The sequence below is a fragment of the Paenibacillus massiliensis 2301065 = DSM 16942 genome (genome assembly GCF_000377505.1).
In the GTDB taxonomy this organism is placed as follows: domain Bacteria; phylum Bacillota; class Bacilli; order Paenibacillales; family Paenibacillaceae; genus Paenibacillus; species Paenibacillus massiliensis.
Genome location: NZ_KB898191.1, coordinates 173,015 through 230,685 on the forward strand (window position 1 = coordinate 173,015; position 57,671 = coordinate 230,685).

The window sequence follows — 57,671 nt, forward strand, 5'->3', positions numbered from 1 at the left end:
AGAGATCAGGCCTCAGGTCACAGACCGCACAAAGGGAGAGACAAGTATATGAATATCTTTTTGGCCATTTTAGCCCTTGCAATGAGCATGGGCAGTACGGACAGCAGTGGAAGCACGGATACTTCATTGAAATCCACCTTACAGACTACGATGAACAGGGCTGTCATTCAAAGTCAAGGCACGGATGCTCCTGTGGATGCATCCAATCCACCAGCCAAAGTAGATCCGCAGCCAGGAACCCCGCCAATTAAGGGCATCTACGTAACAGCATACAGCGCCGGAGGCGAACGTATGGCGAAGCTCCTGAACCTGCTGGATTCTACAGAGCTGAATGCCATGGTTATTGATATTAAGGATGACGCTGGCTACATAACTTATCCGACTACCAATCCCAAGCTGACAGCCATGGGTAAACCCCAGCCCTTCATTAAGGATATGCCCAAGCTGATGGAACGCTTGAAGAAACATGATGTCTACCCGATTGCCCGGGTCGTGGTGTTCAAGGATACGATCCTCGCCAAGAAGAATCCCGAGCTGTCCTTCCTTAACCCGGACGGGTCCATTTGGAAGAACGGCGGTGGGGACAGCTTCGTGAATCCGTATAATAAGGAAGTTTGGGATTACAATATCGAGATCGCCAAGGAAGCTGCCAAGCTTGGTTTCAAAGAAATTCAGTTTGACTACGTACGCTTCCCTGAAGGCTTCGAGAAGCGGGCAGACAAGCTCAAGTATACCAAGGTCGAGGATCAGTCCCGTGTAGATGCTGTAGCTGAATTCGTGCAGTATGCCCGGCAGCAGCTTGCACCCATGGGCGTCAGAGTCTCCGTAGATATCTTTGGATATGCAGCAGCAGTTCCCGCGGCTGAGGGCATAGGACAGGATTTCACCAAAATATCCGAGAATGTTGATGTCATCTCCCCTATGGTATATCCAAGCCATTACTCCACAGGCTGGTACGGAGCTAAGGACCCAGACAAGAAGCCATATCAAGTAATTAAGGGTTCCATGGAGGACACGCACAAGAAGCTTGATCCTACTGGTGATCTGAAGCCGATCATACGTCCCTGGATTCAAGATTTTACAGCTAGCTGGCTTGGATCAGGACACTATACCAAGTACGGGAAACAGGAAGTCGAAGAACAGATTCGTGCCATGAAAGACATGAATGTTGATGAATATTTATTGTGGAACGCATCCAATCGTTATACAGAAGGCGTCAATTATTGATCTGCAATTATCCCGAAATATTTTGATTTCATACATGCTCTACACAAGAAAGCTCCCTTGCGGGGCTTTTTTGTCGGGCTTATGCTGACACTACATTCAAATCCAAGCAATCACAAACACTACATAAAGTAAATTATTGAAAAAGAGGTTCGCACATGGAACGTACGTACACTACAATGCAAAAATGGAAGCAGTTCCTTTACATTTTAACTCCTATTCTAGTCACCCAAATCTCACTCTCGCTCATGACCTTCTTTGACACCAATATGTCTGGACGCTTCTCTCCTGCTGATCTTGCAGGTGTCGCTGTTGGTGTCAGTCTCTGGAATCCTGTTCAGACAGGACTAAGTGGAATTCTTCTTGCTGTAACTCCGGTCGTCGCCCAGTTAATCGGCAAGCAGCGAAAGGATCGAGTGTCCTTCTATGTCATTCAGGCGTTGTGGCTTTCCATCATAATCGCCATCGCTGTATTACTGCTGGGTCTCCTTGGACTCGAGCCCATCATTCAAGCCATGAACCTGGAGGAACGCGTTGCTTATGTAGCTATCTATTACTTAGTCACGCTCGCCTTCGGGATCGTGCCTTTCTTCGGGTATACGGTTCTACGCAGCTTCATGGATGCTCTGGGACAGACACGCATAACGATGATGATCACGCTAGCTTCCCTCCCGATCAACATTGTACTGAACTACCTTCTGATCTACGGTAAGCTCGGGTTCCCGGAGCTAGGCGGGATCGGCGCGGGAGTAGCAACAGCCTTCACCTATTGGATCTGCTTCCTGCTGTCCTTTATTCTCGTACATCGTCATCGTAGCTTCGCGGAATACGGTATTTTTCGGAGCTGGCAGGGCTTCTCGTTCTCTGCATGGAAGGAGCTCCTGTCCATCGGAATGCCTATGGGCTTTGCCATATTCTTTGAGACCGCCGTATTCGCGGCTGTTACGCTCTTAATGAGTAACTTTAGCACGACTACCATTGCAGCCCATCAGGCAGCACTGAACTTCGCTTCCACCTTGTACATGGTTCCCCTGAGCATATGTATGGCATTGACTATCCTTGTCGGCTTCGAGGCCGGGGCTGGACGAATTCAGGATGCGAAGAGCTATGGAAGGATTGGTATTGGCTCAGCTACCGCCTTCTCAATTGCTTCAGCTGTAATCCTTCTCTTGTGGAGTGAACAGGTTGCCGGACTATATTCCAGAGATGCGGAGGTTATCGCACTTATACAGCATTTTCTGGTATACGCAATCTTCTTCCAGCTCTCGGATGCCATCGCTACCCCAACTCAGGGAGCTTTGCGTGGATTTAAGGATGTGAAGCCAGCCTTCTTCCTTACCTTCCTTTCCTTCTGGGTCATTGGTCTTCCATCTGGATATCTATTCGCCACCTTCACCAGCCTTGGTGCATTCGGTTACTGGCTGGGCTTGATTACCGGGCTTGCTGTTGGTGCAGTCACTTTGCTCCTTCGTCTTATGCTCGTTCAGCGCAGATTCGAACGTATGGACATGGTAGCCAATCAGACGGATTGAATATCAGGCAGGTTCAATATCATTCGTCGACAAAAAAAGCTCCCCTCGCAGCAGCTGATCCTAAGTTGATCTGTTGACTGCAAAGGGAGCTTTTCATTTATAGAGCGTTTATTACGGGCGAGATATCGAAGGTGCTCCTAGGGTATCTTACTGAACAAGCCAAGCATTATTTCTGAAATTACTGGGACAGACGCAATGCCAGCTCGTACATGTCCATGTTAAATTCCTTCTTCGTATTAACAACCTTATCAATATCTGTCGCAACCAGTTCGCCCTTGATAATTCCACAAGCCTTGTCCGATTGTCCTTCGATCAACTGACGCACCGCGAAATCTCCAAGGCGGCTAGCAAGGTTGCGGTCAAAGGCAGTTGGCGTACCGCCACGTTGAATGTGACCCAGTACCGTAACACGTGGCTCGTAGGATGGACAGCGTTTCATAATCTCGGCAGCTACATCTTCACCCTTGCCTACGCCTTCAGCTACGACGATAATACTGTGACGCTTGCCGTGTGCAAAGTTCTGTCTCATACGCTCGGCTACATCATTCATGTCGAATTCCACCTCAGGAACGAGAATGGTCTCCGCACCGGAAGCAAGACCTGCATGAAGGGCAATATCCCCGCAATGACGACCCATAACCTCTACAATGGAGGAACGCTCGTGGGAGGACATCGTGTCACGGAGTTTGTTCACGGCATCCACAACGATGCTTACCGCTGTATCAAAGCCAATCGTGTAATCTGTGAAGGAAATATCGTTATCAATTGTGCCCGGAAGCCCCATCGTATTGATGCCTTGTTGGCTGAGCTTGTTCGCTCCTTGATAAGATCCGTCACCACCGATGACTACCAATCCGTCGATACCGTGATCACGCAGGATCTGAGCACCCTTTTGCTGGCCCTCAAGTGTTCTGAACTCCAAGCATCTTGCTGATTGCAGGATAGTTCCGCCGCGCTGGATAATGTCCCCTACACTACGCAAATCCATAGGAAAAATATCATTGTTTAACAGGCCGTGGTAGCCTCTCTGAATTCCGTACACCTCAAGACCGAAATACAAACCGCTGCGAACGACTGCACGAACAGCTGCGTTCATCCCCTGTGAGTCTCCACCACTTGTCAATACTGCGATTTTCTTAACTGCTGTCATGATTATTTCCTCCTAATAATTCTCATAAATGCCTTTTTCTTATCCAACGACTATTCACCAGAAAAAAGATGCGCATCAGCGGGCTTTTTTTCATCAGCCTCTGTGACGCAAGGCGTACATCCTGCTGTTCGCTCACTTTCGGGTCAGATAAATATAATGCCAGCAATCCCTCGATGATCATCCGGTGAAAGGAGCTTGCAGGGACGGTTGCTACATCCGCCCGCGCACGATTCACAATATATGTAATCCGGTCAAGCATCGTTTCTGTATCTTCATAATAGTTGCAGAAGTTCAGATCTCCGCCAATCCGGTCTTCATTCTGATCAATTAGATAATCCAGCAATATATGCAGACCGCAGACGTGGGGAAAGTACGAATCATGTATTGAGGCAGCGACCCGCCCAGTCAAGCTCATATCACTTGCAGCCAGGAATAGCATAAATACTCCCAAGGTAGACCCTGTGGCAGCTGCAAATTCATTCCAAGCTAGCTCTGGTGTACGATGCTTATGCTCCTCCCACCATGTCAGGAGTGCCTCCTCCCTGAGTTCAGGGCGAATGTGCTTGTATACCTGCAAATCCGTGTATAGCTTGGCCAAATCCTGAACATACGGCTTCGCAGCATCATATGCGGGCAACTTCCGGATGCAGGCTTGGCAAGTCTGTACCAGACTGCGCAAATATCCACCGTCTTCCTGCTCTTCACGCAGGGCATAATAATTCACAGGAGTAGCTGCAGGATCTACAGCATCCAGCATGGATTGATGAAGCAGCCTGAAATCTGCCGGGTCCATAGAAGTGCTTCGGTCACACAAGTTATCCAGATAATCACTAATCGTCTGATACGCTACAATTAAGGATATCAGCGTCCTGTGCTCAGACAGATTTGCTGCCGCATAAGCAGCCCCTCCATAGCAATGGAACGCTTTACCGGAAATACTGTCCAGCGCCTGTCTTCTCAATTCAAGATCCGGTATTTGGCTAGCTGACTGACGCCAATGCTCCAGCGCGCGCTTCGTCTCCGGCAGAATATATCTGTACATCCGGTTCATGAGACCAAGCGGCCCGCGTGGTGCTTGAATTTGTCTTAGCTCAATATCACTCAAATCACGGCCTCCACATTGTTGTCTACGTAAATTATACCTATCCAAACCATTCTTATTATAATATGAGCGACCTATTTGCACAAATAAACTATCTCACTTTTTTCAAGACTTTTGTCCTGCTTTCATTTCTATTCAGCAGTTTTCTGCAGCATTCCACCCGTGTTCTTCCAGCTTCCAAAACGATAATAGATGATAATAGCCGCTAGTGAAATGATGAAAGCAACCGGAAAGCTCCACCAGACGGCATCCAATCCATAATCGTCAATGAACCAATAAGCCAGCGGTATACGGATGCCCCATAACGAGACGGCTGTAATCAATAACGGAATCATGACTGCTCCAGTGGCCCGCACAACGCCAGTATATACATTCATCATACCGAACAGAACAAAGCTCCACAGTGTAATGGCATTAATTCGTATGCCGAGGTCTACGGCCTCGCCTGTGGATGGAAGAAACATCAACAGTGCTTGTCTGTTGAAAATGTAGATTAACGCTACCAGACCACCTGTCATCAGCAGATTAAATAAAATACCAATCCACGCCATCCGGCGTACTCGATCCCACTTGCCTGCACCGATATTCTGGGCTGCGAACGAGGATACTGCCGCTCCTAGAGCCAGCGCTGGCATCTGCACATAGCTAGACAGGTTATTAGCAGCAGTATAGGCCGCTGCCGCCTCCACACCAAAGCCATTGACCAGATTCATGAGAGCGATCGCGCTTGAAGTCACCACGATCATCTGCAGCCCCATGGGAACCCCTTTGCGTATAAGCACCCAAATAATGCTGAAGTCTGGCTTCAACAGATAGAGCTCGGAGCCCGTAATACGCAGGAAGTACTTCTTTTTATACAAATAGATGACAATACATACCAGACTTACACATTGAGCAATGACCATCGCAAGTGCCGAACCCGCAATGTGCATGGCTGGGATGGGACCCAATCCAAAGATCAGTAACGGATTCAAGGCAATATCCAACGCTACGCTTAGCAGTAAAAAATAAAATGGCGTCTTGGAATCTCCCGAGCCGCGAAGTACAGTCATGATGTAGTTGTAGCCGAACATGAAGGGAATACCGATAAATACAATTCGTGTGTAGATGATTGCCATTTCTAGCGATTCAGCAGGAGTATTCAAAGCAACCAGTATAGTGGGAGAGAGAAGAAGACCAGCAAGCCCCACAATGAAAGACAAGCCGAAGAAGAAAACGGTGCTCGTACCTACGATTCGCTTCGCTCCTGCAGCATCCTGAGCTCCAACGCTTTGACCAATCAGAATCGTTGCAGCCATGGTGACACCAAAAATAGAGCTGAGGAGGAAAAACATAATCAGATTCCCGTTTGAGGCGGCTGTCAGGGCTGCTTCTCCGAGAAATTTACCCACCCAGATGGAATTAATTGTGCCGTTGAGAGATTGAAGCACATTTCCGAGGAGCATGGGAAGTGAAAAAAAGAAAAGTGTTTTGGCGATAGGCCCTTCTGTTAGTACGGGGCTACCTTTAGCTTCTAGGGACAAGGCGACCAGCTCCTTTGCAGGTAGGTTGTATTTTTCGCAAAAAAAGCACAGCTCCCAATTGGGAAACTGCGCTTTCATACACATATTCAGCCAAATCCTTTTATAAGAGATCCGTATACACGGAAGTATTCTTACAATTTGGTTACGTTAGCTGCTTGAGGACCACGGTTACCTTCAGTGATTTCGAACTCAACTTCTTGACCTTCTTCCAAAGTCTTGAAGCCATCTCCTTGGATTGCGGAGAAGTGTACGAATACGTCTTCGCCACCTTCAGTGGAAATGAAGCCGTAGCCTTTTTCTGCGTTGAACCATTTAACTGTACCTTTCAAGTGAACAACCTCCTAAAAATATCGCCATCTATGGCGAATATCCATATTATACTCCATGAATTTCAACAATGCAATTAGTCTTTTAGTGTTCAATTCATTTGTTTTTCGTTACAGTCTGCGGTATTATGAACCAAAACAGCATATGGAGAAATTGCCAATGATGAAAAAACATGAAATATACAAAAAAGACAAGTGGAATATGATGACAGTGGAAGTACAGGGTCGTTACATTGTGCTCCGGGAAATCTCGGACGATTGGGGCGAGGAAGCCCATACCTTCATGAGTCGGCCTGCGATGATGCAGTGGGCTAAGCAACGATTTGACAAGGAAACCTATGAGGGTAATGAGGAAGAATGGGAGCGTATTATGAACGCTTTCAAGCAGGTATAAGGCTTCATGGATACTAGCAGCTCGGTTATTTTTATAATACTGGCATTCACTCTGGGGATTGTGTTGATTCTTAAGCGCGACAGCCTACCTGCTCCTCTGAAGAAATGGATGGCACTTGCCTCTGTCATCATGATTGCCTTTGCCTTTTTCCTTATTGTATACGGTTTGATGTACGGGGGTTACAGCCTAGGCTGAAAAGTTTATATATTTGTTCAGGAGGCGGACCATACTAGGACAGATTAAGTCTTAGGTCAAGGAGGCCGTCCCTGAATGAATGCTCCCAAAGCTCTGATTGCACTACTGGCGGCAAGCCTGCTCACATCCTCTGTATCTGTTGATGCGGCGGATCTGTCATCTTTTAATTTGGTAAGGAGGTCCACTATGAGTAAAACAATCAAGCGTTCAGAAGTATCACCGGAGAATGCCTGGAACCTGCAAGACCTCTTCGCGGATCAAGCTGCCTGGGATCAGGAATTCCAGGACATCAAGAAATTAGCGCAGAAAGCTTCGGAATTTCAGGGCAAACTGGACAACGCTGAAGTCATTCGGGATTGCTTCAAGCTGGAGGATGACATCTCCTTCAAGCTAGAACGTGTCTACGTCTATGCACATCTTCATCATGATGAAGATACTGCAGAAGCTACATATCAGGCTCTCTCTCAAAAGGCCAAAAAGCTCAATGTAGAGGTTAGTGAGGCTTTGTCCTTTGTTACACCAGAAATTCTGGCCCAGCCAGAGCAGAAGCTTGATCAGTACATTGCTGATCCTGCGCTGGCTCCATATCGGTTCACCCTTCAGGAAATGAAGCGCGAGAAGGCTCATATACTGAGCAAAAGTGAGGAAGCGTTGCTCGCTCAGGTCGGTACATTGTCTCAGGCTCCGCAAAATATCTTCAGCATGCTGAACAATGCCGATCTGAAGTTCCCGAACATCAAGGATGAGCATGGCAACGAGGTCGAATTGACCCATGGTAGCTATATTCAATATCTGGAGAACCCGAACCGTGAGGTTCGTGAACGGGCCTTTAAAGCGGTATATGATACGTACGCTCGCAACAAGAACACCATCGCCGCTTCGCTAAGCGCCAACGTGAACAAGAACATCTTCTATTCCCGTGTACGCAAGTACCCTTCCGTGCTGGAGATGTCGCTCTATGGTGACAACATTCCGAAGGAAGTCTACACCAATCTGGTAGATACGATCCACGAAAGTCTGCCCTTGCTACATCGTTACATGAAGCTGCGCAAGAAGCTTCTCGGAGTAGAAGAGCTTCATATGTATGACCTGTTCGCTCCTCTTGTGAAGGAATACAAATGGGACATTACATTCGATGAAGCCAAAGCTATGACGGTAGAGGGATTGAAGCCGCTAGGCAAGGAATATCTGGATGTACTGAAGAAGGGCTACAGTGACCGCTGGATCGATGTCTACGAAAATGAGAACAAACGCACCGGCGCATACAGCTGGGGAGCCTATGGCACACACCCTTATGTGCTGTTGAACCACAAGGACAATCTGAACAGTATGTTCACCCTTGCTCATGAAATGGGCCATGCGCTGCATTCCTATTTCTCAGATGAGGCACTTCCTTATCGGGATGCACAATACACTATCTTCCTCGCGGAGGTAGCTTCTACTACGAACGAGGCGTTACTGATGGATTACCTACTAAAGCACGCGACAGATCCGAAGCAGAAGATGTACCTGCTAACCTACTATGCAGATCAGTTCCGTACAACGGTCTTCCGTCAGACGATGTTCGCCGAATTCGAGAAGATCATTCATGAGCGTGCTGAGCAGGGTGAATCCCTGACACCACAGGCGTTGTCGGACATCTATTATGAGCTGAACATGAAATATCACGGCGATGGCATGACTGTCGATAAGGACATTGCCATGGAATGGGCACGCATCCCCCATTTCTATAACAGCTTCTATGTGTATAAGTACGCTACAGGCTTCTCGGCAGCCACCAGCTTCTCCAAGCAAATTTTGGAGGAAGGCCAACCAGCTGTGGATCGTTATCTCGGCTTCCTGAAGAGTGGCGGAAGTGACTTCTCCATCAATATTCTTAAAAAGGCTGGCGTAGACATGTCTTCGCCAAAACCAATTCGGGAAGCTATGAGTGTATTCGAAAGCCTGATTGAAGAAATGGAAAAGCTCACCTAAGCAATAACTTACGTGGCATCAATTCATCCCTTGTCCTCCCGGGACAAGGGATTTTCATGAGGGCAAACACATCTGGAGGTGCATACATGAAATTACAATGGTCCTTGATCGCAGCACTGCTCATCGCACTCATTACAGCCGTCTTTGCTGTTATCAACGTGAATTCCGTGCAGGTTAATCTATTGTTCAGTGTTGTCAGCATTCCTCTGATCCTCCTCATTTTGGGCTGCACGCTGCTAGGCGGACTAATTGTCGGTTCCTTCGGGATCTTCCGTCAATATCGTCAGCAGCGGGAGATCAAGATACTGAGAAACGAAGTTCAAGCCCTCAAAGCACAACGGGATGAATTCGCAGAGAGCCTGGTAAGCTACGAGCCAATGCCCGCTGAACCCAATAACAAACAACTAGAGACAGAAACTTCGACCACAGAGTCGGAGCGTGCGAACAAGCTAGGAGGAAATTAAGTTGAATATCCAACCAAATGAAGAATATATCGTGGATCGTCTGCAAAAGCTGCTGAGCATCCCTAGTCCCAGCGGCTATACGATGCAGGCCATGAAATGGATTGCCGAGGAGGCTGATAAGCTCGGGGTACCTGTGGAGTGGAATGCCAAGGGCGGTGCCATCCTCACCCTTCCAGGAGAGGATTCCAGTCGCACTATCGCTCTCAGTGCGCATGTGGATACACTTGGCGCTATGGTACGCTCCATATCGGCTTATGGCACGCTGCGCATTACCTCTGTGGGTGGCTTCTCAATGAACAGCATTGAGAATGAATACTGCCAGATTCATACACGGAGCGGGCAGGTATATACAGGCACAATTCTATCAACCCAGCCTTCTGTGCATGTCTACTCTGAAGCACGTACCTTTGAGCGGAAGGAAAGCAACATGGAGGTTCGTATCGACGAGTTGGTGCACACCAAAGAGGATGTACTTGCACTAGGGATCGGTGTTGGGGATTTCATTTCCTTCGACGCTCGCCCAGTTGTCACACCGTCTGGGTATGTCAAATCCCGTCATCTGGATGACAAAGCCAGTGTAGCCGCACTGCTCGGCTTGCTGGAATCCGCTCAGCGAGAGCAATGGAAGCCCCGTCATACAGTGAAACTGCTCATCTCCAACTATGAGGAAGTAGGTCACGGAGCCGCATCCATCCCTGGTGACATCGCAGAGATGATCGCTGTTGATATGGGTGCTATTGGAGATGACCTTAGCTGCAAAGAGACAGATGTATCTATCTGTGCCAAGGACTCCTCGGGGCCCTATGATTATGAGATGACAAGCCGGCTGATCAGCCTAGCGCAACAGCTCGATATTCCATATGCTGTTGATATTTACCCACGTTACAGCTCTGATGCCTCGGCAGCTCTCAAAGCTGGACACAATATTAGGGCAGCATTAATTGGACCAGGCGTACATGCTTCTCACTCCATGGAGCGCACGCATAAGCAAGCTGTAATCAATACAACTCGCTTACTGGCCGCTTATATTCGGCAATAACCTAGTACCTCGACCAGGTCAAATATGCGTATTGAGCACTACAAGCATGGAGCCTGTCGAGATGATTAAACAGAATCAGAATGATCACCCGAATTCAATTGGGTGCTTGTCCTAATACCACAAGCTGACGCCTGCATTTCCCTGTCAGCTTGTTTTTTTATAAGTAGTCCCTCCCTAACAATAGAAGACTGTCTCAAAGCCACTCGGCCAGAAACAGTCTTCTCATTTTATTATCCGATTCATCTTATGACCCGATTTAAATATAAGCATGTGCGCCTTCACCACTCCATTAGGCAAAGGAAATACGCTTGGATGGGTGCTCCGGTAGAACCGAAGACACTAGCCGTTGGACCGCTGGGTGCTTGGACTGTAGAATAGCATCCTTGTCATCACCTTGATAGACGAGCCTCCCTTGATCCAGTACAGCAATCCGATCACAGATTCCCATAGCAGCCCGTATGTCATGAGTAATGAACAGATAGGACAGACCATAAGTCGCACGTAGCTCAGCCAATAATGATAATATTTGTGTCTGATGCACCATGTCCAGACTGCTGACCGATTCATCCAGCACGATCAGCTTGGGCTTAAGAGCAATCGCCCTCGCAATATTAACCCGTTGCAGCTGTCCACCACTGAACTGATTCGGTCGCTTGCTTCCGTCCTCTACGCGAAGTCCCACCTGCTCCAGTAATTGACCAATTCGTCGCTCTCGCTCCTGTGGCGACAGGCGCTCATAATTGTCCAGAGGCTCTCCAATAATCTGAGCGGCAGTCATGAGCGGATTTACGGCAGAATAGCAATCCTGGAATACCACCTGCAGATCACGTCTTAAGGCCCTCAATACCTGCCTGTTGGACTGATAAATATCCTGGCCTTCGAACAGTACCTGGCCCGTGCTTGGCTTCTCCAGACCGAGGATGATTTTGCCCAATGTGCTCTTCCCTGCACCGCTCGTGCCCAGTAACCCCATGCAGCAGCCTTTTTCAATTGTAAACGATATATCCGATAGCACTGGAGGCCGTCGCCCAGCACGGTCCAACCAGCTGCGTCTGCCATAGCTATGGGTTAGTTCATGTACCTGAAGCACGGTTCATCATCCTCTCTTATGCTTGGAGTGATTAAGAGCTCACTTCCATGTGCTCCCCGCTCCCAAAGCCATCTGAGGCCGAGCATGAAGCAACATGCGTGTATACTCATGCTGTGGCTGGTCAAATAACTCATGAACACCAGCTTGCTCCACGATGCGCCCCCTTTGCATGACCGCTACCTCATCCGCCATCTGTGAAATGACGCCCAAGTCGTGGGAGATCAGCAGAATCGAAGTGCCATACTCTGTACGTAGTCGATTCAGCGCCTGGAGCACCCGAAGCTGATTCACCACATCCAGCGCCGTGGTCGGTTCATCGGCAATGACCAGAGCAGGCCGCAGACACATCGATACCGCAATCATGACACGCTGCAGCATGCCCCCACTTAGTTGAAACGGGTACATGCGCATCAGCTTGGCAGGCTCAGGCAGATTCATGTCAGCAAGGGCAGCAATGGCCTGCTCCTTAGCTTGTCCTTTGGAGATTCCAGCATGTGTGCGCAGCGTCTCCATGAATTGAGAGCCGATGGTATATACAGGTGTAAAGGCATTCATCGGGTTTTGGATAATGCATCCGATCTCCTTGCCCCGGATACGCCGCATCTCTTCGCTTGGTAACGAGCTTAGCTCCCGCCCATTTAGCCGAATGCTCCCGGTTACCTTCATTCTCTGGGGATTGAGCAGCTGCAAAATAGCGTTACAGGTAATCGACTTGCCACTGCCGCTTTCCCCCACCAGGCCGAACACTCGACCTTTTCCAATATCCAGTTGTATAGATTGCAGCAGGGTCATAGGATTATCTACATTGTGGAGTTGCACCTCCAAGTCACGTACTTCAAGCACATTGGAAGCAGCGGTAGCCGTCTTGTCCTGCTCTGGGCGCCTCGTTTGATCCATTACCCTATCGTTCTCCTTTGGACTAATCACGCTTGTCTCACCATCCTTCCACTCCGTCTATCTCTGCTGATGATATGGCATTACCGTTTGGCAATACCATATCGCTCGGATAGCGCTTCTCCCAGCACGTTGAATGTAATGACTACCACGAGGATCAGCAAGCCCGGATAGATCATCAACTCAGGATGGCTGCGAATATAGCTCGTCCCTTCATGGATCATCGCTCCCCACTCCGCATTCGGCGGCTGAATGCCTAGGCCAAGGAAAGACAAAGCAGAAATATCCATGATCGCCCAGCCCATCTCAAGGGTCCCCATCACTACAATAGGGCGCTGCACGTTCGGAATAATATGCTTGCGGATAATACGCCAGGGAGACGAGCCGCTAATTCGCGCAGCCGCGATAAAGTTACGTTCCTTCAGGCTAACTACCATATTCCGACATATGCGTGCGTAATACACCCACTGCACCAGCATGAGCGCGAGCAGCACCTGCATCAGGCCTGGTCCGAATATACCTACAATCCCTAATACCAGCACCAGATTCGGAAAGGCCATGATTCCTTCACAAAGGCGCATGAGAAGGCTGTCCACCCAGCCTCCCAGGTAGCCTGCAACAGAGCCTACTACCACACCAATGACTAAGGAAGACAGGAATATCACTGTCGCAAATCCAATGGATACCCTCGCTCCATAGATCAGTCTGGACAGGTTATCACGCCCTAGATGATCTGTTCCCAGCCAGTGCTCCGCCGATGGGGCTTGCAACTTTTGCAACAGATTCACCTTGACCGGATCATGCGGAGCAATCCACGGAGCCAGCAAGGTAACCGCGAAGAAGAAGAGCACCACCACCGTACAGATTAGGATGGCTCTCTCACCCTTGAACCATTTACGCCATATATTTATCACTGCTCAGCCCGTCCTTTCGCTGAAATCCGTGGGTCCATATAGAGCTGAACCAGATCAACGAGTAGATTACACACGATGAACAGGCAAGCCGCCAAGAAGACATAGCATTGAATGACCGGAATATCCCGATTGAAGATCGCTTCCACAAAGTAACGTCCGAAGCCCGGCCATGAGAAGACCTGCTCCACGATGATTGTACCTGTGAGCAGCTTACCCATATTCATACCCATACCGGTAATAAGCGGCGATATGGCAATTCTCAGTACATGCTTCAGGACAATCGTCCGCTCGCGTAACCCACGTGTTCTGGCGTACTGCACATACGTCTCCTGAAGTTGCTCCAGCACGCTGGTACGCAGCAGGCGCGTATACACAGCGATTAGCACCAGTGAAAGAGTGACGGTAGGAAGAACCAGGTTCTCCCAGCTTCCCCGACCCTCAACAGGTAGCAGGTCCAGCTTGACCGAGAAGAAGAAGATTAGCAGATAGCCCAGCCAGAACTGTGGAATCGATGCTCCAAAATAAGAGATAAGCCTGCTCACCATGTCAATCCAGCTATTCTTGTATACGGCAGCTAGAATTCCCAGCGGAATGCTAACCAGGGCAGACAACAGCATGCTCCATAAAGCCAGCTCTACTGTTGCTGGAAGCCTAGCGCTCACTTCCTTCCATACTGGCTGGTTCGTGAGATAGGATGTACCAAAATCCAGTCTGACCATTTTCTGAATCGTATTCATGTACTGGGTCAGTAAGGGCTGATCCAGCCCGAATTCATGCCTTTTTTGCTCCAGTAGCTCAGGTGTTGGATAGATATGAGCTGCTGTCAAATAGGCTTCTGCCGGATCAACCGGGGAAATGTGAATAAGCGCGAAAGTAACAAGTGTAGCAATAAAAACAATTGGAACGATCGCCATTATTCGTTTACCGATATAGCTGACCACCATTTTTCCTCCCATGGGTTACACTACGCAGCTGTACCGATCATTCACGGAGTGCCCAATTCTATTCCTGCAAAAGGATTCTCATCGCGGTTAGCCGGGAATACAAACTGACTGATATGCTTCTGGTATACCGCTGTTTTCTTGATATAGGAAATCGGTACGATCGCCGATTGCTCCTGCAATGTGCTCAGGATTGATGTGTACAGCTCCTGACGCTGCTTCTCATCCGTTGACGACAGGACCGCGCGAATCTGTTCGTCAAGTTCCTTTTTCATCGGAATGGCACTAAGTGTCTCTGAAATACCAAATCCAGGGCTTGCCACGACGTTCACGAAGGAATGTGGATCATACGGTGCACCGTAGTTGTACCAGAAATACAGATCGAAATCATTCGCCTTCAGACGCTTGATTTGCACGGTCAGCTCAAGACCCGTCAGATTCACTTTCACACCCAGTTCACTCCACTCGGCCTGAATAGTCTCGGCCATCGCCTTCTGAATCGGGTCCGTCTTATCGAAGATCATCTCGAATTCCAGCTTCTGACCATCCTTCTCTCGAACGTTACCACCAGCAGGCAGCGTCCATCCCGCTTCATCCAGCAGAGCTTTGGACTTCTGGGCATCATATGCGATCGGCTGAAGATCAACATTCGTATACGGGTAGTTCTTGGACAGGACGGAATCAGCTGGCTCCTCCAGACCAGAGGTAATGCCTTCTACCATAGCTTGCTTATTAAAGCCTTGATGAAGCGCCGTGCGTACCCTTACATCCGACAGCTTCGGATTGGAGGAATTCAGCAGCAGACTGCGGGTACCCACCGGATCTGACAGCTGTGTCGTGTATTCATTATTGTCACGCAGCTGCTTGAATGCATCCAGACTGATGACACCTTCACCATAGATCAGATCAAGCTCACCTTTCTCGAAGGCAGCTACGCGGGTCTCTGCATCAGGAATAATTTTGACAGTAACCTGGTCGAAGTTGGGTGCGGTTCCCCAATAATTCGGGTTGCGCTTGAAGACTGCATACTCATCCTGCTTGTACTCTGCCAGCATCCACGGTCCTGTTCCAACAGGCTCCTTGATGCCCTCAGATGTATCCCCATTATCAGGGAATCCAGCTTCGCCCAGAAAACGAAACGGACGAACTACGGACAGATCCTGCAGAACGGGATAATATGGCTCTGTCAGTGTCAGACGGAAGGTAAGATTGTCCACTACCTCCGTCTTGTCAAGCACGCCTACAATGCCCAGCCAGCTATGGGTCTGCTTGTGTGCCATCACCGCATCAAAATTTTTCTTGACGATCTCGGCATTAAAGTCAGTGCCGTCTGAGAATTTCACGCCAGAACGAAGCTTGAATGTATATACTTTGCCATCATCTGAAATTGTCCATGATTCAGCCAAAGCCGGCTCCAGCTTACCATCCTTCTGGTAGCTAACGAGCGGCTCATAGAGCATCGACTGGGCAAACAGCTGTGAAGGATTATATGTGTGGGGATTCATCGTACCGATATCACGAGGCCATGACATCGTAATTGATTTGGTGGTAGCGGTCTCATTTGATGTAGCTGTTGAAGCAACATTACTGCTCCCTGTATTACTGCATCCTACAATTACGAATAACAGTAATAGGGTTGTCGCCAGGGTAAAGGCAACGGATTTGCGATGATGTGCGAACATGGATGTAGATCCCCTCTTCTTTTACGTGATAATGATTCTCATATTCATTCATTAAGAATAGGCAGGAGCGGACCTTTTGTCAACAGAAAAGAAACCCTGATCTTATAGATAAGATTAGGGTTTCTTGGCGAAGCAACATTTACACCGACACCGTTCGAAATTTAAGGAATTCATAAAAGTACTCTGGAAGCAGGTTGGAGCTCATCCGTCTGCCGGAGAATCTTATTGCTTTCTGCAAAAACAATCCATCGTATGATCATTCACCATGCCTGAAGCCTGCATGAATGCGTAGCAAATGGTCGAGCCGACGAATTTCATGCCTCGCTTGCGCAGCGTCTTGCTCATCTGATCGGATTGAGGAGTGACAGCTGGCACCTCGGTTACATCACGCCAGTGATTCACCAGGGGGACTCCATCCGTAAAGCTCCATAGCAGCTCAGAGAAGCTGCCTTCCTCCATGATTTCCAGATAGATTTGTGCATTCGTAATTGTCGACTGGATCTTGAGCCGATTACGAATGATGCCAGGGTTGCTCATCAGCTGTTCAATCTTCTCGTCATCGTAGACCGCAATCCGCTCTGGATTGAATTGATCAAAGGCTTCACGGAAGGCTTCACGCTTCTTCAGGACGGTATACCAGCTTAGTCCTGCTTGCATACCCTCCAGTATAAGTAGCTCAAACAGCTCTTGATCTCCGTACTTCGGTATACCCCATTCCTCATCATGATAGGCGATATACAAAGGGTCTGAGTTGACCCATGCGCAGCGCTGTACCTGCGTGCTCAGATGCCATCATCCTTCCTGTGATCCCAACTAGGAGTTACTTATGAACACACTACGGACGAAGCTGCATGGTGAATTGCTCATCCGGGCGCTCAGTAATGTAGTAGAACATATAGATTTCTGCGCTGTCGGCAACATAATTCTTGTAGACATCAATAGCCTTGTTATTTCCGTCTCCAGCAAAATTGACCGTGAGAGGCTTGCCTATGATGCGTTCCTTCCCTTTGCCGATATGTGTCTGATTGACACCACCGAATAAGGGGTCAGCGCTCTCGCTCTCTACAAAAAGATTACCATCTTCGCGATAATACGTCCATTTCACAGGATAGCCTCCAATGTCCTGCATGAAGGATTGTCGCTCGCTGCTAATATTCTCAAGCAGGATTGGAGGATACTCGTCACCATCATGATACTCAATGAGATGTCGCCCAATTAGCTTGATCGTGGATGCCTCCGTAATCTCCAGATCAAGCGGTCTTTCCGCGTGTAATTTGCTTAGGTGAGCTTCCCCTTTGTCAGAATACCAGAGAGTCGTGTCCAATCTATGTCCATCCACCTCTAATTCATAGTTCACGAACGGGAAGCGATAATGACGCTCTTCATGCTCTGCCGTCAGACGAATTTGGGTAGGAGTAATGATCAGATCCTTCAGCACTACCGGTTGCTCAGTATCTGGGACTGTCAGACCAAGATGACTATGCAAAGTGCCTGCTTCCATTTGCTGCTTGTTCAGGTGAAGTGAGAATGTCCATTGCTGATCAACGATCGCATCCCGCCGGGTGTAGTCAAGCTTATATATAGTGCCTTCTCTGGTGATATCAACAGGCTTATAATATTGCTGTCCGGTATATTCCCCGTGATCTCCAGGCTTGCCGAAGGCACCGTCGCTGATGCGAACAGGCTCATCGCTATTGTAGTAGGCATTTACCTGTGGAGCAGCCCACTCTCTGACCTCTGGCTGGGCAAAAAACACGCCTGTAGACAGCATCAGGCTATCCTCTCCCCGTGGAAAAGCTTGAACTACGAGCTTGGAAATGCCATCTTGCTCAATAGCAAACTGCTGCTCTCCTAATTTACTGATATCAAGCGGTATCTCCTTCTGCTGATTCGAGAAAAATTGCAGCTTGCCGGCCGTCAATTTAATAGTCGCTTGCTCCGACTTAGGAGTCCAATTTGATTCAAAATAACCGATGTACCTCCCAGCCTGTTCATTCCACATCTGTCTACCGACCCTGCCCTCGATCCGATTGCCTTGCTCATCCGTCAGCTCCATATCCGCGAACTGCCACAGATTCTTCCCATATTCCCCCGTATCCAAACTATATAAGATGACTGTTCGATTCTCATCCACCACGGCTGTATGAATCGTTAGCGTGATTCCGTCCTTCGTCACCGATTGCTCAATCGTCTGCCCGAGATTCTGTGCCAAGGCGTTCTGGACGCCACTCCTGCCGTTCAGCAAATGGGTCCAATCGACCTGAAACGCTGCATATACCGGGGCTGCAATGATGACAGCGCTGATAGAAGCCAACATCACAGCCCGGCGCCAGCCTCGCGCTTTGATTTTAGGGATTATAAGTCCATTTTTCCGTTGAGATCGTTGTATGCCTTTCCCAAAAGATACTGTGCCGACCGCTCCCTCGTGAGCCTCAGCTTGCGTATCGATCGCTGTCTCTATTTGTGACCACATCTTGTTAAAATCAGGGTAGGTCAGACCGTCCTCATGATTCAATTGCTGATTAAGTCTGTTCTCGATATGCTTCATGACATCCTCCTTTATTCGAACGGTGGACAACATAATCCCGCTTTGACATGATTAGCTTCATAAGCTTTAGTCCCTTGTGCACTCTTGATTTGGCTGTACCCACTGGAATGCTCAGAATCTCGGCGATATCAGCCATACTGAAATCATGCATGTATCTTAGTGATATGGCGGCACGAATCTTTGGTGGTAACTGCATCATATCCCTGGCCAGCTCTTCCGCAGCCTCCCGTTCCTCTACGAGCAGGTCTAATGCTTTTCCTTCCTGATCCGTTGAGCGGTATTGGCTCTGCACAAGCATATCCTTGGCTTCTCGTCTGCGCCTTGTCTTCAAGTGAGTCAGACAACGATTCACAGCAATACGCATAATCCATGCCCGTAGATGCTCCACACGCTCCCAGTCGCTGCGAAAGATCGAGATGAATACTTCCTGACAGAGATCCTCAGCATCTGCCTCGTTATGTACCATGTAGTAGCATGTTCGGTATACCTGCTTGTTGTAGCTCTCAAAAAGCTCCTTTTGTGTCAATGCTTCCTTCCTCCTCTCCAACCTGTTACCTCTTAAACTAACTGAACTGGAAAAAGGTTCATTTCTAACGTCAACATAAAAAAACCGCAAGTCACCAAATAAGGCGACTGCGGTCCAATTGATACTATTTGTTCTCTTCGATTCGTTCAGCCAGCTCATTCAGATAGGTCCAGCGCTCCATCAGACGCTCCAGCTCAGCCTCTGCCTGTGCCTGCTGCTGCATTAGCTCCTGCAGCCGCAACGAGTCGCTGAACGCCTTTTCCATCTCTGCTGCGATCTGCACCAGATGCTCTTCAGCCTGCGCTACCAGCTCGTCAATCTGCTCATATTCACGCTGCTCCTTGTAGCTGAATTTCAGCTTTTCCTTTTTGGGAGCCTGCTCCTGCTTCTCCGTAGCCGTCTTCTTCACGGCTGCAGCGCTCGCTGACGCCGTCTCAGCAGCATGACGTGCCATCCACTCCGCATATTCCGTATAGTTGCCTACATGGGTCCGAACCTTTCCGTTCCCCTCGAAGGCCATGATTTTATCTACAGTACGATCCAAGAAATAACGATCATGGGATACAGTAATAACCACACCAGGGAAGTCATCCAGATAATCCTCTAACACGCCAAGTGTCTGAATATCCAGATCATTCGTCGGCTCATCCAGCAGCAGTACGTTAGGAGACTCCATCAGTACACGCAGTAGATATAGACGCCGCTTCTCTCCGCCGGACAGTCTTCCAATAATCGTCCACTGCATCCCAGGTGGGAAAAGGAAGCGTTCGAGCATTTGTGCAGCCGTGATTGTACTGCCATCTTCTGTTCGTATAATCTCGGCGCCCTCTTTGATGTATTCAATAACACGCTGATTCATGTCCATATCCTGGTGCTCCTGAGTGTAGTACCCCAGCTTCACCGTGCTGCCAAGCACAACTTGTCCCTGATCCGGCTCCAGCCTGCCAGCGATCATATTCAAGAGCGTCGACTTGCCGCTTCCATTCGGTCCGACAATCCCAATTCTGTCACCGGGAACCGCCGTGTAGTCCAGATTACTGATCAATACACGACCTTCCACGGATTTGTTCAGCTGCTCCAGCTCCATGATTTTCTTGCCGAGACGAGAAGATGCAACCGAGACATCCATAGCTCCGCCTCGTTGCTCTGGCTGTTGCTCCTTCAGCTTCTCAAAGCGTTCAATGCGAGCTTTCTGCTTAGTCGTTCGAGCCTTGGCTCCGCGCCGTATCCAGGCCAGCTCATTGCGAAACAGATTCTGACGCTTCTGCTCCGAGGCTGCCTCTCGTTCCTCACGCTCAGCCTTTAGCTCCAGAAAACGAGTGTAATTCGCCTCATAACGATACAGATTACCACGATCCAGCTCCAGCATGACTGTAGCGACACGATCAAGAAAATAGCGATCGTGCGTGATCATTAACAACGCGCCACGTCGCTTCTGCAAATATTGCTCCAGCCATTCAACAGAGTCGTTGTCGATATGGTTCGTCGGCTCGTCCAGAATCAGCAGCTCGCAGGGCTGAATCAGGGCAGCAGCCAGTGCTACCCGCTTACGCTGCCCCCCTGACAGACTGCCCATGAGTGCGTCGAATTGCGTGATGCCAAGCCTTGTCAGTACTGCCTTCGCTTCACTTTCTAACGTCCAGGCTTGCAGCGCATCCATCCGCTGGTTGACCTCAAGCAGCCTCTTCTGCAACGATTCGTTACCTGGCTGTAGCTCCAACTGCTCCATAACTTCTGTATATTCACGTACCACCTTCATCTCCGGCAGGCCTCCGCCGAAGATGTGCTGTAGTACTGTTGCTTGCTCATCAAATTCTGGATTCTGTGCGAGGTATTGAATCCGCACATCGTTATTGACCGCAATTTGTCCACTGTCCGGTGTCTCAATCCCTGCAATTGTGCGCAGAAATGTTGATTTACCCGTACCGTTGACACCGACTACTCCGATCTTATCCTTGTCATCCATGCCGAAGGATACTTCGTGGAAGAGTGTCTTGACCCCATAGCTTTTGGATAATTGTTCTACCGTTAATATGTTCATGGCTTTGCCCTACACTTTCTATGAACTGACCTTCTTTTACTGTCATTTAATTGAACCAATATTCCTCCACAGCCGTCACTTCATGATTTGAATAAAGTATTGATTGTAATTGTCGTGTCCTAGATTGTGGTGTGCGTATGCTTGATGCTACACTCACTACATTCGCTACATACACCCACACCTGTGAAGCTACTATCTGATAGGCATTGCCCGGCAGCCCCCCAAAAACAGATTCGCGGCAAGCTCAACAGTAGTTAGCAGCTCTGCCTCCTCATATTCCTGGTTGAACATGAAATCCATCTTAAGCCGCTCCAGCATACCGATCAAGGCTTTGGCATGCAAGGATGCATTACTTACCTCGGCTTGCTCCAGCACCTGGGTCACAAAATCTGTATACCGTTGAATGAAGCCTCTCATATATTCCATCAATTCTGGATCATTGTTGGGTAGCATGAAGAACAGCTTCGAATGATGCCTCCGCTCATAATGATACCGCAAATGAAGGCTGGCCATTCTATGAATCTGCTCCTCGAAGGCACACCCTTGAACGGAATGACTGAGCCGCTCCAGGAACTGCTCACAATCACGACGTGTTACGGCCTTGAACAGCTGCTCCTTACTTTCGAAATACAGATAGACGGTACCTTTGGCAATTCCTGCCTGCTCTGCAATCTCCGAAATCTTCGTTTCGTAGAAGCCCTTGGTACCGAAAATATCATAAGCCGCGTCCAGGATCGCCTCCTGCTTATCTCCATGCAGGGCGCTCATATAGCCCCTTCCCCCTTTCTGTCTTGTTGCCCGATCGGGTGCTCTGTTCTAGATTCATAGAGTCAGTGCCAGCAATGCCAGCGCACCACCGACAATAGAGCTGATCAGATTCACAGCATCATTGCTCATCCAGCCCCAGCCGCGAACGGCAAGAGTCTCTTGACCGCAGTGCATCTCTACCTCAACCTCGCGGCCACATACCTTGCAGCGATGCATGAGCTGCACCGTAGCCCCGAGATACGAATCTGTGAATGCTCCCCCTATACCAGCAACGCCTCCGATCAGCAGCCATTCCCACCAACCAAGTAGGGTAGCTCCCTCTACTAGCTGGAACAGCCAGGCACCAACACCAATGGTCATTCCACCTGCTAGCGCTGCCCCGGTACCAAGCCATGAGACGCCTCCAGAAGTACCTGGCTGCATTACTTTGCCGTTCAGAATGAACCGCGGTGGCTTCCGGCTCAAGCTACCGATCTCGGTCGCCCAGGTATCTGACGTTACCGTAGCCATAACCCCAATGAAGAATAGGGCCCACACGGGATGTGGCCATACGAAGTTCAAGATGCACAGCAGCATTCCGATACCACCGTTCGCCAGCACCTGCCCCGCATCACGGTTCCCGGTCTTGGCATAGGACTTCTCTAATTCAGCCTTCCGTCCCTGCTTATACTTGGATAGAGCTGTAGACGTGATGAAGAATAACAGCAATGTACCGAACCAGAACAGATTGCCTGCTCCATAATATACAGTACCCATGATTACAGCTGCTGCACAGCCGGACAACGTCAGCGAGCGTCTCCGGTATGCAGCTCCGCTCACCAGCAGCGCAGCTGCTGCTCCAATGATCCAGTCCACATTAGCCTCCTGCACAATGACATGACTTCAAGCGCGCTTCAAGCATTGCGCCCCATTCTTTACAACTATTCGCTACAGCAGACCTTCACATCAACACTAGCCGATCTTGCACGAGCCTTGTGATTCATTTCCCCACTGAAGCTCCAATATATCTCCGCGAACCGTTGGTCCCACTCCTTCGGGAGTGCCTGTAAAGATGATATCTCCCGCTCCCAGACCGTAATGCTCAGCAATATAATCCGCTACAACCTGCAAGGAGAAGATCAGATTCGATAGGTTACCGCGCTGTACCACCTGTCCATTCTTCAACAGCGTGAAATCATGCTGAAGCAGAGCCTCCATGCCTGGAAACGGAAGAAACGGTGTAATTGGCGCAGAATTTTTGAAGCCTTTGGCAGCCGTCCAAGGGTGGCCCTTCTGCTTGATGACCGACTGTACATCACGCAGCGTAAAATCAATGCCAAAGGCAAAGCCGCTAATGCTCTCCGCAAGTGACATCCCTGGTTCGTAGTGACTTCCCAACTGCAATACAAGCTCTGCCTCATAGTGAAGCTCTCCGCGGTTCAATGGAAGATTCAGTGCATCTCCATTCATAGGTACAACCGCATGCGACGGCTTCATAAAAATCATTGGTTGTTCGGGTACAGCATTACCCAGTTCCTCAGCATGTAATTTATAATTACGTCCTACACAATACACATTGCGGATTTCCTTCATCATTCTCGTCAGCCACCTTTGTCTGTATAGATTGAAGTTACTACGACTAAAATTTGTAACAAATCAGCTCAGAAGCTTATATAGCTAAATCAGGAGCTTATATGGCTAAATCAAGAGCTTAAATAGTACGGATTATGAACGTATGTAGGGCATGATTAAGTGTGATACAGCCAGAATATGGCCCGTTACAATCCGCTACGATCGAGATGACTTTACTGTCAGTCAACAGTAACGCTTGACTATATGGTGCCTACGAATGCCTTCCTGGCAAGAGGGATTATAGGAACGGCAGCCAATTGCGCCTGGATATGGCCGTCGGCCACAGCTCAGGGCGATTCGTGCAGATCAGCAATTCCGAATCCATAGCAGCAAGTCGCCTCATAAGTCGCAACTGATCGACCGTCCAGGCCATGACGATAATTCCCCTCTCCGCCATCTTGCGGAGCAATTGCTTGTTCACATGGGGATAACCGAGCGATAGAAACGTGCACTCCAGCTTATCCAGCTGTTCTGCGAGATCGTTGGGGGCGGCGTCAATGATCAGTCCGGTTCGTATCTCAGAATCAAGTACCTTGACCTGACGAAGCGTCTGCCGGTCAAATGAAGTGAGCACCACATCCCTCTCCATCCCACGTGCCATTATCTCTCGCAGCACTGCCTTCTCCAGACCTGGGTACATATTGCCCGACGTCTTAAGCTCAATATTAAGCGACACGGAGCCCTGGCACAAATCCAGCACCTCACTAAGCTGTGGGACATGCTCTCCTGCGTACTTCGATGATTTCCAGGCTCCTGCATCCAATCGTACCAGCTCTGCGGACGTCATATCCCTCACAAGTCCTGTTCCGTTCGTCGTTCGATCCACCTTGAAATCATGAATGACCATCGGTACACCGTCACGGGATAATTGTACATCTATCTCAATCCAGCTAACAGCAGAACAGTCCAAGGCCAATTGGAAAGCAGCCATCGTATTCTCTGGAGCAGCATCTGAGCAGCCGCGGTGAGCTACACAACCGTTCCTCATCACACAGCCTCCTTGGGCAAAAGGATGATTGTTCTCCCTTGTTTTGTATCATGGACGCATTTCATCATTTACACATTGCATCATGTACGCCTTTTATCGCGTCGTCACACGTCCATCTGCTTCGATTTGGGCCCCACCGATGGATACCGCGGTCAATTCCCGATATAGCTGGCTTGCCTCCTCGGCTCCCATAGGTACAGGCTGACCCAATTCAGTACGATAAGGGATAAGCTGCAGCTGGCAATCCCCCTGCTTGGTGCACGAGGCTTGAAAAATGGCAGTCTGCAGCGTTAACGGGTCCAGAGCTTTGGAGAAAATAAAGTTACCCGTGCTATAAGCAATCCATTTCCCTTTATACTGCTCTAGTCCCTGTAATACATGTGGATGTCCGCCCATGACGAGATCGGCTCCAGCATCAATGAATTCATGTGCAAGCTTGCTTTGATGCGCCTCAAGCGTCCTCGTCTTCTCCTTACCCCAATGAGCAGTTACTATGACCAGATCTGCTTGCTTGCGCGCTTCTCGGATTGCTTTCAATGCCAGGGTGGAATCATAGGCCCCTGCAACACCAGGCCCATTACCAGCATACCAGCTGACTTTGGGAATAACACGGCTAAAGCCAAGCAGAGCGATTCTGATCCCGTTTCTCTCATAGTAGATTGGTGCGTAAGCCCGCTCCGCTTGCTTGCCTGCACCCATATATCCAATGCCATATTGCTGCAGGTAGCTCATCGTATCCAGCAGCCCTTCTACTCCTTGATCCAAAATGTGATTATTGGCTAAATTCACAGCGTCCATGCCAGCTGCTGCAAGAGCAGAAAGTGCCTTCGGCGAGGATTTATAGACATAGGTCTTGTCTTCGGCCTTCTGTCCACGAGTCGTGACCGGGGTTTCCAGATTACCAACCGTTAGGTCGTCCGTCCGAAATAGATCCCCAAGATATTGATACGGAAAATCAAAGCCCTTGCTCTCCAGCCGCTCTTCGACCTTGCCGGCAAATTGAATATCGCCCACAAAGTGCATGAGCACCCGATCAACTGAACCGCTCCCTGTGGAAGTATCCCCACCTTCTACAGGAGCAATAGTCTCCTGCTGTGCCATGTCCTCTATTGTTGGGGAGCTGCCACCAGCGGCCTCATCCATCTGTCTCGGTTCGTCGGCTTCTGAACGTTCAGGTGTGTCTGCTGCTACGCCGCTGTCGTCTGTCGGTTTGTCATCAGTAGATTCATCCTCAGCACTTGCTTGCTGTGTCTTCTCTTCTCCCTCTGTTCCGAACTGTTCAGTGACAGAAGTATCACTGTCCACGGCACCATCGAATCGTTCCTGCTCACCGTTATGTTCAGCTACAGCACGGCTGTTGTCTGCCATTTCCGGATTCGATGCTGTAGCTTGATGATTGTTCATCCAGGCTCCCGTATGTTCAGTCCAGAGGTAGACGCCTACCACTGCTCCAATCATGAGCAGCAAAGTCAGGTTCACCATCATCATGATTCTGGTTTTATGCTTGCGACGTTTCTTTTGCTTATTATACTTCTCGCTTCTTGAGAGGGGCATCATTCTCTCCTTTATCATGTCATAGAAGCCGCATAGTCGTCACAGACAATCCAGCTTAACTCTATTTCCGTTCGGGTACTCATTTTATTATATAACAGCGCTGTTTACAAAGAGAACCCCCCGCTGTCGGCGGAGGGTTCAACTACAATAGGTCTTTGGGCCTTGAACTTCGAGACTGTGGTAGCAGTGATCATCCACTAGCAGTCTTTGGCATTACCTTGCAGCAACGGAGGACAAGCCTGCCCGCTCCACTGCTATGCCAGCATATTCCTTAGCTTGACGAATACAGTCCGGCAATCCAATTGCATCATAACCCGCTCCGGCGACGTATACTCCTGGCAGCACGTCACCAAGCTCCTTGCGTAGGGTTGCCACATTAGCTGTGTGACCTACCGGATACTGAGGCATGGAGTTGGGGAGCCGGGTAATCTCGGTGAATAGCGGCTCAGCAGTTACACCCATGAGATCGCGTATGTCCTTACGCACCCGTTCAATCAGCTCCTGATCTGGCAGACCAACGCTCTGCTCGGCACCTGCTCGGCCAACATAGCAGCGCAGCAGTACCTTGTCCTCTGGACTGGTGTGCAGCCATTTGGCTGAGGTCCAGGTACAAGCCGTGATGTCTCTGCCCTCTTTGCGCGGCACGAGGAAGCCAGAGCCGTCGAATACATTCTCGATGTCTGCTCGCTCGAAGGCCATAATCACATTGGCCACTGAAGCGTAGTTCATCGCTGCAAGCTCCTTGGTATCTACGTGGGGGCTCAGGAGGGGAGCCGCTGCGAATGTAGGAACCGTTACGAATATTTCATCTGCCTCCAGCAATGTCCCATTATCCAGTTGTACGGTGTATCGTGAAGCTATGCTTGCGCCCGCAGCGGTCTTGTGTATGGCAACAGCGCCCGTACCGGTGAGCAATTCGCATGATTGCAGCTCATGAATCAAGGCATGTACCAGGCTTTGTAAACCTTGTCTAAAGGTCATGAACATGCTCTTCCGTGTGCCTGTGTGCGTCTCCTGCGGCTTTCTTCCGGTCATCATACCGCGAATCAGGCTCCCATACTCGCGTTCGACATCACCGAACTGGGGAAAAGTGGCATGCAGACTAAGCTGATGCATCTCAGCCGCATATATGCCTGCAAGCAGCGGCTCCGTAATGTTCTCCAGCACCTCTCTGCCCAGCCGTCGCTCGATCAGCTCGCCCAGCGGCTCGTCCTCTGTGCTTCGCCGTGGCGGAATGAGGAAATCCATCAGCGCCCTAAGCTTGCCCGCTCCCGATACAAGACCGCTCTGGAGAAACGGCTTCAGCTCCGTCGGAATCCCAAGCACCAAGCCAGGTGGCATAGGATGAAGTCGCCCATTCTGCACGATATACGTCTTCTTGGCCTCCGGGTTGGTCGTAACCAGCTCATGATCCAGCTCTAGCTCCTTCGCCAAATCTATCATGGCCGTCTTACGGGCCAGAAATGAATCAGGTCCCTTCTCAATGACAAAGCCATCCTTGTGTAAAGTCTCAATCTTTCCGCCAAGGACAGGGGCCTTCTCCAGCACGGTAATCTGCGGCTCGTAGCCTGCTTCCTTAAAGAGCTTGCGACTATAAAAGGCAGCGCTAAGACCGGTGAGTCCGCCTCCGATAATGACGATTCTGCGCGGTGTTAATCCCATGTCCTCTTCATCCCTTTTTCCATCGGCTTATAACGACATCACTCAACGTCTCCATATACAGGGGATCACTATTAAGCGAGTCAGTCCGTTGTAATCTCATATCCAGCTCGCGTGCCACGGCCTGAGCTTCGATATCCAGATCATACAATACCTCCAGATGGTCGGATACGAAGCCGATCGGGGCCGACAATACGTACTCCACCTGTTCCTCATGCAACACATGCAAAGTATCTAGAATGTCTGGTCCGAGCCATGGCTCTGCCGTCCTGCCTGCACTCTGCCATGTGAACTGCCAGGACCCCACTCCAGCCTGCTCCGCTATAGCCTTGGAGGTCTCCATCAGTTGATCCACATAAGGATCACCCATCTCCAGAATTCGCTCAGGAAGACTATGGGCACTGAACAACACCCGTACAGAAGCTCGGTCTGCGCCTGCTTCCTCGAACAAATCCAGCTTGGCTGTCACACGGTTCGTCAATGCCTTGATCAGCAATGGATGCAGATGGTAGCTCTCCACAAAATCCATCTGGATACCTAGCTCCTGTGCCTTCTCTTCTGCCCTCTTAATATAACTGCCAACGCTCATGACGGAATAGTGAGGTGCCAGGACCACGCCGATCCCCCGCTGAATACCATCGCGGGCCATCGCCTCAACACCATCCTCAATAAACGGTGCAGCATGCTTCAAGCCTTGATAGCATACGAACTCAACGTTCGGATCTGGATTGTTGCGTCCCAGTGCTTCCTGTACATTTTTGACCTGACGATCTGTATTCTCACGCAACGGGAATACTCCGCCCACGATAGCCTTGTAACGATCTGTTAGCTCCTGCAGCTGCTCTGCTGACGGAGCACGCCCACGACGGATATGTGTGTAATAGGCCTCGACTTGCTCCAGACTCTCCGGCGTGCCATATGACATAACAAGTACACCTATCTTCGTTTTCATCAGTGTGGTACCTCCGGTTCATTTAATTGTGCGTATATAAATTAACGCGTTACTCCTACACCTTTGCTAATAGCCGCTGCTGAATATTCATGAATGTAAGTTGTCAGCTCACGTAGCTTATCGAGTGACGCTTCAGGAAATAACCCATGTCCCAGATTGAAGATGTAGCCAGGATTCTGCATCCCTTCGTCTATAATCACCTTAGCCCGCTCCTGAATTACCTTCATCGGAGCTGTGAGCACGTACGGGTCCAAATTGCCTTGTACACTAAATTTGTCCCCAAGTCGATGTCTTCCTTCGGTAATGGATACGCGCCAGTCAAGGCCAATAACATCAGCCTTAAGTCCTGAGAGCAACGGTAACAGTTCTCCCGAGCTTACGCCTGGAAAATAGATCTTGGGCACATGCAAGTCCGCTAATTCGTCAAAAATTCGCCGAATTGTCGGCAATACGTAATATTCGAAATCCTTGGGCGCGAGCGCACCAACCCAGCTGTCGAATAGCTGGAAAGCCTTACCACCATTAGCTATGTGCGCACGTAGATACGTAATAACCATATCGCCCAGCTTATCCATAAGGCGGAACCACATGTCTGGCTCTCCATACATCATTTCCTTTGTACGAATATACCCCTTGGACGGTCTACCTTCGATCAGATAGCTTGCAATCGTGAATGGCGCTCCGGCAAAAGTGATCAGCGGTACCTTCAGCTCACGATCCAGAATTCGGATGGTCTCCATAATGTGACTCAGGTCCGCATCCACGTCAATGGGACGCAAGCGGTCGATATCTGCTGCGCAACGGATCGGATTCTCGATGACTGGTCCTATATTTTTTACGATATCAAAATCAATACCGAGCGAAGCAACCGGATTCATAATATCCGAATACAAAATAGCAGCGTCCACTCCTAGCTTGCGTACTGGCATTAGAGTGACTTCTGCGGCTAATTCAGGCTGTTTGCATATTTCAAGCAAGGAATATTTCTCTTTAATCTTACGGTATTCCGGGTCGTATCTCCCGGCCTGCCTCATGTACCAGACAGGAATATGATCCACCTGCTCCCTATAGCAGGCGCGAATGAATGTATCGTTGTATGTCATTAATGTAAGCCCCCAATTCAAGTAAATACCCGACCGTCGAATTGCAGCTTTCGCAATCCTTTGCGCAAAACTCTTATATTATTATGCCCTTTTTAGCAAGCCGGAACAACCTCGATACAACAGCTAACGATGACAAACCCGTGACAGTTGGATAAAGTTTGCATGAAGTGTGTTATACTAGTGGGACGGCTTTTTTTGGTTATCACCTTTTATAAGACACCCGATCCGTTTCTATCTGCTGCTGTTGGATATATAGAAATCAGGGTTTCTTTTGGTGAAAGGATGTGTTCGTCTTGCCTAGATGGAAGATCAACCTGATTGTGCTCTGGTTTGGTCAATTTTTGGTTAATGCGGGTATGACTATGATTACCCCGTTTTTATCTTTATATCTTGCGAGGGATTTGAATGTTGTAGATGAGCATGCGATCGGCCTATGGGCCGGCTTTATTTTTGCCGCCAACTTTCTAACCTCGTTCATTTTCCAGCCTTTGTGGGGCAAGCTGGCTGACCGCTATGGACGGAAAATCATGCTGCTGCGCTCAGGCTTTGGCATGGCCATCGTTATCGGGTGTATGGGACTTGTCACGCATCCCTGGCAGCTCCTTGCACTGAGGCTCCTGAACGGTACAATTTCCGGATTCAACCCAGCCTCAATCTCTCTGATCTCCAGCACGACTCCCAAAGAACGGATGGGCTTTTCCATGGGGATCATGCAGTCGGGACAGATGGCAGGGACGATTCTGGGGCCGTTGCTCGGTGGATTCATGGCGGATCTGGTCGGGTTCAGGCCAATCTTCTATATTACAGGTGGACTGATTTTCGCTGCGAGCTTGTTGGCGTTATTTCTGGTAAAAGAGAATTTCAGCCGCTCCGAGGCGGCCAAGATGCCGCAGACCTCTGTCCTGGAAGGCCTGAAGGAATTGAGCCATACACCACAGCTCCCGGCTCTGTTCACCGTCACCTTCCTGCTACAGTTCGCCATGATCAGTACAGTGACGCTCCTTCCGCTATATGTACAGAATTTGTACGGAACCGCTGAGGGTATTGCGCTCGTGGCCGGGTTCGTCACTGCAGTAACTGGCTTATCCAATATGCTCTCTTCACCGATTCTCGGTCGGGTAAGCGACAGGGTCGGGGCGCATCGCGTGCTGCTGGTAGCACTGGCGGGTACAGCTATGATGCTCATTCCCCAAGCCTTCGTACAATCAGTCACCCAGCTCGCAGCGGTCCGATTCATGATGGGGGTATTTATGGGCGGGCTTCTGCCTAGTGTGAATGCGTTAATTCGCTCATACACGCCAGAAGGAATGGAGAGCCGGGCCTTCGGCTTCAATACCAGTGCTCTAGCGCTGGGGAACATGCTGGGCGCTGTTATTGGCGGGGTGTTGTCAGGCTTCATTGGTATTGAGGGCTTGTTCATTATGTCAGGCTGCATGCTACTCGTGAATATGGTCTGGGTGCGCCTGAAGCTCTACAAGCACACGGAGCATGAATTTAGATAAGCAGTTATTGAAATGCCATGAAATGGCTACCTGGGTCAGCTCTTGTTTATTTATGTAGAATATACGTTGGGAGCTTGGGTGAACGTTCCGCGAACAGATCGTTGTTCCAATCGCTGCGCTTCTCCACAACCATTCTGTCCTCTCCACTGTTCAAGCGGAGGAACCATAATATACCGTGAATCAATTCTTTCCATTACACTTGAGTGTGGGGCAAAGAAGGTAGAAATGAACACAAATGCAGAGCAGCGATTCTCCACTAACAGAATCGCTGCTTGTTGGCGTTTTATGCCTTTACTTTCCTTTTGCTTTTGGTTTTAAGAAGACATGAGCCTGTCTCCGCCTACCTAAATAGAACAGACTTTTTTACTTGACCCGAGCAAGAGCCAACCCGTCATAGGCAGGCAGTAACAATCCTGTCAGTCGCTCATCACTTGCGATCATCTCATTGAAGCGACGCACCGCCTGTACGGAGGGTCCATTTTTGTCCGGATTAAGTGTCCTGCCGCGCAAAAAACAATTGTCCCCCGCAATGATAGCTCCAGGGTTAGCAAGGGAAATCGCATATTCCAAATACACAGGATAATTCTCTTTGTCCGCATCAATGAAAAAGAAATCAAATCTTCTGCCCTCAGCCTGCAACTGCTCCAAGGATTCCGCTGCTGGGCCAATCCGGTACTCTACCTGCCCTCCATAGCCATTCTCCGCCATGTGCTTGGCTGCCAGATCAGCATATTCCTGCTTCAGCTCCAATGACGTAATTCGCCCCTCCTCGCCAAGGCCTCTTGCCATGCATAATCCGCTATAGCCACCTAACACTCCGATCTCCAGTACCTGCTTGGACTGAGCCAGCTGTACCAGGAAGGTCAGTAACCGACCATAGGCATAAGCCACTGACACCTCAGGCATTCCTTTCTCCTTGATGACCTCCTTAATCCGCAGCAGTGCCTCGTCTTCCTTATATAATTGGTCTACATATTCGTCCGGGGACCAGTTCATAATCATCTCTCCTTAGCTACAATACAGCCATAGCCCCACAAGCTCAGCTCGGACTAGGCCAGTTCCATACTTTATCATAAGATAATTGTGTCGGCCAGCACAATCGCCTATACTGTAAAGATCGAATATTACGCGATCCTTGGCGGACCGAATACCTTGACCGAATCTGATTTCAGGTAGAATAATTCGGAGAGCGTAGTGGTTAGCGGAAAACGAGGAAGTCCTAGAGAAACGAAGTGTCCATCTTTAAGCTTGCTGTTCATCAGTTTTTCCATTTCGTTCGCGAACAGCAGAAAGCTTTAACAATGGTCGACAGGGCTCCCCGCTTGCAGCGGCCCTAAACTCTGGTCAAGGTACTAGACTCCGCAGGATCGAGATGGAGTGAATACAAGCAATGTCCCAACTGCAATTAATCGCTACAGCGCCCATGGGCTTGGAGGCTATCGTAGCCAGAGAGCTTAAGGAATTGGGCTACCATGATCAGATTGTCGAGAATGGACGAGTTATCTTTAGTGGAGATTTCATTGATATTTGTCGTTGCAACCTGTGGCTCCGTACCTCGGACCGAATTTTGGTCAAAATGGGAGAGTTCCCGGCTACCACCTTCGATGAGCTCTTTGAAGGAACCAAAGCCTTGCCTTGGCAGGACTGGATTCCTCAGGATGGGGAATTCCCGGTAGAAGGCCGCTCACACAAATCACAGCTTAGCAGTGTACCTGCCTGTCAGGGTATTGTGAAGAAAGCGATCGTCGAGAAGCTCAAGGAAACTTACCATACAGAGTGGTTCCCAGAAGATGGCCCACGCTACGTTATCGAAATCATTATGCTCAAGGATCAGGCCCTCTTGACGCTGGATACGACGGGTCCTGGTCTGCATAAGCGCGGCTACCGCAAGCTGGTCACGGAGGCTCCACTTAAGGAGACGCTCGCTTCGGCGCTCATTCAGCTCAGCCGCTGGACACCAGACAGACCGTTCTATGATCCATGCTGCGGCTCAGGCACACTCCTGATTGAAGCTGCCATGCAGGCGTGGAATCTTGCTCCGGGCATGCGTCGCACCTTCAACTCCGAGCGCTGGCCTGTCATTGGCAGCGAACGCTGGGAGCAGGCCCGCGAGGAGGCCATGGACCTTGTGCGCGACGATGTAGAATTCCACATTGCAGGTAGTGACAATGATCCAGCAGCGATCAAGGTAGCCGAGGCTGCTGTGAAGAGTGCCGGATTGGCTGGAGAGATCAGACTGGATATCCTCCCTGCCTCCAAGATCCGTCTTGAAGGAGAATACGGCTGTATGATTACCAACCCACCTTATGGTGAGCGTCTGAGTGACGCTCCGGAGGTCGAGAAGCTGATCCGTGGCCTTGGACTTACGGCTGCTGCCGTACCGACATGGTCATTCTTCACCATCAGCCCGACCAAGCAATTCGAGCACTACTGGGGACGCAAGGCAGACAAGCGTCGCAAGCTGTTCAATGGTCGCATCGAGTGCCAATATTATCAGTATCTCGGACCGCTACCCCCACGCCGCAAGTCTCCACAAGAGTAGCAGGGCAATAAAATACACAGACGACACTACAAGCGTTGTCTTCAAAAATTTCAGCTCATAAGCTTCCTTCGGGCCGACCTAACCGCATGCGATTAGGTCGGCTCGCCTATTTGCATTGAAATATGAGCTTACGTATAATTTCTGTGAGGCCTGCACGGTGTGACACCTACCATGTGAGACCTATAAATTGAGACCTACAACAATTAGTTATGACTAACAATGTGGGAGGATACGAGCAGATGAGCACAGAACAGATGCCAGAACAACGAGTATTTACATTAATGGAAGAACTGGATCATTTGCTGCGGGACAAAGTGCAGGATGAGGAGAATAAAGAACTGTTCGACTCGTACCGCCAGCTTGGGGGAGTAACAGACGAGCAGTTGGATGCCTTTGAGCAAGAGCTTGGTGTTCGTTTGCCGAACGATTTCCGTACCTTTTATAAACGCAAGAATGGTAGTGGGTATGGCTTTCATATCGTATATCCAGATCACGAGAAGGGCAGAGAAGCAGCACCCTTTTACTTATTGTCCCTGGAAAGGATTCTGAAGGAGCAAGAGATGGTTGTAGAGAGTACATTAGACCAATACTACACCGCTGAGGAAATTAGCAACCTGGATTCACGAATCAAGCCTTACTTATTTCAAAAGTCATGGATTACGTTTGGCATGCTTGGCGGAGGCTCCGTGTGTCTGATGCTCGACTTTGATCCGAGTGCACAAGGAACGTATGGGCAGATAATTATGTACGAGCATGATCCGGATTTTATATATTATGTGTCAGAGACGTTTACAGAGCTTTTAGAGCAATCCAATCGCAATTTAAGCTCAATCGAGGCGCTTGAGTACTAAGGTAAGAGAGAGCTATCATCCCTACAGCTGTTGCAGCTTGCCCTTTTATCCTTTAGTCGGGGCAGTCCTGTAACTAACATCATATGGATTCCAGAACCTCCATAGCTATGGAGGTTCTTTGAGTTGGTTACGACGAAGAAACGTTCCTTTTTCATCACATAATGAATATGCAGTAAACGGTTGAAAAGCTACAACTGGAGGCTATAATAAATAAAGGCCTTACCCGCATTAACATTACGTTAATATTCCATTTACATGAAGCTGCATATGGCAGGCGATAGACTGCACTCTGTAAGCTATGCAGAGCTATATAGAAAGTACAGTGCATGGATGTTACTTAGTGCCTTGACCAATCAGATATGAGTATAGACACGCTCTATGAGCCAAGCGCCAGTACAGCCGATACTTAGAGCTTGCATGATAGAATTTCGTGATGGTATAGAGATATGTAAGGCTATAAAGGGGGAAATCCATTGTTAAGACGCAAGACTCGCGCAGCAAGCAACCTGGGCGAGAATAAATATGCGTGGCTTCGGGCTGGTTCCGGGTTATGGCTATTCATCGGACTCATGCTATATAAGCTGACACTGTTACATCATCAACTCGATGCCCAAAATATTGATATGAATCCGGTCGATTATCTGATCGCAATCGGTTCCCTGCTGCTCGCCTCCTTCTGGACCTTGTGGCTACCAGGTCGTGCGAGACAAGCCGCTTTGCTGGTCCTTCATGTAATTATGACAGCAATCATCTATTCGGATATGGTGTATTACCGCTATTTTGGAGACTTCATTACGATTCCGGTACTATTGCAGGCGGGACAGGTCGATTCCTTGGGAGACAGCATTGCTTCGCTGCTGTACTGGAAGGATATTTTCTTCTTTATGGACTGGATTTTCTTCCTGCTCTGGATGATGGTGAAGCTCGTTCGCAGACGCAGGGACGCGTACAGCATGTACCTCTCGACTCCGAGGAGCCCTCGTTCCCGTTGGGTATGGGTCCAACGCCTGGTCAGCGGAGTAGTTGCCTTTGCCCTTGGATGGACTCTGACCTTCGTGCCCATTAACATCTACACATCTACCTGGGCCAAAGGCATCTTTGTCGGCAACTGGTGGTCGCTGGCTTTGTACAATGTTACAGGGCTAGTGGGATTCCATGGTTATGATCTTTACCGTTTCGGGAAGGAGCATATCGGGCCGAAGCCGATGCTGGGGAACGAACGGACCGAGGAGGCCAAAGCCTGGTTCGATCAGCATCAGCAGCTTCTCAATACGGACAATGACCTGCGTGGAAAATTCAAAGGCAGCAACGTGATGGTCATTCAGGGCGAAGCATTTATGAATTTCTTCATCGGTCAACAGGTTGGCGGCGAGGAGATCACACCCAACTTCAACAAGCTAATGGAAGAAAGCATGTATTTCAGCAATTTCTATCACCAGACGGGTCAGGGTCGTACCTCTGATGCTGATTTCAGTGCACATAGCTCTCTGCATCCGTTGCCTACCGGATCCGTGTTTATCCGATATCCAGCGAATACATTCGACATGCTGCCCTCAATTTTGAAAAATGAAGGCTATAGTCCTAATGTGTTTCATGCTTATGACAGCAGCTTCTGGAATCGTTATTCCATGTATAAAGCGATGCATTATGATCGTTTCTACAGTAAAAAGGATTTTGTCATTGACGAGCCGCTCGGTTGGTCACTCGGTGACAAGTCCATGTTCAGACAGTCTCTTAAAGCATTGACGACAGACGTAAAGAGCCCATTCTATGCGTTTATGATTACTTTATCCAGTCACCACCCTTATACTCTGACTGCGAAAGAGAACGTATTAGATGTCGGTGAACTTCAGGGCACGATGCTTGGAGATTATCTGCAATCCGTGCATTATGTCGATGCTGCCCTAGGCGAGCTGGTTGAGCAAATGAAGCAGGACGGCTTGTGGGATCATACCATTCTGATGTTCTATGGTGATCATGACAACTCCATTACAGAGCAGAAGCTGTATGAACAGTTCACAGGCCGTTCACTGAATGCACTGGATATGCAGCAAATTATGAATCAGGTTCCCCTTCTTGTGCATGTTCCTGGAGGTTCATTACAGGGAGTAGACTCCCAGCCAGCTGGACAGCTTGATCTAACGCCTTCCATCCTGCATTTGTTAGGAATCTCCCCAGAGCCTTATCATTTTATGGGGAATAATTTATTCGGAGATGCTGAACGGATGGTCGTGCTCCGCTCTGGCGCCTTCACAGACGGTAAAGTATATTACATCCCATCGGCTGATCAGGCTTTCGAGAATGGAACCTGTTATGATCTTGCCACGCGGACACCAACTGATGTACAGGCATGTGGACCCGGATTTCAGGAAGCTAAAAAGCGGCTTCAGATATCAGATGAAGTGATTACTTACAACCTGTTGCAGCTATGGGAGGATAAAGAGAACTTAATCAACCCGAATTCGACGAAGCCAACAGAAGCCAATACAGCAAACTAATCATCCACATACAGACATGGACACTTGCCGTCCTAAAATAAAAAAACCGTTGCATCGCAGATGGGATACAATCTCCAAATGCGAAGTAACGGTTTCTTTGTAAATAAATACCTGAAGCTACTGACGACGGTGCACCTGCTTAACCGCATCCAGACGCTTCTCTTCAATTGCCAGCATGTCTGCAGCCACCTCGACAGCGTCCTCCCCAAGACTTTCCTTCGCCTGCTTGATTGCATGCTCAGCATGGTCCTTGGAGCGTTCAGCCTGCTCAATCAATTGCTCCATCGGATGCGACATCGCTTGGGATACCGCATTATGCAGCCTGTCAACAGAATTTTGCGTCTGAGCCTCCACGCTGTGGGACTGCAGTCCGGAGTCGTACTGTGCCATGAACAGCCTCCTTCATCGACTTAATGAATGCCATTCATTAATATGAGTCAGTGAAGCCCTTCTTATGCAGAGTCTCACGCCAATTCAGCGCACAAGACTTAAGAATTGATCGAAGGCTGCTTGATGAACGCGGCAGCTTTAGCCAGCACCTCATCCTCTGTCGGCGCGCTGACATATCGACCATTCACATAGACGAAAGCCCGCTTGCCGCATGGTCCGCAATAGGATTTGCATCCAACCTTAATCTCGGCATCTGGCGCCATTTTTTGCAGCTTGGGCAGGATAGATTTCATCCGGACAAATTGGCACTTATCACATATGCGTATATCGTTAGCCATAATTGTTCCCTTCCATTAGCGATTAATGATCGCCGTGGTTGCCCTTGGAAGCATTCGTAATTACGAAGCCCTCTTCAGGAAAATACAAATAGTCAATCTTGACACCGTCCAGCAGGTCCTGTCCAGTCTCCAGAATCACATCGATCCCTTTATCCGTAGTTACTACAGTATCGTTCTCACCCGGCGTGTCCAAATCCAGACCGTAATGGGCGTGGTCCCCGTGTGCATGAGTAATGATAACTCGCAGCTTCTGACCACTGTTCTCCGGTTTGTCCAGTTCGCGTTGGAGCACCTTCGCAGCATTGCGTGTAATCTTGCAATTCATGGCTCTCATCTCCTATATAAACAAAATTCATTGGCGTATAGTCAATAGTCCTATTGTAAAGAATATAGTGCCATTACGCAATACACAGCGCTGCTTCCTAGACCAATAAATCAGGATATTTTCGCTCCACACGCTTCACAAACCAGGTCAATAACAGCACACTAATTGCAATATCATCCAGTGGCATGAAAGGAATCGGAATCAGCACATCAGGCAATACCCAGTACAGGGCTATCGGGATAAGAAACAGCAGCTTTTCTCTCCATGGAACTCTCGAAGAGCGGAGAAGCTTGGGCAGACGATGCATGAGATGACTCCAGCGACGAAGAGGCGGTACTTTTTTTACCTTCATACATTCACCCATTTTCTATGAAATTAAGTCAAAAAAGGCAGCATAACGACATGTTCATGCGTGAAAGCAACGCATGCAGTATTATACGAATAGCCGCCTCTGTGGTTGCATCGTATCATTTCATCGTCGTACCAATTCTAATTTTGTCGCGGCGATTGGCTCATTTATGTCATTACATCAGTTGCAACTCGCCGCTCCTGCTGGTCGAGAGTCTGCCCCGCCTGCATTCTCAAGAGCAAATGAGCAAATTCATGGCTTCACTTAGTATGTGGTGAGTATCTTGCTTTAATCCTGTCAGATCCTCTAGCGGAAGTGGGTTGACCCCTTTGCCAAGCTCGATCGTGAAGCCAGGCCGCCCATAAGCCGCGATGAACCAATCCTTGTAGCCAGCGTCGCTCCCGCTTAGCTTGATCGGCGGATAACCGATGGCTTCCCCCAGACTTCTTGCCCAAGATTCGCTATATGACGGCTCCATATCCCTGTAATTCCAATAAATTTCCTTGCCTTGTGTATGCAGTGCAATTGTCATATCAGGATTTAGACCTGCAGTCCAATCCACCAGAGCACGAGCTTCTGGCTCAGATAACGGTGCAGGCCCACCATAATCGCGCGGCCCTGGCCCCTCTACATCGCGCCTCATAGACTCCTCCTCCCAATGAGCTGGAAATTGATCGTTCAGATCCACACCCCGAATATTGGCTTTCCAGCCGCTAAAGTCCGTCAGACCATTGTTCAGCATTACCACTTCGCTATAAAATGGCTGATTAGGGGCCAATCTCTCCAGTACCAGCTCCACTCCATCCGGATTTACCATAGGAACCGCGCAAATACACGTCTTCGCCAGCCATTCTTCCACAGATTGCCCTTCGAAGGTCCTTCCTTCATGAAGCGCCTGCGCATAGCGATACATAAAGTCCATCAGGCAAGGAGCCGTAATCCACTCATTCGCATGCATCGCTGCCTGTACGAGTAACTTGCGTGGTCCCTGCCCAATCTGAAGGTAAGGAATCGGCTGGTCCAGCACGCTCGTTCCAATGCTGCCCGTGTCGATTCCCAGCTTGGCATAGAGCGTCTCCCAGCGCTGGATATCCTGTGTCATTTCCTGAAGACCATACCCGGTTAAAGACACCATATCGCCTCCCCATTACTGCCTGCGCAATAGCATTTTTACGCAAGCTCAAAGATAGATTAGTTAGTTACCCGAATAGACCAGCATCGCGTTCCAGGGATATTATAAGTGTACTAAAAGCTGTGTCAGTTATTCCCTTTTGTACACAGTCGATTGCACACACCGGAGGATTACAAGCCGAACACGAAAAAGCTACCGTAGTAGCTGATCGCTGCCCCGGTAGCTTTTCGATGGTTAGAAAAGACTGAATTTGACTTCAGTATATCTCAAAGTGTGTTTAGCATGTGCACAAGATTTCATTTCAAGCATTGGCTCATCGCGCTGCATTTAAGTCGATTTGGTCATAAGAATATCTGAGTCTTGTCGAGTAACCATTCTACGGACTATTTTAGCTAATTCCATCAAGATTACCGCGCCAAGTGCTAGACCAGCGGCAGTCAACCATTCTGTCATGCCGAATGTAGCTGGAATCGAGAATATATCTCTGACTCCTGGTAGAACTGTAACACCGTAAAAGGCGAAGCAGACGAGTACCGCTCCAATAACATATTTGTTGCTGAATAATCCGACTTCAAACACTGTCAAGCTGTTAGAACGAGCAGCAAAAGTCTGAAGTGTTCGGGACAAGATCAATGTAGTGAAAGCCATGGCTACACCCAGATCTGAGGAATGCTGAAGCCCGATATATAGCGATACGATGACGGCTATCCCGATTAGCAGGCCACGGATAATGATCGACTGCATCATACCCCCAGCAAATATGCCTTCTTTAAGGTCTCTAGGTTGTCTCTTCATCACATCCGGTTCAGGCTTCTCCATGCCTAGTGCAATGGCAGGTAACGAATCATTAGCCAGGTTGATGAACAGGAGCTGAATGGCTGTAAAAGGATTCACCCAACCGAGCACCAGAGCAAAGAGGATGGCAATAATGGCTCCAAGGTTGCCTGAGAACAAGTAAGCAATAGCTTTCTTGATATTGTCAAATACGGTTCTGCCTACCGATACCGCATTGACGATGGATACAAAGTTATCATCGGTCAAAATCATCGCAGCTGCGTCCTTCGCCACAGCCGTTCCACTTCCCATAGCAACCCCGATATCCGCCTGCTTGAGGGCAGGCGCATCATTTACACCATCACCAGTCATAGCCGTTATCTTACCCTTCCGTTGCCATGCACGGACAATCCGGATTTTATTCTCTGGAGAGACTCGCGCGTATACACCGATCTGCTCCAGCTGCTGGTCAAGCTCCTGGTCTGACATCGCATCAAGTTCCTGGCCTGTTATGGCAATTTCATGCTCGGTCATCAGTCCGATATCACGACCGATCGCCTGTGCAGTGGTCTTGTGGTCACCAGTGATCATGATCGTCCGTATGCCAGCCTTTTTAGATTCCTCTATTGCGCCATACACAGCATCACGTGGAGGATCAATCATGGCCGACAAGCCTACCAACACCAAATTTTGTTCATCCTCCAGATCAATCCCCGTTACAGAATTCGGCACAGTTTTGTATGCATACGCTAATACACGCAGAGCTCTAGCTGAGAATTCCTCATTCGCCTGAATAAACCGCTCTTGCAGCTCCGAAGTTAAGGGGACTTCCTGATCCCCTAACAGAACGTGTGTACAGCGATCAAAGAGCACATCTGGACCGCCCTTGGTAAGCATTGCTTTTTGTCCGTCAAACGTGTGCAGGGTAGACATCATCTTGCGATCCGAATCAAATGGAAGCTCCGCCTCACGAGGGAAATTATCTCGTATTTCCTTATAGTCTCTATTCTTACTATTGCTAAAGGCAATCAGGGCTACTTCCGTCGGATCACCCAATTCTTTACCGTCCTCATTGATACTGGAGTCGTTGCAAAGTACAGCAATGTGCAGAAGCCGTCTTGCCTCAACAGGCCAGTCTTTGGAATGCTGCTTGAATGGGTCATCATCTACTTGCGGCAAGAAATAGTCAACAACCGTCATTTTATTCTGAGTGAGCGTACCTGTCTTGTCTGTACAAATAATACTGGCAGAGCCCAGCGATTCAACTGCTGGAAGCTTGCGGATAATCGCATTCTGCTTCGCCATTTTATTCGTACCTACAGACAGGACGATGGTGACGATGGAGGACAACGCTTCTGGAATCGCGGCAACAGCTACAGCTACAGCAAACATAACAGCACTCAAGATTGCTTCGGTAGTATCTACCGTATCCGCTGATAGCCAAATACGTCCAGCCTGGATACCAAAAATTAAAATGGATAGCGCCAGCACCGCTATTCCTAATTGCTTGCTGAACGCATCCAGCTTACGCTGTAGCGGTGTCTGCTTAGCTTCCGCATTTTCAAGAAGTTCGGCAATTTTACCGATTTCAGTAGTTAACCCTGTTCCGGTAACGACAATAGTTCCGCGTCCATAAACGACCAAGGAACCGCTAAAAGCCATATTGCGCCGGTCTCCGAGAGGGGCTTCAGAGCCAAGGGTGTCCGTGTGTTTATCAACAGCTTCCGATTCCCCAGTAAGCATGCCCTCGTTGACCTTTAGGCTTTCCGACTCCAGCACACGGCCATCGGCGGGTACGAAATCACCAGCCTCTAATATGACAATATCCCCGCGAACCAGCTCTCTGGCTGGCACAGTTTGTAATACGCCGTCACGCAGCACCTTGGCTTCCGGGGCAGACATCTGTTGCAAGGCAGCGAGTGAGCTTTCCGCCTTACGAGTCTGAATGACGCTAATGACAGCATTCAGGATCAGTACGAGGAAAATAATGAGCGATTCCATAACATGTCCTAACACAATTTGGACAATGGCCGCTATAAGCAGTACAACCACCATGGGGTCCTTGAAGTTCTCGAGGAAAAGTCTCCAGATAGGAACCTTGTTCTTCCCCTTTAATTCATTGTAGCCATCCCTTTCCAGACGCTTTTCGGCTTCTGTAGAACTAAGCCCCTTGGCTGTGCTCTGCAGTTCCTGTACACTTTCAGTTCCGCTAATACGGTAATGCTCCACGGATGATTACTCCTCTCTAGGGCTGACTTTTGAGCAGGTCATCATGAGTTCTTTGGAAGCTGCAATGCTCATGTATGTATCTTTTTAGATTTCCACCAATTTGGCAGAGTCTTCGACCTTTATTAACAAGCTACGGTACGAAACCGTAGAAAGTTTCAATTTCACTGACAACCGACGTACAATCAATAACGATTGACCATAGACAGATACTTATAAAATAAAAGAGCTGGTACATTCTTAGCTTTCTCATTTTCTTGTAAACCAATTACGAATCTGCTTAACACTCTTCTCGCAAGAAATTCATTTTCCCGGCACTTACTGGGAAAGAAAAAGCATTACCATGAGAATTCCCATAAAGGAACTCCCTATGATAATGCCCCATTGAATCATTTCATTCACGCATGCTCGTTGCAAAAAAACACCCCTTCCGCGGACTATTACCAAGCATCTAACTTGGACCGCAGCAAGGGTGTCTAGGGTACTTCAGAAGGTCACCTGCCTAATCCAGGTGAGTCACCTGCCACACGACAGGTGTCTTACGCAAGTGATCACCAAGCCACTGCTTGGCTATACTCTGAAATAATTGTGGATCTCCTGAGCAAAAAAACTGATGGACTGGCAGCTCTCCACTAGTTGCCAGCTTTCCTTTGTCATAGAGGATTGTACTGGTCTCCCGAGCAGTCTCGTCCGCAGAGCTAATAAGCTTCACGCGCGGCCCCATGACCTCCTGAATGGTCTCTGTGAGGAAAGGATAATGTGTACATCCCAGAATGAGACAATCAATGGGATGCTGCTTCATTCCTTGTAACGATTCTTCTACTACAGCCGTCGTATGCTGTGAACGGAATTCACCTTGCTCTACCAGTGGCACCAGATGCGGACAAGCATGACTGACTACATCCACGTAGGGTGACAGCTGCTTCAGTGCCGCGGTGTAAGCCCCGCTGCTGACCGTCCCTACCGTACCAATGACACCGACATGCCCCGTCTTCGTGGCACTTATGGCGGCTCTGGCTCCAGGATGAATGACTCCGATTACCGGGATATCCACTCGTTCACTGATTTCATCCAGGGCAGCAGCAGTTGCTGTATTACATGCGATAATAATGACTTTGGGATTGAACTGGGTCAGAAAATCCACAATCTGTCCTGTGAATTTCCGCACCTCTGCAGATGGACGAGGGCCGTAGGGCGTGCGCGCGGTGTCCCCAAAATAAATGATTTTCTCCCGCGGTAGCTGACGCATCACTTCCTTCACGACGGTCAGTCCTCCCACACCGGAGTCCAATATTGCGATTGCTTGCTGCACTTACACACCGCTTCCTTCTTCTCAAATATCGACCAGATTGACAAAAGGTCGTTGCTACATACCTTATGTATTGGAGCAGTAAAAGGTACCCACAAATATTACCCGAAATGCATCTGTGCAGCAATACTTGTCCTGACTCTGCTACTTCGTAGGCCATGCTCTATAGACCTTACCCGGATTAATAGTCTCAACAGACAAAGACCGCCCGCCTTACCCCGGCGCGTATCTCTTCGCGGGATAGGACAGTCGGTCCAGTAGTCTTCTTAGATTGTCGTGTCCTTCTGTTCTTCAAACGTATCCAGCTCTTCCTCATTCGACTGCAGACGCTCCTCATTTGCACGCTGCTGCAGCTCCTCGAACACTTCCACAAGCGAGGACAATACAACCTTCTCTTCTTCGGTCGGCTGCCCGGTACGCCATTCCTGTACCTCCTGGACGGCAAATGCAGCCGTGTCCTTCACAATATCGAGAATTTCTGAGCCAGAAGCACCAATTTTCTCTGCCCACACCTGTCCGGCCTCAGTGACCGTACGGGATGTCTCAGACAAGTCTTGGCGCAGCTCTTTGCCGGACTTCGGGGCAAGCAGCAGAGCGGCAGCTGATCCTGCAGCAGCTCCAACCAGAATTCCCCACAATATTCCTTGCTTTCCGTTCATTCCAACCACTCCTTCGCGGGTAGGAGCAGACTAATCATGACTACTTCGTAGCGTCTAGTCCGACTCCCTGTATGTTCCGGGCGAATGCCCAACTGGTGTACTGTATTATAAGCGGAGGAAGCTTGTCATGACACAGAGGCCAAGCTTATTTTCTGCTATCCTCGGTCCGCGGACGAATTCGATACAAGCAACAACGCCCACCGTCCGCCAGACAATCGGTACGGACTACCTCTGCATCAAGCAGCTCCTCGAACATATCCTTCTCACATTCACAGGCTCTCCGATATTGCTTGGCCACCTGTGAGATCGGACAATTATATTCGTAGAAGGAGTAGCTCCCATCTTCCTCCTGCTCCCAGCTGGTCATATAGCCGGCAGCATGCTGAATATCCGCTAGCTCACTGACACGCGAGCGAAGCGACTCCCCGCTGAGCTGTGGGGCATAGCGCTTAAGCAGCTTCCTTTTGCGCCCTTCAAACAAAGCATGCACTGCAGATGAGCCCTGCTCATCTGCAAGCTCCTCCAGAAGCTCCAACATCAGATGATCATAATTACGAGGGAACTGCTCGTCTCCCAGCGGTGTGAGTCCGAACATATATAGCGGTCGGCCCATGGCCTGCCGCACAACACTCACCTCAATCAATCCGTCCTGCTCCAAGGACTTGAGATGACGGCGCACCCCCATCTCCGTGATGCCCAGCTCGGAGGCCAGTGGGCTAACGCCCATTGGACCTCTTGTTTTGAGAAGTGTCATAATCATCCGGCGAGTAGGCATTTCGGGTATATGATTCATTGGCTCGACCTCCAACGTTAGCGGTCTGTCGGCATCGGGCCTAGTTCGCGTTCCAGATATTGCCGTACGCTTGCTGCGAACTTGTCCAGGTTGTCTACCAACAGAGGCGTCAACGGATGCAGCTCTGCGCGCTTCCAATGATAGTATTCCTGTACAAGCGGCTTACGAAGCGAAACGAGCTCATGCAGGGAAGGAAAGATCTCAGAATCAATGACCTGCTCCTCATGTATGATTCCAATAATATCTTCATAGCTGCTAGCATCGCGCATGATGAAACCATCAATAATGAAGCTTCCCACATCTGTAACGGATTCAATGGCCAGATGCAGACAACGTTCCTGCACTAGTCCCAGTGTCAGGCTCCCATCCCAATCACGAATAGCCGTCTTCAAGCCCTCGATGATCTCGGGAATCGCACTCAGGCGAAGCTCTATTTGTTCCCTATTTACGTAGTACAACGACAAGTACCTCCATCCCGATGTCCTCAGTTAGATTTCGTAATCAACCGCCAGCGAAATATCCTTCACTTCATTAATATGCTTGACCACTTCCTGATGGACCGGATGATCGTTATAGATTTTGAGATCCTCCAGCGATGCTACAACGGCGGTTAGCGCGATATCGAATGAACGCTCGGAGCGAATCACATCTGTTCCGACCTCCAGGGACAGAACCTCCTTGATCTTGCCGTTCATGCCCCGCAGTACGGATGCCGTATGCTCAATACTTTCCGGTGAACGGTCTTTCAGCTTGAAGAATACGATATGTTTAATCATGGACAGGCTCCTAACGATAATAGAATAGTATGCTTGTCCCAAAATTTTAACATACCCATTACGATTGGGGAAGCCGATTCACGTATACGTCAGGTGATATGACTCAAGAATGATTTCTCTTTGGCCTAATTGCGAATGATGATCGCACTATGAATTGTGTTCTCTATCTGTGATCATTCCAGAAATTGAGAGGGGTCATCTCCTCTGTAAGTGTCTCGAACTGATACCCCCGCTTCTGAAGCTCAGCAAGCAGCTGCGGTAAGATAGCTATCGTAGGCTCCTGGTCATGCATCAGAACTACTGGAGCACGCCCTGTGCGACTGATTTTCTCCACATCCTTGAGCACCGATGCTACAATATGCTCTGGATTCTTCTTGTACTTCCAGTCCAGTGAATCCACGTTCCAATCCCACATCCGGAATTCCCCCTGGTGCATGGCATTACGATAGGAATCCTTCATATATGGTTTGCTACCATAAGGTGTCCGAATCAGACGTGTCTGAACACCTGTTGTCTTGAGCAGGATCGCATTCGCATCCTTCATCTCCTTGAGCGCTGCGGCTGGCGAAGCATAGAACTTCTTCTCCACGTGCGTCATACCATGCAGGCCCAATCCATGTCCATTGTCCATCATCTTGCGAACAACATCGGGATGCTGCTGAATCTGTGGCCCCAGCATGAAGAAAGTCGCCTTGGCATCATATTTGCCTAATATGGACAGGAGCTCATTGGCATGCTTAGTTGGACCATCATCAAAGGTCAGGTACAGAACCTTCCCCTTCGTCGGTGTGGCGCCTTTACTTCCTTCATTAGAATTACTCTGCTGTACCAGCTTCTGACGCTCCTGAATCGCCGCAGCGTGAGCCGCAACGAATTGCTGGTCAGTCATAGTCGCTGTTCCATTTACGAGTCGATACACACCAGGAGCAGGGTTCGTAATGGTATAGCCCAAGCCCGAAGCCACATCTCGAATTGGAATCAACGTTCTATTATTCCGGATGATCGTCTCTCCCGTCTTCAAGGGCATAGTCATATGATACGCCCCCAAAGATATGGTTAAATCGTCATTCTGGACTACCGTACTGGCCCCCATGGCCTTCGCCAATGGCACAGCTGCTACATACATACGCCCTTGTAATGTAACCGCCTCGGCTTCCTTATCCTGCAATAATTCATCATTTATGCCCACTAACAGTGCCGACGCTGAGGCTGTAGCAGCATAGCTACTGCTGGACCATAGCAGACCCATTATACCGAGTACACTCAGTAGGAGGATCAGCCTTGCTCGCAATATTCCATTCAGCCTTCGATCTCTAGTACTAGTATCTCTGCAGCCTCTGTTCATGAGGTGCAAGTCTTGGGGTATTGCCAATCGCATTTCTGACTGAAGCTCTGTCTGCATCTCGATCCACCATCCACTCTCTCTTTATCTCAAACGAAACTATCAACTCGTCCGAAACATATCTTATAGGATAGTTTAAGAGATTGTGTAAATATTGGGATACAAAAATACAACATTCCCGCAATCTAAGGTTACAATTCAGCAATCCCTTGGCTTAGCGAACCGCGCAAATCCTTGTCCTGCTTGCATTTCCACTCATCAATATTAGTCGTTAGGACCTCTTTTCAACACGCTGATTATGTCTATAGCATTACATGAAAATAAGTTGGAGGACACTTGCACTCCCCCCGGTGTTATTGTAGTATTTGATTAAAAAAATCGGAGGGTATATGCCTAAACAACAAGAACGACACTCTATACAGGCGTGGTCTCTGATCAACCGCAAATATTTGGGAAAAGGCGTACGCGTCAAGCGCTTTCGCAAACCGACCCGCTGTCAGATCCGTAACAGGATCCTTCTTGCCGTATTAATGGCGAATGATATCAAGCTTTCGCAGCTTGCCGAGGAGCTTTCAATCTCCTCACGCAGTGTAAGCGCATGGGTATATGAAGGCCGTATTCCCGGAAATACCAATCTGGAGAAGGCCTGCCGTTTACTCGGCTATCCCCGCCATATTCTCTTTAATGAATCGGTAGTGCGGAATTCTCCACTGATCTGTCAGCCCGCACCTTCACGTTTTATGAAAAGAACGGTAACAAGATCACCTGTAAAAAACCGCATTCTTGCTGGCCTGTGTATGGTTCATGATCTATCTGTAACGGACGTTAGTCACTGGATTGGAGTGCATCCTGGCACATTCCGCAAATGGCTCCATCAAGGAACCGTTCCTTCGCAGACCTTCCAGGATCAAGCAGAGCAGTTTTTTCGGATTCCAAAATCCATTCTGTTCGCAGATGCCATGCTGACCCAATAATTGCGGCATCCAGGGACGATGCATTTTTGCGAGAATCCACTACAACCAAGATGATGACACACATTCCAACAAGCACTGCAAACCGAATTGCCGGTATGCAGTGCTTTCTTAATATTAGGAATGAAGAAATGAAGAAATGAAGTACAGCTTTCTGCAAAAGAGAGGGGGTACTCAGCCCTGCGCGATTCAAGGTCTAAACTCCCTTTTTATACAATGAAAAAGAGTATACGGCTGGAGCAACCACAATCAGTACTATGATCGCTACGATCGCAACCTCCACAAATACGTTCAAAAACGACGTCAAGATCATAAGAATCCCACCTAATATCCATAGGTAGCCCGCTACACGATGTGTTCTATTCCAATTCTCCTGGCTTGCCAGTGTCCATGGAAGCTTAATTCCCACCGTATAGCTCTGCTTGCTCTTGGGTAAATAGTTACCGATCACAATCAGTAACATGCCAACAAAGGATGGGACAATCGTCTGGATCGGCAAGTCTACACCCAGAGCCTTGAAGAGCGTGATCGGCATGAGGATGAGCGACAAGACAGGAATGATCCATAAGCCGAGTTTTCTTAAGACAGGGGCCACATTCATCTTTTTAGGATCATTCTTAATCACAATATGCACAATAATGTTAAGAACGGCCAAACAAAGTGGGAACACGAAAGCCACAACCGCCTTTGACATATAATTATCAGGCTTACCTGCTACATCCCAATGCACAGCCACCTGCGGAGGTAATTGTTGGTAGAGCGTCAGCGATAAAATAATCGGTAATACACATACCACTGTTGTAATAAGCTGCATCAAGCTACCTTTGATCCTCATCATGTTTCCCCCCCTTAAATTGTGAAAACCACAGCATGACTTCTTCAAAGACCGACACATTGATCTCATAGTAGATATAATTTTTATATTTCGTTTCAAAAACAAGTCCGGCCTTCTTCAACTGTGACAGATGGTACGAAATGGTCGCACCCGTCATCTCGAAATGCTGCCCAATCTCCCCAGCTGACATTTTGCCATGCTTGAGCATGACCAGGATATCCCGTCTCACTGGATCAGATAAGGCTTTGAATGTCTCTGGGAAACCCAAATGCATCGCCTCTTTTTTCTATTTAGAATTTCATCTAAATACATTATCTCTTATCGTAAGCGTTATAGCAATAACTATTTCGAATAAATTCTAAATAGAAACAATACCCATATAATAATTTACCGTCGGATAATTAATGGACTGGATTTTGTCAGACAGCCCTGCTATGATAGACCATATCCATATACGACTCTAAACGCTTGGATAAGGAGTAGTACTCGTAGGACTGATTCTCAGAAAGCCGCCGGATGATGCGAGGCGGTAGAGGAAATACGGGGAACTCGCCTTGGAGCGGCTATGCGAAATTCGGGTAGAAGCCTTACATGGCTATACCGAAAAGTAGTTGTTGACGGGTGCCCACCGTTATCAAGGGACAGACATCACGCTCGATGGTATGAGCTCGTGTCTGATGAGGGTATGAACGTTTGTTCATAAACAGGAGTGGTACCGCGGAAGCTCAAGTCTTTCGTCTCCGGCTGCATGTGTAGTCGAGGCGAAAGACTTTTTTGTTGTTACTTTATACCCAAGAATAACTAAGAATAACCGAGGAGGATAATTACGATGATGGATCACACCAAGTATGCAAAAGGCTACTTCATGCCACCCGTGCGTTCAATGAATTGGACACAGAAGGATTATATTGAGAAATCCCCAATCTGGTGCAGCGTGGATCTGCGTGACGGCAATCAGGCATTGATCGAGCCCATGAATCTGGAGGAGAAGCTGGAAATGTTCCAGATGCTCGTAGACATTGGCTTTAAAGAGATCGAGATTGCTTTCCCGGCAGCCTCTGATACGGAATTCCGCTTTTTGCGCACTTTGATTGAACGTGGCCTCATTCCCGAGGACGTAACGGTGCAGGTATTAACCCAAGCCCGGGAGCATATTATCCGCCGGACTTTCGAAGCGCTGCATGGCGTTCCAAACGCTATTGTTCATCTATATAACTCGGTATCCTTATCTCAGCGTGAGCAGGTGTTCCGCAAATCCCAGGAGGAGATTAAGGCCATCGCCGTAGAAGGCGCCAAGCTGGTCAAGGAACTGGCCGCAAGCACACCAGGACGCTTCACCTTCCAATACAGCCCAGAGAGCTTCCCGGGTGCTGAGGTCGAATTTTCCCTGGACATCTGTAACGCTGTACTGGATGTATGGCAGCCTACTGCAGATCATAAGGCGATTATCAACATTCCAACTACCGTCGAGACAGCTATGCCTCACATATTCGCCAGTCAGGTAGAGTATATACACAATCATCTGTCCTACCGAGAGCATGTCATTCTGTCCGTCCATCCTCACAACGACCGTGGAGGCGGCGTGTGCGATGCCGAATTCGCTGTTCTCGCTGGAGCAGAGCGGGTGGAAGGAACCTTGTTCGGCAATGGAGAACGTACAGGCAATGTGGACCTGATCACCTTGGCGATGAACCTGTATTCACACGGTGTTGATTCGGGGCTCGACTTCTCGGATATCGTTGGCATCAGCGAGACCTATGAACGATTGACGAAGATGCGGGTGTATGAGCGTCAGCCATATTCCGGATCACTTGTGTTCACGGCCTTCTCGGGCTCCCATCAGGATGCCATTGCCAAGGGCATGAAGTGGCGTGAAGAGCATGACTGTCCGACCTGGACGGTCCCTTATCTGCCTATTGATCCAGGTGACATTGGCCGCAAATACGAGACGGATGTCATCCGCGTCAACAGCCAGTCTGGCAAAGGCGGCGTGAACCATCTGCTGGAACGCGGCTTCGGACTGAGACTCCCTGACAAAATGAAGGAAGAGATGGGGTACCTGGCCAAGGATGTCTCGGATAAGGAACAAAAAGAGCTCCTGCCGGATGAAATACTGCGTATTTTCGAAGCAGAGTACATTCGAGACAATGGTCCACTGCAGTTGGAATCGTATCATTTTGAGCAGAAGAACAAGCTCACTACCACCTTCATGAAGGTCACACACGAAGGTAATGAAGTGACCATCGAGGGTAAAGGAAATGGACCGCTTGATGCTGTCAGTAATGCTCTGAAAAGCCGCTTCGAGCTGAACTACGAACTGAGTGTGTATGAGGAGCACTCGCTGGGTAGCGACTCCGCTGCCCATGCCATTGCCTATGTTGGGCTCAAGGCTCAGGGCAAGCTGATCTGGGGTGTAGGCAAGGACGAGGATATTATCAAGGCCTCGGTGCTCGCTCTGGTGTCTGCTGTCAATCGCTTGTAGCCATAGCAGCTGTTACTCCATCTGTAGGAGCTATGAAGCACAGCTTGAATGCTCCATAGCGATGTCTCCCATCTGTCTTGAAAGCAACAAACGATTATGTAGTAAGTAAACCAAGTTGGCAGCTACCATCGTATCTCCTTCTCGGTGCAACAACGGCGTTATTCTTCATCCGAGCGTAATGGCTTGGGTGAGAAATAACGCCGTTTTTTACATGTATTATTTAATAAATGCACGAGGAACTCACAAGAACACTCCTGTTATTCGAGCTAGCTGCGGCTAAGCTCTTGGAGCTTGCTGGAATCAATCAGATTATGATCGTTCAGATATTTCAGGCCAGTATATCGATCCCGGAGCGTATGGGCTGTGTGCACAGCTCGCTCCAGCATGTCCTCTGTTACATTCAGTTCATCGAAGCGCCCTGGGCCCCCCACTTGCTGCAGCCAGTCCCGCATTTGCTGCGAATCAGGAAGGGTCGTGTAGACCTGAAATGCACTTTCCGGCTCCTGCACGGCCAGCTCCTTATACAAGTCCGTAAGCAGCGCTGCAGCTACACCTACCTTGGCTCCATGCAGCACCTGCGGCCGCTCCTGTGCCAGCAGTTCCATTTCAATTCGATGTGAAATATGATGCTCCCCACCAGATGCAGGTCGAGAATGGTCTATGATTAACATAGAGATTCCCGAGGCGATCAGTGCTCGAATCAGCACGTCCATACCATGCAGGCTTCCAGCAGCAATCTCATCAACATGCTCTATACAAGCAAGCAGCGCCTCTTCTGTCATCTGCGCAGCAAGGGGGCAATATGGCTCCTGAGCCATGTCCCGCGACACCTTCCAATCCGCAAGTGACGTGTATTTGCCGAGCATATCGCCAAAGCCTGCAGCCGTCATCGTCTGTGGTGCCGATGCCAGCAAGGAGACATCTGCGAAGATAGCTTCTGGTGCCACGGTCTGAATCGTCCGCTTCACCCCATCCAATAGAAGTGGAGCGCCAGCCGAAGTGAACCCATCCACCGAGGCTGCGGTCGGGATCGATATGAACGGAAGCTTACGCATAGAGCAGGCAAATCGCGTCAGATCATGAATAGTGCCTGATCCCACAGCCAGAACAGCCTCTGTCGTAGAGGAAATACCAAGTAGCACCTTCACCATATAGCGCTCATCAGCAACTACATCCCCTGCACTATTGAAGGGTAGACACACCTCTTCAGCCTGAATTCCGGCCTGCTGCAGCAGCTCCAGTACCCGATTTCCCGCTGCAGCAGCCGTATGCGGATCGTCAATCACCGTTACATGCTCATACCCTTTTTCCTGTAAATAAGATGCGATGTCCTCAAGCGCATGGTCACTAATCACGGTGTACATGTCTACATGATGATGGTTGCTGCCACATGGGCAAGCCTCTGCTTCGGCATTCCAAGCGGCAATCCGTTCATTCATATTCGTGTGAGCTGTCATTCGCAAGTGCCTCCTGTCAGGAATTTTGCCAATCCAAGGTTTACAATGCGCACGATCTTGTCAATCCTAATTCTATTAGACTCTTTAATTGTACGCACAACTTGGGGCAACGTCTACCTTATGGTAATAGCAATCCACCGGACCTACTATTTTGTGAATGCAGGAAAGGAGTGAAACTACTATGAAATCTTCTATTGATGTAGTCAGTGCACTTGGACTACTAGGTGGGACTACATTGGGCAGTGGAGTGGCATTTATCATGCAATGGCAGGCCTATGCTGCGATGACATCCGTAGCTGTCTGCGGATTACTTGGGGTCGTGGTCCCCCTGCTGGTTCTGGGTGTACGAGCAGCAAGGCACAGACATCAGTCCCGCGCAGATTCTTGAGAGTAGAAGCTCATATGCTGCTTATCTCTCGCATAATAATCCAGCCGATCCTGTAGCGTGCCTGTATGAAATTCAAAGCGGTGACCGTCCGGATCTACGAAATATATCGACTTACGGTCCTGCTTGTCTCGAGGACGGCCAGGCAGCATATGTACATTCATTTGGACTAATTTTGCATGCACCTCGTCGAAGTCCTCCTCCTGAATTGTAAAGGCAATATGCGTATAAGCCTCATTCACCGGGACTCGTGTGATGTGGGCTTCTTCATTTAAGGCAAGCCACATCCCGCACAGATCGAAATAAGCTGTCGTCCTCCCCTTCACGAGTAATGTGGCACCGAATACATTTTGGTAGAACTCAATGGAGCGCTCCAGACTGGATACTGAGAACAAAAAATGATTCAAACCTTGAATGCGCATATGAAATAGTCCCTTCTGTAGAGTATTAATAAATAGACGCACAACAAAAAAAGACCAAATTCGAAAAAAGCGGATGCAGTCAGAGTAGCTCCTCCTTTTCCAAATCAGATCCTTCATAAATGCTGCTTATCTGAACGACTTTCGCTCGTCTTGATTGTTCCAACATTTTCATGTAACTTTGTTAATACTTTCCTAAAAGCATTACGCTCTTCTTCACTGATATCAGTGAGTAATTCCTGTACAAAACGAGCTTTCTCTATTTGGGCGTTCTCGATCAATTCCCTGCCATAATCCGTAAGACGGACCAGGACAAAGCGATTATCCTCATCCTTTTTTCGTCTGAAGATGATCCCCTGCTCCTCAAGCTGTTTGATGTGTCTAGTAACCGCCGATTTATCAATCGTAACTTTCTTTTGCAAGTCTCCTTGACTGATTTCAATCTGTTGATAGATCAAGGATAAGATTTCAAATCGAGATTGGCTAACGCTGATACATGCATCAAACGTAGTATTGATTACTTTGTTAACACCGTACATCTGGTATAACAGTTCAGCTTCCTGCGACCAATCTGTTTTCAAGAATCATCCCATCTTTCTCTTAAGGGTCATCGGTGATATCGTTTTACAATGTATTAGACACTATACAGCCTTAGCTTTCATTTTACAAGCAAGCATGAGCATTCAGCGGTAGTAGAGCAGCTTTGAGCAATGCACCAGCGGCCATTCCATCCGCTAGAGCAATGAAAAAAAAGAGCTGCTGACAAGAAGCAACTCTCTGCATCATGAATCTAATACTACACATTTGCACGATTTATCTCCATACTACGATATCATTCAGGCTTTGTCTTGTTTTTGGGCGTTTTGGCTCCTCTAACCGATACCCAAAGGCCACCAGGCAGGCTACTCCAAATTCATTATCATCAATAATTCCTTCTTCTACAAATAATTCACATACTTTCTCACGATCAATACCTTCAATGGGGCAGGAATCAATTCCGACCTGGGCTGCAGCTGTCATCATATTTCCCATGGCAATGTAACTCTGCTTGCAGGCCCATTCATACATGAGCTGCCCGTCACCGCCGAGCTCGACTTCTGTGAATTTGTTGTACATACGTGAAACGAATTGTGCAATGTCATCTGGCATACGTTGGATGTCCTTCATCATTCTCGTAACGTGCGGAGAATCAAATCTGAGCCCGTTTTCTTTTCTAGCTAATACAAACAGAAGGTGGCTGGCCGTAGGCAATTGCCCTTGAGCACCAGGAGTCACAGGCTTTAATTGTTCGCGCAGCGTGGCATCCTGAACCACAACGAACTTCCAGGGTTCAAGTCCGAATGAACTTGGTGATAATCTTCCTGTCTCAAGAATGAACTCAAAATCGTCATCAGAAATCGTCCTATTGATATCAAAGGATTTGCATGCGTGCCTAAATTGATAAGCTTTCAAAATTTCTTGTTTTCGTGCTGTATCTGTCATTTGCAATCAATCCTCCATGAACCAATAATGTAGTGTGCCACTAGTGCTTGTATCTGCATAGCCATTTGCCAAAACTCCAGCAAATCTCCTTTCCATGAAACAAAACAAAATTAGTTGATATATAAACTAATTATTCAGATATAGTTTACATATCAACGGTTGATATGTAAACAATATATAGTATCATCTTGTTTTCTGCAAGTAATTTCTTAAGATCAATTAATAAATAGAACCAAAAAAAGCCGCCTTAAGCGAATCTCGCTTAAGACGACTACCTTATCCTTCTATTCTTGTGGAGGTCGTAATCCCCTCAATTTACTGAACTGTCCGCTACAGTAGCCATTACCGTATGCTCAGTTCATCCATGCTGCATTAGATGCTCTTGAGCACCTCAGTCACCTCAGCAGGAGTCTTCGCCTGCAGTAGGCTGTTGCGGAATTCTTCATGAATCAGCTTGCGGGACAGAGCGACGAGAATCTGCAAATGCTCATTTCCTACATTTTCTGCCGGAACTGCGATCAAGAACACGATGGATACAGGCTGATCATCCAAGGACTCCCACTCCGTTGGTTCTGCCATTCTTGCGAAGGCCAGGCCTGCACGGGCTACTCCAGAGGATTTACCGTGCGGAATAGCTACACCGAACCCGATACCTGTGGAGCTGGATTGCTCACGAGTCAGGACAGCCTGTACGTAGCTCTCAGCATCCGTTACTGCGCCAGTCTTTTGGAGCCCTTCCACCATCCGGCGGATTACGTCCTCCTTGCCACCAGATTCCAGTGGTAGAAAGATGGTCTCCTCAGTCAACAAATCATGTATATTCATGTATGTCATCTCCTTTAAATCATTTCCTGTGGATCATTATGAGCTGTTAGACCGTGATTTTATTCCGTTTCAGGATATTTACAAGCACGGCAGTTACTACAGTACCGATAACAATAGCCAGAGCATACAGCAATACATTGGTGATTGCATTCGGAATCGCCATGACGAAGATCCCGCCATGTGGCGCACGAAGTGCAGCACCGAAGGCCATGGACAAGGCACCAGCAACTCCTGAACCAACCATGAATGCTGGAATCATACGGAGCGGATCAGCCGCACCGAATGGAATAGCGCCTTCCGTGATAAAGGACAATCCGAGGAAGCCCGCTACTTTACCAGCACCACGCTCTTCTGTCGTAAATTTCTTAGGTGCCATAACCGTTGCCAGCCAGATACCCAGTGGAGGAGTCATACCAGCTGCCATAACTGCTGCCATTGGGCCAAACACGCCACTCCCCAGCAGACCTACAGCGAACGTATAAGCTGTCTTGTTGAATGGACCACCCATATCAATAGCCATCATCGCACCAAGCACGGCACCCAGCAGAACAGCGTTGACAGAACCCATGGATTGCAGCCAGCTTGTCAACGCTCCCATGAGCGCAGCCAAAGGTGTACCGATGACATAATGCATCAACAGACCTACGATCAGCACGGACAGCAGTGGTATCAAAAGAATTGGCTTCAAGCCCTCGAAGGACTTAGGAAGCTTGATTACCTTGATCAGGAATTTCACGACGTAACCTGCCAGGAAACCAGCAATAATACCGCCGAGGAAGCCAGCACCTAGCGAACCCGCCATCACGCCACCAACT

At 48.8% G+C, this 57,671-nt stretch carries 56 protein-coding genes and 1 other annotated feature (1 of these 57 cut by a window edge); of the genes, 14 read left to right on the forward strand and 42 right to left on the reverse strand.

Annotated features, from left to right (window positions below; all coding sequences use genetic code 11):
- Window positions 1-87 precede the first annotated feature (87 nt).
- Together D328_RS0115410 and D328_RS0115415 are read left to right on the forward strand one after the other, a co-directional pair.
- Complete coding sequence (locus tag D328_RS0115410) at window positions 88-1,227, forward strand: putative glycoside hydrolase (protein WP_407667798.1); 1,140 nt, start codon at window positions 88-90, stop codon at window positions 1,225-1,227.
- A gap of 155 nt (window positions 1,228-1,382) precedes the next feature.
- Window positions 1,383-2,756: an MATE family efflux transporter gene (locus D328_RS0115415; protein WP_018885919.1), complete on the forward strand. Its 1,374-nt coding sequence runs from the start codon at window positions 1,383-1,385 to the stop codon at window positions 2,754-2,756.
- Between the two features lie 178 nt (window positions 2,757-2,934).
- On the opposite strand, the gene pfkA is transcribed toward D328_RS0115415, so the two are convergent.
- From pfkA to D328_RS0115435, 4 genes are all read right to left on the reverse strand, one after another.
- A complete protein-coding gene (gene pfkA / locus D328_RS0115420; RefSeq protein ID WP_018885920.1) occupies window positions 2,935-3,906 on the reverse strand; it encodes a 6-phosphofructokinase in 972 nt (323 codons plus the stop codon).
- Window positions 3,907-3,928: 22 nt separating this feature from the next.
- Window positions 3,929-4,957 (reverse strand): tetraprenyl-beta-curcumene synthase family protein, encoded by a 1,029-nt coding sequence (locus D328_RS0115425; protein WP_407667799.1) that lies wholly within the window; start codon window positions 4,955-4,957, stop codon window positions 3,929-3,931.
- A 182-nt stretch (window positions 4,958-5,139) separates the two neighbouring features.
- Window positions 5,140-6,531 carry an MATE family efflux transporter gene (locus D328_RS0115430; protein WP_018885922.1) on the reverse strand — a complete coding sequence of 464 codons (1,392 nt, stop codon included), beginning with the start codon at window positions 6,529-6,531 and terminating at the stop codon, window positions 5,140-5,142.
- A 131-nt stretch (window positions 6,532-6,662) separates the two neighbouring features.
- On the reverse strand, window positions 6,663-6,860 hold the full coding sequence (locus D328_RS0115435; RefSeq protein WP_018885923.1) for a cold shock domain-containing protein: 198 nt from the start codon (window positions 6,858-6,860) through the stop codon (window positions 6,663-6,665).
- A gap of 157 nt (window positions 6,861-7,017) precedes the next feature.
- Between D328_RS0115435 and D328_RS0115440 the strand changes: the two genes are divergently transcribed.
- From D328_RS0115440 to D328_RS0115460, 5 genes are all read left to right on the forward strand, one after another.
- Entirely contained in the window at window positions 7,018-7,251 is a 234-nt protein-coding gene (locus tag D328_RS0115440; RefSeq protein ID WP_018885924.1) for a hypothetical protein, read from the forward strand.
- A 6-nt stretch (window positions 7,252-7,257) separates the two neighbouring features.
- Window positions 7,258-7,446 (forward strand): hypothetical protein, encoded by a 189-nt coding sequence (locus D328_RS0115445; protein WP_018885925.1) that lies wholly within the window; start codon window positions 7,258-7,260, stop codon window positions 7,444-7,446.
- Window positions 7,447-7,632: 186 nt separating this feature from the next.
- On the forward strand, window positions 7,633-9,420 hold the full coding sequence (gene pepF / locus D328_RS0115450; RefSeq protein ID WP_025681444.1) for an oligoendopeptidase F: 1,788 nt from the start codon (window positions 7,633-7,635) through the stop codon (window positions 9,418-9,420).
- A gap of 86 nt (window positions 9,421-9,506) precedes the next feature.
- Window positions 9,507-9,884 carry a LapA family protein gene (locus D328_RS29260; RefSeq protein ID WP_018885927.1) on the forward strand — a complete coding sequence of 126 codons (378 nt, stop codon included), beginning with the start codon at window positions 9,507-9,509 and terminating at the stop codon, window positions 9,882-9,884.
- 1 nt (window position 9,885) lies between these two features.
- Entirely contained in the window at window positions 9,886-10,923 is a 1,038-nt protein-coding gene (locus tag D328_RS0115460; RefSeq protein WP_018885928.1) for a M42 family metallopeptidase, read from the forward strand.
- A 289-nt stretch (window positions 10,924-11,212) separates the two neighbouring features.
- On the opposite strand, the gene nikE is transcribed toward D328_RS0115460, so the two are convergent.
- The 17 genes from nikE to hemE form a co-directional block, all read right to left on the reverse strand.
- Window positions 11,213-12,013 carry a nickel import ATP-binding protein NikE gene (gene nikE, locus D328_RS0115465; protein WP_018885929.1) on the reverse strand — a complete coding sequence of 267 codons (801 nt, stop codon included), beginning with the start codon at window positions 12,011-12,013 and terminating at the stop codon, window positions 11,213-11,215.
- 39 nt (window positions 12,014-12,052) lie between these two features.
- A complete protein-coding gene (gene nikD / locus D328_RS0115470; protein ID WP_018885930.1) occupies window positions 12,053-12,910 on the reverse strand; it encodes a nickel import ATP-binding protein NikD in 858 nt (285 codons plus the stop codon).
- Window positions 12,911-12,990: 80 nt separating this feature from the next.
- Window positions 12,991-13,821 (reverse strand): nickel ABC transporter permease subunit NikC, encoded by an 831-nt coding sequence (gene nikC, locus D328_RS0115475; protein WP_018885931.1) that lies wholly within the window; start codon window positions 13,819-13,821, stop codon window positions 12,991-12,993.
- Window positions 13,818-14,762, reverse strand: a complete 945-nt coding sequence (gene nikB, locus D328_RS0115480) for a nickel ABC transporter permease subunit NikB (RefSeq protein ID WP_025681448.1) — start codon at window positions 14,760-14,762, stop codon at window positions 13,818-13,820. The genes nikC and nikB overlap by 4 nt, the downstream gene beginning before the upstream one ends.
- 44 nt (window positions 14,763-14,806) lie before the next feature.
- On the reverse strand, window positions 14,807-16,444 hold the full coding sequence (gene nikA / locus D328_RS0115485) for a nickel ABC transporter substrate-binding protein (protein ID WP_018885933.1): 1,638 nt from the start codon (window positions 16,442-16,444) through the stop codon (window positions 14,807-14,809).
- Between the two features lie 222 nt (window positions 16,445-16,666).
- Window positions 16,667-17,230 carry a DNA-3-methyladenine glycosylase I gene (locus D328_RS0115490; protein WP_026281213.1) on the reverse strand — a complete coding sequence of 188 codons (564 nt, stop codon included), beginning with the start codon at window positions 17,228-17,230 and terminating at the stop codon, window positions 16,667-16,669.
- A 49-nt stretch (window positions 17,231-17,279) separates the two neighbouring features.
- Window positions 17,280-18,992, reverse strand: a complete 1,713-nt coding sequence (locus D328_RS0115495; RefSeq protein ID WP_018885935.1) for a DUF4179 domain-containing protein — start codon at window positions 18,990-18,992, stop codon at window positions 17,280-17,282.
- The gene (locus D328_RS0115500) at window positions 18,967-19,518 is read right to left on the reverse strand and encodes an RNA polymerase sigma factor (RefSeq protein ID WP_018885936.1); all 552 of its coding nucleotides are present in this window, start codon (window positions 19,516-19,518) and stop codon (window positions 18,967-18,969) included. Before D328_RS0115500 ends, D328_RS0115495 begins: the two co-directional genes overlap by 26 nt.
- Before the next feature lie 124 nt (window positions 19,519-19,642).
- Entirely contained in the window at window positions 19,643-21,559 is a 1,917-nt protein-coding gene (locus D328_RS0115505) for an ABC-F family ATP-binding cassette domain-containing protein (RefSeq protein WP_018885937.1), read from the reverse strand.
- Between the two features lie 192 nt (window positions 21,560-21,751).
- On the reverse strand, window positions 21,752-22,327 hold the full coding sequence (locus tag D328_RS0115510) for a TetR/AcrR family transcriptional regulator (protein WP_018885938.1): 576 nt from the start codon (window positions 22,325-22,327) through the stop codon (window positions 21,752-21,754).
- A 54-nt stretch (window positions 22,328-22,381) separates the two neighbouring features.
- Complete coding sequence (locus D328_RS0115515; protein ID WP_018885939.1) at window positions 22,382-23,182, reverse strand: DUF92 domain-containing protein; 801 nt, start codon at window positions 23,180-23,182, stop codon at window positions 22,382-22,384.
- A 96-nt stretch (window positions 23,183-23,278) separates the two neighbouring features.
- On the reverse strand, window positions 23,279-23,902 hold the full coding sequence (locus D328_RS0115520; protein WP_018885940.1) for a fumarylacetoacetate hydrolase family protein: 624 nt from the start codon (window positions 23,900-23,902) through the stop codon (window positions 23,279-23,281).
- Between the two features lie 274 nt (window positions 23,903-24,176).
- Complete coding sequence (locus D328_RS0115525; protein WP_018885941.1) at window positions 24,177-24,926, reverse strand: glycerophosphodiester phosphodiesterase; 750 nt, start codon at window positions 24,924-24,926, stop codon at window positions 24,177-24,179.
- A 93-nt stretch (window positions 24,927-25,019) separates the two neighbouring features.
- Entirely contained in the window at window positions 25,020-26,480 is a 1,461-nt protein-coding gene (locus tag D328_RS0115530; RefSeq protein ID WP_018885942.1) for a CapA family protein, read from the reverse strand.
- Window positions 26,481-26,693: 213 nt separating this feature from the next.
- Window positions 26,694-28,142, reverse strand: a complete 1,449-nt coding sequence (hemG, locus tag D328_RS0115535) for a protoporphyrinogen oxidase (RefSeq protein WP_018885943.1) — start codon at window positions 28,140-28,142, stop codon at window positions 26,694-26,696.
- A gap of 7 nt (window positions 28,143-28,149) precedes the next feature.
- Window positions 28,150-29,091 carry a ferrochelatase gene (gene hemH / locus D328_RS0115540; protein WP_018885944.1) on the reverse strand — a complete coding sequence of 314 codons (942 nt, stop codon included), beginning with the start codon at window positions 29,089-29,091 and terminating at the stop codon, window positions 28,150-28,152.
- 41 nt (window positions 29,092-29,132) lie between these two features.
- Complete coding sequence (hemE, locus tag D328_RS0115545; RefSeq protein WP_018885945.1) at window positions 29,133-30,194, reverse strand: uroporphyrinogen decarboxylase; 1,062 nt, start codon at window positions 30,192-30,194, stop codon at window positions 29,133-29,135.
- A gap of 293 nt (window positions 30,195-30,487) precedes the next feature.
- On the opposite strand from hemE, the gene D328_RS0115550 reads away from it, so the two are divergent.
- Window positions 30,488-31,696 (forward strand): MFS transporter, encoded by a 1,209-nt coding sequence (locus D328_RS0115550; protein ID WP_018885946.1) that lies wholly within the window; start codon window positions 30,488-30,490, stop codon window positions 31,694-31,696.
- 363 nt (window positions 31,697-32,059) lie between these two features.
- Here D328_RS0115550 and D328_RS0115555 read toward each other — a convergent pair whose 3' ends face one another.
- A complete protein-coding gene (locus tag D328_RS0115555; RefSeq protein WP_018885947.1) occupies window positions 32,060-32,692 on the reverse strand; it encodes an O-methyltransferase in 633 nt (210 codons plus the stop codon).
- A gap of 394 nt (window positions 32,693-33,086) precedes the next feature.
- Between D328_RS0115555 and D328_RS0115560 the strand changes: the two genes are divergently transcribed.
- The 3 genes from D328_RS0115560 (at window position 33,087) to D328_RS0115570 (ending at window position 37,587) form a co-directional block, all read left to right on the forward strand.
- Window positions 33,087-34,238 carry a THUMP domain-containing class I SAM-dependent RNA methyltransferase gene (locus D328_RS0115560; RefSeq protein ID WP_018885948.1) on the forward strand — a complete coding sequence of 384 codons (1,152 nt, stop codon included), beginning with the start codon at window positions 33,087-33,089 and terminating at the stop codon, window positions 34,236-34,238.
- Window positions 34,239-34,477: 239 nt separating this feature from the next.
- A complete protein-coding gene (locus tag D328_RS0115565) occupies window positions 34,478-35,089 on the forward strand; it encodes an SMI1/KNR4 family protein (RefSeq protein ID WP_018885949.1) in 612 nt (203 codons plus the stop codon).
- A 473-nt stretch (window positions 35,090-35,562) separates the two neighbouring features.
- Entirely contained in the window at window positions 35,563-37,587 is a 2,025-nt protein-coding gene (locus tag D328_RS0115570) for an LTA synthase family protein (RefSeq protein WP_018885950.1), read from the forward strand.
- 117 nt (window positions 37,588-37,704) lie between these two features.
- On the opposite strand, the gene D328_RS0115575 is transcribed toward D328_RS0115570, so the two are convergent.
- The 12 genes from D328_RS0115575 to D328_RS0115630 form a co-directional block, all read right to left on the reverse strand.
- Complete coding sequence (locus D328_RS0115575; RefSeq protein ID WP_018885951.1) at window positions 37,705-37,977, reverse strand: hypothetical protein; 273 nt, start codon at window positions 37,975-37,977, stop codon at window positions 37,705-37,707.
- Between the two features lie 98 nt (window positions 37,978-38,075).
- The gene (locus D328_RS0115580; RefSeq protein WP_018885952.1) at window positions 38,076-38,315 is read right to left on the reverse strand and encodes a DUF1450 domain-containing protein; all 240 of its coding nucleotides are present in this window, start codon (window positions 38,313-38,315) and stop codon (window positions 38,076-38,078) included.
- A 22-nt stretch (window positions 38,316-38,337) separates the two neighbouring features.
- Entirely contained in the window at window positions 38,338-38,640 is a 303-nt protein-coding gene (locus D328_RS0115585; RefSeq protein WP_018885953.1) for a heme biosynthesis protein HemY, read from the reverse strand.
- 97 nt (window positions 38,641-38,737) lie between these two features.
- Window positions 38,738-38,992 (reverse strand): hypothetical protein, encoded by a 255-nt coding sequence (locus D328_RS0115590; protein WP_025679328.1) that lies wholly within the window; start codon window positions 38,990-38,992, stop codon window positions 38,738-38,740.
- 229 nt (window positions 38,993-39,221) lie between these two features.
- On the reverse strand, window positions 39,222-40,124 hold the full coding sequence (locus D328_RS29265) for a M14 family metallopeptidase (protein ID WP_018885955.1): 903 nt from the start codon (window positions 40,122-40,124) through the stop codon (window positions 39,222-39,224).
- Window positions 40,125-40,448: 324 nt separating this feature from the next.
- Window positions 40,449-43,124: a cation-translocating P-type ATPase gene (locus tag D328_RS0115600; RefSeq protein ID WP_018885956.1), complete on the reverse strand. Its 2,676-nt coding sequence runs from the start codon at window positions 43,122-43,124 to the stop codon at window positions 40,449-40,451.
- A 499-nt stretch (window positions 43,125-43,623) separates the two neighbouring features.
- Entirely contained in the window at window positions 43,624-44,433 is an 810-nt protein-coding gene (gene racE / locus D328_RS0115605; RefSeq protein WP_018885957.1) for a glutamate racemase, read from the reverse strand.
- A gap of 263 nt (window positions 44,434-44,696) precedes the next feature.
- Window positions 44,697-45,089, reverse strand: coding sequence for a YtxH domain-containing protein (locus D328_RS29270; protein ID WP_018885958.1), 393 nt, complete (start codon window positions 45,087-45,089; stop codon window positions 44,697-44,699).
- A 145-nt stretch (window positions 45,090-45,234) separates the two neighbouring features.
- Complete coding sequence (locus D328_RS0115615) at window positions 45,235-45,882, reverse strand: helix-turn-helix transcriptional regulator (RefSeq protein ID WP_018885959.1); 648 nt, start codon at window positions 45,880-45,882, stop codon at window positions 45,235-45,237.
- Between the two features lie 17 nt (window positions 45,883-45,899).
- On the reverse strand, window positions 45,900-46,340 hold the full coding sequence (locus tag D328_RS0115620; protein ID WP_018885960.1) for a DUF86 domain-containing protein: 441 nt from the start codon (window positions 46,338-46,340) through the stop codon (window positions 45,900-45,902).
- A gap of 30 nt (window positions 46,341-46,370) precedes the next feature.
- Entirely contained in the window at window positions 46,371-46,658 is a 288-nt protein-coding gene (locus tag D328_RS0115625) for a Dabb family protein (RefSeq protein WP_018885961.1), read from the reverse strand.
- A gap of 163 nt (window positions 46,659-46,821) precedes the next feature.
- The gene (locus D328_RS0115630) at window positions 46,822-48,060 is read right to left on the reverse strand and encodes a polysaccharide deacetylase (protein ID WP_018885962.1); all 1,239 of its coding nucleotides are present in this window, start codon (window positions 48,058-48,060) and stop codon (window positions 46,822-46,824) included.
- A gap of 329 nt (window positions 48,061-48,389) precedes the next feature.
- Here D328_RS0115630 and D328_RS0115635 point away from each other — a divergent pair, with 329 nt between their 5' ends.
- The gene (locus D328_RS0115635; protein WP_018885963.1) at window positions 48,390-48,974 is read left to right on the forward strand and encodes a helix-turn-helix domain-containing protein; all 585 of its coding nucleotides are present in this window, start codon (window positions 48,390-48,392) and stop codon (window positions 48,972-48,974) included.
- Between the two features lie 193 nt (window positions 48,975-49,167).
- On the opposite strand, the gene D328_RS0115640 is transcribed toward D328_RS0115635, so the two are convergent.
- Together D328_RS0115640 and D328_RS0115645 are read right to left on the reverse strand one after the other, a co-directional pair.
- A complete protein-coding gene (locus D328_RS0115640; protein ID WP_233426209.1) occupies window positions 49,168-49,809 on the reverse strand; it encodes an SdpI family protein in 642 nt (213 codons plus the stop codon).
- Entirely contained in the window at window positions 49,790-50,074 is a 285-nt protein-coding gene (locus D328_RS0115645; protein ID WP_018885965.1) for an autorepressor SdpR family transcription factor, read from the reverse strand. Before D328_RS0115645 ends, D328_RS0115640 begins: the two co-directional genes overlap by 20 nt.
- Before the next feature lie 192 nt (window positions 50,075-50,266).
- Window positions 50,267-50,551, forward strand: a binding site (T-box leader).
- A gap of 84 nt (window positions 50,552-50,635) precedes the next feature.
- Between D328_RS0115645 and D328_RS0115650 the strand changes: the two genes are divergently transcribed.
- Entirely contained in the window at window positions 50,636-52,288 is a 1,653-nt protein-coding gene (locus tag D328_RS0115650; RefSeq protein WP_018885966.1) for a 2-isopropylmalate synthase, read from the forward strand.
- 266 nt (window positions 52,289-52,554) lie between these two features.
- On the opposite strand, the gene D328_RS0115655 is transcribed toward D328_RS0115650, so the two are convergent.
- Entirely contained in the window at window positions 52,555-53,745 is a 1,191-nt protein-coding gene (locus D328_RS0115655; protein ID WP_018885967.1) for a sn-glycerol-1-phosphate dehydrogenase, read from the reverse strand.
- A 181-nt stretch (window positions 53,746-53,926) separates the two neighbouring features.
- Between D328_RS0115655 and D328_RS29275 the strand changes: the two genes are divergently transcribed.
- Window positions 53,927-54,133 (forward strand): hypothetical protein, encoded by a 207-nt coding sequence (locus D328_RS29275; RefSeq protein ID WP_018885968.1) that lies wholly within the window; start codon window positions 53,927-53,929, stop codon window positions 54,131-54,133.
- Here D328_RS29275 and fosB read toward each other — a convergent pair.
- The 5 genes from fosB to D328_RS0115690 form a co-directional block, all read right to left on the reverse strand.
- Window positions 54,112-54,552, reverse strand: a complete 441-nt coding sequence (fosB, locus tag D328_RS0115665) for a metallothiol transferase FosB (protein ID WP_018885969.1) — start codon at window positions 54,550-54,552, stop codon at window positions 54,112-54,114. The two genes, D328_RS29275 and fosB, sit on opposite strands and share 22 nt — an antisense overlap.
- A gap of 113 nt (window positions 54,553-54,665) precedes the next feature.
- Window positions 54,666-55,088, reverse strand: a complete 423-nt coding sequence (locus D328_RS0115670; protein WP_154659142.1) for a MarR family winged helix-turn-helix transcriptional regulator — start codon at window positions 55,086-55,088, stop codon at window positions 54,666-54,668.
- 274 nt (window positions 55,089-55,362) lie between these two features.
- Window positions 55,363-56,031 (reverse strand): NAD(P)H-dependent oxidoreductase, encoded by a 669-nt coding sequence (locus D328_RS0115680; protein ID WP_018885972.1) that lies wholly within the window; start codon window positions 56,029-56,031, stop codon window positions 55,363-55,365.
- A gap of 372 nt (window positions 56,032-56,403) precedes the next feature.
- A complete protein-coding gene (locus D328_RS0115685) occupies window positions 56,404-56,856 on the reverse strand; it encodes a PTS sugar transporter subunit IIA (protein WP_018885973.1) in 453 nt (150 codons plus the stop codon).
- A gap of 46 nt (window positions 56,857-56,902) precedes the next feature.
- Window positions 56,903-57,671: the 3' portion of a PTS fructose transporter subunit IIC gene (locus D328_RS0115690; protein WP_018885974.1), read on the reverse strand. 605 nt of this gene lie beyond the right edge of the window; 769 of the gene's 1,374 nt are visible here — the last part of the coding sequence; the start codon falls outside the window, past its right edge — the gene reads right to left on this strand; it ends in the stop codon at window positions 56,903-56,905.

Excerpts from the sequence above, each read along its gene's own strand:
- D328_RS0115445 (WP_018885925.1), top strand. The coding sequence starts at position 7,258 with ATGGATACTAGCAGCTCGGTTATTTTTATAATACTGGCATTCACTCTG.
- D328_RS0115630 (WP_018885962.1), bottom strand. The coding sequence starts at position 48,060 with ATGCAGACAGAGCTTCAGTCAGAAATGCGATTGGCAATACCCCAAGAC.
- D328_RS0115410 (WP_407667798.1), top strand. The coding sequence starts at position 88 with ATGGGCAGTACGGACAGCAGTGGAAGCACGGATACTTCATTGAAATCC.
- D328_RS0115685 (WP_018885973.1), bottom strand. The coding sequence starts at position 56,856 with ATGAATATACATGATTTGTTGACTGAGGAGACCATCTTTCTACCACTG.
- D328_RS29275 (WP_018885968.1), top strand. The coding sequence starts at position 53,927 with ATGAAATCTTCTATTGATGTAGTCAGTGCACTTGGACTACTAGGTGGG.
- D328_RS0115560 (WP_018885948.1), top strand. The coding sequence starts at position 33,087 with ATGTCCCAACTGCAATTAATCGCTACAGCGCCCATGGGCTTGGAGGCT.
- D328_RS0115585 (WP_018885953.1), bottom strand. The coding sequence starts at position 38,640 with ATGAATTGCAAGATTACACGCAATGCTGCGAAGGTGCTCCAACGCGAA.
- D328_RS0115525 (WP_018885941.1), bottom strand. The coding sequence starts at position 24,926 with ATGAGGAACGGTTGTGTAGCTCACCGCGGCTGCTCAGATGCTGCTCCA.
- D328_RS0115565 (WP_018885949.1), top strand. The coding sequence starts at position 34,478 with ATGAGCACAGAACAGATGCCAGAACAACGAGTATTTACATTAATGGAA.
- hemH (WP_018885944.1), bottom strand. The coding sequence starts at position 29,091 with ATGAAAACGAAGATAGGTGTACTTGTTATGTCATATGGCACGCCGGAG.
- nikA (WP_018885933.1), bottom strand. The coding sequence starts at position 16,444 with ATGTTCGCACATCATCGCAAATCCGTTGCCTTTACCCTGGCGACAACC.
- D328_RS0115440 (WP_018885924.1), top strand. The coding sequence starts at position 7,018 with ATGATGAAAAAACATGAAATATACAAAAAAGACAAGTGGAATATGATG.
- D328_RS0115555 (WP_018885947.1), bottom strand. The coding sequence starts at position 32,692 with ATGAACTGGTCCCCGGACGAATATGTAGACCAATTATATAAGGAAGAC.
- D328_RS0115615 (WP_018885959.1), bottom strand. The coding sequence starts at position 45,882 with ATGAATCATATACCCGAAATGCCTACTCGCCGGATGATTATGACACTT.
- pepF (WP_025681444.1), top strand. The coding sequence starts at position 7,633 with ATGAGTAAAACAATCAAGCGTTCAGAAGTATCACCGGAGAATGCCTGG.
- D328_RS0115670 (WP_154659142.1), bottom strand. The coding sequence starts at position 55,088 with ATGTACGGTGTTAACAAAGTAATCAATACTACGTTTGATGCATGTATC.
- D328_RS0115520 (WP_018885940.1), bottom strand. The coding sequence starts at position 23,902 with ATGATGAAGGAAATCCGCAATGTGTATTGTGTAGGACGTAATTATAAA.
- D328_RS0115495 (WP_018885935.1), bottom strand. The coding sequence starts at position 18,992 with ATGAAGCATATCGAGAACAGACTTAATCAGCAATTGAATCATGAGGAC.
- hemE (WP_018885945.1), bottom strand. The coding sequence starts at position 30,194 with ATGACATACAACGATACATTCATTCGCGCCTGCTATAGGGAGCAGGTG.
- fosB (WP_018885969.1), bottom strand. The coding sequence starts at position 54,552 with ATGCGCATTCAAGGTTTGAATCATTTTTTGTTCTCAGTATCCAGTCTG.
- nikD (WP_018885930.1), bottom strand. The coding sequence starts at position 12,910 with ATGGATCAAACGAGGCGCCCAGAGCAGGACAAGACGGCTACCGCTGCT.
- D328_RS0115575 (WP_018885951.1), bottom strand. The coding sequence starts at position 37,977 with ATGGCACAGTACGACTCCGGACTGCAGTCCCACAGCGTGGAGGCTCAG.
- D328_RS0115510 (WP_018885938.1), bottom strand. The coding sequence starts at position 22,327 with ATGAGCGCCCTGCATGGAGATAAGCAGGAGGCGATCCTGGACGCGGCT.
- D328_RS0115505 (WP_018885937.1), bottom strand. The coding sequence starts at position 21,559 with ATGAACATATTAACGGTAGAACAATTATCCAAAAGCTATGGGGTCAAG.
- D328_RS0115415 (WP_018885919.1), top strand. The coding sequence starts at position 1,383 with ATGGAACGTACGTACACTACAATGCAAAAATGGAAGCAGTTCCTTTAC.
- D328_RS29270 (WP_018885958.1), bottom strand. The coding sequence starts at position 45,089 with ATGAACGGAAAGCAAGGAATATTGTGGGGAATTCTGGTTGGAGCTGCT.
- D328_RS29265 (WP_018885955.1), bottom strand. The coding sequence starts at position 40,124 with ATGGTGTCTTTAACCGGGTATGGTCTTCAGGAAATGACACAGGATATC.
- D328_RS0115680 (WP_018885972.1), bottom strand. The coding sequence starts at position 56,031 with ATGACAGATACAGCACGAAAACAAGAAATTTTGAAAGCTTATCAATTT.
- D328_RS0115530 (WP_018885942.1), bottom strand. The coding sequence starts at position 26,480 with ATGCCCCTCTCAAGAAGCGAGAAGTATAATAAGCAAAAGAAACGTCGC.
- D328_RS0115640 (WP_233426209.1), bottom strand. The coding sequence starts at position 49,809 with ATGATGAGGATCAAAGGTAGCTTGATGCAGCTTATTACAACAGTGGTA.
- hemG (WP_018885943.1), bottom strand. The coding sequence starts at position 28,142 with ATGGGATTAACACCGCGCAGAATCGTCATTATCGGAGGCGGACTCACC.
- D328_RS0115580 (WP_018885952.1), bottom strand. The coding sequence starts at position 38,315 with ATGGCTAACGATATACGCATATGTGATAAGTGCCAATTTGTCCGGATG.
- D328_RS0115655 (WP_018885967.1), bottom strand. The coding sequence starts at position 53,745 with ATGACAGCTCACACGAATATGAATGAACGGATTGCCGCTTGGAATGCC.
- D328_RS0115425 (WP_407667799.1), bottom strand. The coding sequence starts at position 4,957 with ATGAACCGGATGTACAGATATATTCTGCCGGAGACGAAGCGCGCGCTG.
- D328_RS0115650 (WP_018885966.1), top strand. The coding sequence starts at position 50,636 with ATGATGGATCACACCAAGTATGCAAAAGGCTACTTCATGCCACCCGTG.
- D328_RS0115635 (WP_018885963.1), top strand. The coding sequence starts at position 48,390 with ATGCCTAAACAACAAGAACGACACTCTATACAGGCGTGGTCTCTGATC.
- D328_RS29260 (WP_018885927.1), top strand. The coding sequence starts at position 9,507 with ATGAAATTACAATGGTCCTTGATCGCAGCACTGCTCATCGCACTCATT.
- D328_RS0115590 (WP_025679328.1), bottom strand. The coding sequence starts at position 38,992 with ATGAAGGTAAAAAAAGTACCGCCTCTTCGTCGCTGGAGTCATCTCATG.
- D328_RS0115625 (WP_018885961.1), bottom strand. The coding sequence starts at position 46,658 with ATGATTAAACATATCGTATTCTTCAAGCTGAAAGACCGTTCACCGGAA.
- pfkA (WP_018885920.1), bottom strand. The coding sequence starts at position 3,906 with ATGACAGCAGTTAAGAAAATCGCAGTATTGACAAGTGGTGGAGACTCA.